The organism is Sphingomonas sp. SP5 (assembly GCF_058313455.1).
This window is the reverse complement of record NZ_JBZFLF010000007.1, coordinates 54,720-110,560: the sequence shown is the minus strand read 5'-3', so window position 1 is coordinate 110,560 and position 55,841 is coordinate 54,720. Positions and strand designations below refer to the sequence as shown.

Annotated in this window: 51 protein-coding genes, 1 tRNA gene and 1 other RNA gene (2 of these 53 cut by a window edge); 17 read left to right on the top strand and 36 right to left on the bottom strand. The window is 68.8% G+C overall.

The window, feature by feature from the left end:
- On the bottom strand, nucleotides 1-209 hold the beginning of the coding sequence (locus AC4GY7_RS16105; protein ID WP_491115939.1) for a histidine phosphatase family protein. The gene continues 556 nt to the left of window position 1, outside the view; the window shows 209 of its 765 coding nt (coding positions 1-209); it begins with the start codon at nucleotides 207-209; its stop codon lies off the left edge, out of view.
- A gap of 65 nt (nucleotides 210-274) precedes the next feature.
- Here AC4GY7_RS16105 and AC4GY7_RS16100 point away from each other — a divergent pair, with 65 nt between their 5' ends.
- The 4 genes from AC4GY7_RS16100 to AC4GY7_RS16085 all read left to right on the top strand — a co-directional run bounded on the left by AC4GY7_RS16100 (nucleotide 275) and on the right by AC4GY7_RS16085 (nucleotide 5,563).
- On the top strand, nucleotides 275-772 hold the full coding sequence (locus AC4GY7_RS16100; protein WP_491115937.1) for a methylated-DNA--[protein]-cysteine S-methyltransferase: 498 nt from the start codon (nucleotides 275-277) through the stop codon (nucleotides 770-772).
- 224 nt (nucleotides 773-996) lie between these two features.
- On the top strand, nucleotides 997-2,340 hold the full coding sequence (locus AC4GY7_RS16095) for a dicarboxylate/amino acid:cation symporter (protein WP_491115935.1): 1,344 nt from the start codon (nucleotides 997-999) through the stop codon (nucleotides 2,338-2,340).
- Nucleotides 2,341-2,460: 120 nt separating this feature from the next.
- Nucleotides 2,461-3,954, top strand: coding sequence for an alginate export family protein (locus AC4GY7_RS16090; protein ID WP_491115933.1), 1,494 nt, complete (start codon nucleotides 2,461-2,463; stop codon nucleotides 3,952-3,954).
- 10 nt (nucleotides 3,955-3,964) lie between these two features.
- The gene (locus AC4GY7_RS16085) at nucleotides 3,965-5,563 is read left to right on the top strand and encodes an NAD-dependent malic enzyme (protein WP_491115931.1); all 1,599 of its coding nucleotides are present in this window, start codon (nucleotides 3,965-3,967) and stop codon (nucleotides 5,561-5,563) included.
- Between the two features lie 24 nt (nucleotides 5,564-5,587).
- Here the strand turns inward: AC4GY7_RS16085 and AC4GY7_RS16080 are convergent, their stop codons facing one another.
- Nucleotides 5,588-8,596 (bottom strand): PAS domain-containing protein, encoded by a 3,009-nt coding sequence (locus AC4GY7_RS16080; RefSeq protein ID WP_491115929.1) that lies wholly within the window; start codon nucleotides 8,594-8,596, stop codon nucleotides 5,588-5,590.
- Between the two features lie 93 nt (nucleotides 8,597-8,689).
- Between AC4GY7_RS16080 and AC4GY7_RS16075 the strand changes: the two genes are divergently transcribed.
- From AC4GY7_RS16075 to AC4GY7_RS16065, 3 genes are read left to right on the top strand one after another with little or no spacing between them, the layout of a single operon-like run.
- Nucleotides 8,690-9,733 carry an enoyl-CoA hydratase/isomerase family protein gene (locus tag AC4GY7_RS16075; RefSeq protein ID WP_491115927.1) on the top strand — a complete coding sequence of 348 codons (1,044 nt, stop codon included), beginning with the start codon at nucleotides 8,690-8,692 and terminating at the stop codon, nucleotides 9,731-9,733.
- Between the two features lie 18 nt (nucleotides 9,734-9,751).
- The gene (locus AC4GY7_RS16070; protein WP_491116048.1) at nucleotides 9,752-10,528 is read left to right on the top strand and encodes an enoyl-CoA hydratase; all 777 of its coding nucleotides are present in this window, start codon (nucleotides 9,752-9,754) and stop codon (nucleotides 10,526-10,528) included.
- A gap of 58 nt (nucleotides 10,529-10,586) precedes the next feature.
- The gene (locus AC4GY7_RS16065; protein WP_491115926.1) at nucleotides 10,587-10,715 is read left to right on the top strand and encodes a hypothetical protein; all 129 of its coding nucleotides are present in this window, start codon (nucleotides 10,587-10,589) and stop codon (nucleotides 10,713-10,715) included.
- On the opposite strand, the gene tmk is transcribed toward AC4GY7_RS16065, so the two are convergent.
- Genes tmk through AC4GY7_RS16050 form a run of 3 tightly spaced genes read right to left on the bottom strand, consistent with a single transcriptional unit; the run spans nucleotide 10,710 to nucleotide 12,051 of the window.
- Complete coding sequence (tmk, locus tag AC4GY7_RS16060; RefSeq protein ID WP_491115924.1) at nucleotides 10,710-11,354, bottom strand: dTMP kinase; 645 nt, start codon at nucleotides 11,352-11,354, stop codon at nucleotides 10,710-10,712. The two genes, AC4GY7_RS16065 and tmk, sit on opposite strands and share 6 nt — an antisense overlap.
- 4 nt (nucleotides 11,355-11,358) lie before the next feature.
- The gene (locus tag AC4GY7_RS16055) at nucleotides 11,359-11,748 is read right to left on the bottom strand and encodes a DUF2147 domain-containing protein (RefSeq protein WP_491115923.1); all 390 of its coding nucleotides are present in this window, start codon (nucleotides 11,746-11,748) and stop codon (nucleotides 11,359-11,361) included.
- Nucleotides 11,749-11,772: 24 nt separating this feature from the next.
- Nucleotides 11,773-12,051: a chorismate mutase gene (locus AC4GY7_RS16050; protein ID WP_491115921.1), complete on the bottom strand. Its 279-nt coding sequence runs from the start codon at nucleotides 12,049-12,051 to the stop codon at nucleotides 11,773-11,775.
- Between the two features lie 101 nt (nucleotides 12,052-12,152).
- Here AC4GY7_RS16050 and AC4GY7_RS16045 point away from each other — a divergent pair, with 101 nt between their 5' ends.
- Nucleotides 12,153-13,163 carry a polyprenyl synthetase family protein gene (locus tag AC4GY7_RS16045; protein WP_443584076.1) on the top strand — a complete coding sequence of 337 codons (1,011 nt, stop codon included), beginning with the start codon at nucleotides 12,153-12,155 and terminating at the stop codon, nucleotides 13,161-13,163.
- A 79-nt stretch (nucleotides 13,164-13,242) separates the two neighbouring features.
- On the opposite strand, the gene AC4GY7_RS16040 is transcribed toward AC4GY7_RS16045, so the two are convergent.
- Both AC4GY7_RS16040 and AC4GY7_RS16035 read right to left on the bottom strand, forming a co-directional pair.
- The gene (locus AC4GY7_RS16040; protein ID WP_491115919.1) at nucleotides 13,243-14,184 is read right to left on the bottom strand and encodes a cation diffusion facilitator family transporter; all 942 of its coding nucleotides are present in this window, start codon (nucleotides 14,182-14,184) and stop codon (nucleotides 13,243-13,245) included.
- Between the two features lie 93 nt (nucleotides 14,185-14,277).
- On the bottom strand, nucleotides 14,278-14,595 hold the full coding sequence (locus AC4GY7_RS16035; RefSeq protein WP_491115917.1) for a hypothetical protein: 318 nt from the start codon (nucleotides 14,593-14,595) through the stop codon (nucleotides 14,278-14,280).
- 88 nt (nucleotides 14,596-14,683) lie between these two features.
- Here AC4GY7_RS16035 and hrpB point away from each other — a divergent pair, with 88 nt between their 5' ends.
- Both hrpB and AC4GY7_RS16025 read left to right on the top strand, forming a co-directional pair.
- Entirely contained in the window at nucleotides 14,684-17,125 is a 2,442-nt protein-coding gene (hrpB, locus tag AC4GY7_RS16030; RefSeq protein ID WP_491115915.1) for an ATP-dependent helicase HrpB, read from the top strand.
- A gap of 10 nt (nucleotides 17,126-17,135) precedes the next feature.
- Nucleotides 17,136-17,417 carry an ETC complex I subunit gene (locus AC4GY7_RS16025; RefSeq protein ID WP_443584072.1) on the top strand — a complete coding sequence of 94 codons (282 nt, stop codon included), beginning with the start codon at nucleotides 17,136-17,138 and terminating at the stop codon, nucleotides 17,415-17,417.
- Nucleotides 17,418-17,471: 54 nt separating this feature from the next.
- Here AC4GY7_RS16025 and AC4GY7_RS16020 read toward each other — a convergent pair whose 3' ends face one another.
- From AC4GY7_RS16020 to AC4GY7_RS16005, 4 genes are read right to left on the bottom strand one after another with little or no spacing between them, the layout of a single operon-like run.
- The gene (locus tag AC4GY7_RS16020) at nucleotides 17,472-18,008 is read right to left on the bottom strand and encodes an NUDIX hydrolase (protein WP_491115913.1); all 537 of its coding nucleotides are present in this window, start codon (nucleotides 18,006-18,008) and stop codon (nucleotides 17,472-17,474) included.
- A complete protein-coding gene (locus AC4GY7_RS16015) occupies nucleotides 18,005-18,676 on the bottom strand; it encodes a TPM domain-containing protein (RefSeq protein ID WP_491115911.1) in 672 nt (223 codons plus the stop codon). The genes AC4GY7_RS16020 and AC4GY7_RS16015 overlap by 4 nt, the downstream gene beginning before the upstream one ends.
- A 1-nt stretch (nucleotide 18,677) precedes the next feature.
- Nucleotides 18,678-19,595 (bottom strand): TPM domain-containing protein, encoded by a 918-nt coding sequence (locus AC4GY7_RS16010; protein WP_491115909.1) that lies wholly within the window; start codon nucleotides 19,593-19,595, stop codon nucleotides 18,678-18,680.
- Between the two features lie 5 nt (nucleotides 19,596-19,600).
- Nucleotides 19,601-20,206 (bottom strand): LemA family protein, encoded by a 606-nt coding sequence (locus tag AC4GY7_RS16005; protein ID WP_491115907.1) that lies wholly within the window; start codon nucleotides 20,204-20,206, stop codon nucleotides 19,601-19,603.
- Between the two features lie 110 nt (nucleotides 20,207-20,316).
- Between AC4GY7_RS16005 and mscL the strand changes: the two genes are divergently transcribed.
- On the top strand, nucleotides 20,317-20,751 hold the full coding sequence (gene mscL / locus AC4GY7_RS16000; RefSeq protein WP_443584067.1) for a large conductance mechanosensitive channel protein MscL: 435 nt from the start codon (nucleotides 20,317-20,319) through the stop codon (nucleotides 20,749-20,751).
- Nucleotides 20,752-20,903: 152 nt separating this feature from the next.
- Here the strand turns inward: mscL and AC4GY7_RS15995 are convergent, their stop codons facing one another.
- A complete protein-coding gene (locus AC4GY7_RS15995; protein WP_443584066.1) occupies nucleotides 20,904-21,335 on the bottom strand; it encodes an RrF2 family transcriptional regulator in 432 nt (143 codons plus the stop codon).
- A 42-nt stretch (nucleotides 21,336-21,377) separates the two neighbouring features.
- Here AC4GY7_RS15995 and ssrA point away from each other — a divergent pair.
- Nucleotides 21,378-21,755: a transfer-messenger RNA gene (gene ssrA, locus AC4GY7_RS15990) on the top strand.
- A gap of 318 nt (nucleotides 21,756-22,073) precedes the next feature.
- Here the strand turns inward: ssrA and AC4GY7_RS15985 are convergent.
- From AC4GY7_RS15985 to AC4GY7_RS15950, 8 genes are all read right to left on the bottom strand, one after another.
- Nucleotides 22,074-23,612, bottom strand: a complete 1,539-nt coding sequence (locus tag AC4GY7_RS15985; RefSeq protein WP_491115905.1) for an MFS transporter — start codon at nucleotides 23,610-23,612, stop codon at nucleotides 22,074-22,076.
- Nucleotides 23,613-23,738: 126 nt separating this feature from the next.
- A complete protein-coding gene (gene bglB, locus AC4GY7_RS15980) occupies nucleotides 23,739-24,854 on the bottom strand; it encodes a beta-galactosidase BglB (RefSeq protein WP_491115903.1) in 1,116 nt (371 codons plus the stop codon).
- Nucleotide 24,855: 1 nt separating this feature from the next.
- Nucleotides 24,856-27,816 (bottom strand): beta-galactosidase, encoded by a 2,961-nt coding sequence (locus AC4GY7_RS15975; RefSeq protein ID WP_491115901.1) that lies wholly within the window; start codon nucleotides 27,814-27,816, stop codon nucleotides 24,856-24,858.
- Nucleotides 27,817-27,973: 157 nt separating this feature from the next.
- The gene (gene rhaM, locus AC4GY7_RS15970) at nucleotides 27,974-28,288 is read right to left on the bottom strand and encodes an L-rhamnose mutarotase (protein WP_443584062.1); all 315 of its coding nucleotides are present in this window, start codon (nucleotides 28,286-28,288) and stop codon (nucleotides 27,974-27,976) included.
- Nucleotides 28,289-28,362: 74 nt separating this feature from the next.
- Nucleotides 28,363-29,868, bottom strand: a complete 1,506-nt coding sequence (locus tag AC4GY7_RS15965; RefSeq protein ID WP_491115899.1) for a rhamnogalacturonidase — start codon at nucleotides 29,866-29,868, stop codon at nucleotides 28,363-28,365.
- 13 nt (nucleotides 29,869-29,881) lie between these two features.
- A complete protein-coding gene (lra1, locus tag AC4GY7_RS15960) occupies nucleotides 29,882-30,643 on the bottom strand; it encodes an L-rhamnose 1-dehydrogenase Lra1 (RefSeq protein ID WP_491115897.1) in 762 nt (253 codons plus the stop codon).
- Nucleotides 30,644-30,662: 19 nt separating this feature from the next.
- Nucleotides 30,663-31,463: an IclR family transcriptional regulator gene (locus tag AC4GY7_RS15955; RefSeq protein WP_491115895.1), complete on the bottom strand. Its 801-nt coding sequence runs from the start codon at nucleotides 31,461-31,463 to the stop codon at nucleotides 30,663-30,665.
- Nucleotides 31,464-31,553: 90 nt separating this feature from the next.
- Entirely contained in the window at nucleotides 31,554-34,796 is a 3,243-nt protein-coding gene (locus AC4GY7_RS15950) for a TonB-dependent receptor (RefSeq protein WP_491115893.1), read from the bottom strand.
- A 350-nt stretch (nucleotides 34,797-35,146) separates the two neighbouring features.
- Here AC4GY7_RS15950 and AC4GY7_RS15945 point away from each other — a divergent pair, with 350 nt between their 5' ends.
- Nucleotides 35,147-37,072: a rhamnogalacturonan lyase gene (locus tag AC4GY7_RS15945; RefSeq protein WP_491115891.1), complete on the top strand. Its 1,926-nt coding sequence runs from the start codon at nucleotides 35,147-35,149 to the stop codon at nucleotides 37,070-37,072.
- On the opposite strand, the gene AC4GY7_RS15940 is transcribed toward AC4GY7_RS15945, so the two are convergent.
- Nucleotides 37,073-38,401, bottom strand: a complete 1,329-nt coding sequence (locus AC4GY7_RS15940; RefSeq protein ID WP_491115889.1) for a DUF418 domain-containing protein — start codon at nucleotides 38,399-38,401, stop codon at nucleotides 37,073-37,075. It abuts the gene before it with no gap.
- 199 nt (nucleotides 38,402-38,600) lie between these two features.
- On the opposite strand from AC4GY7_RS15940, the gene AC4GY7_RS15935 reads away from it, so the two are divergent.
- Nucleotides 38,601-40,451: a YhjD/YihY/BrkB family envelope integrity protein gene (locus tag AC4GY7_RS15935; protein ID WP_491115887.1), complete on the top strand. Its 1,851-nt coding sequence runs from the start codon at nucleotides 38,601-38,603 to the stop codon at nucleotides 40,449-40,451.
- Between the two features lie 14 nt (nucleotides 40,452-40,465).
- Here AC4GY7_RS15935 and AC4GY7_RS15930 read toward each other — a convergent pair.
- The 9 genes from AC4GY7_RS15930 to nusB all read right to left on the bottom strand — a co-directional run bounded on the left by AC4GY7_RS15930 (nucleotide 40,466) and on the right by nusB (nucleotide 48,368).
- A tRNA-Phe gene (locus AC4GY7_RS15930) sits at nucleotides 40,466-40,541 on the bottom strand.
- Between the two features lie 41 nt (nucleotides 40,542-40,582).
- Nucleotides 40,583-40,756 (bottom strand): DNA gyrase inhibitor YacG, encoded by a 174-nt coding sequence (gene yacG, locus AC4GY7_RS15925; RefSeq protein ID WP_491115885.1) that lies wholly within the window; start codon nucleotides 40,754-40,756, stop codon nucleotides 40,583-40,585.
- On the bottom strand, nucleotides 40,753-41,694 hold the full coding sequence (locus AC4GY7_RS15920) for a ribonuclease (RefSeq protein WP_491115883.1): 942 nt from the start codon (nucleotides 41,692-41,694) through the stop codon (nucleotides 40,753-40,755). The genes yacG and AC4GY7_RS15920 overlap by 4 nt, the downstream gene beginning before the upstream one ends.
- Nucleotides 41,687-42,256, bottom strand: coding sequence for a Maf family protein (locus AC4GY7_RS15915; protein ID WP_491115881.1), 570 nt, complete (start codon nucleotides 42,254-42,256; stop codon nucleotides 41,687-41,689). The genes AC4GY7_RS15920 and AC4GY7_RS15915 overlap by 8 nt, the downstream gene beginning before the upstream one ends.
- Before the next feature lie 58 nt (nucleotides 42,257-42,314).
- A complete protein-coding gene (gene infA, locus AC4GY7_RS15910; RefSeq protein WP_017977808.1) occupies nucleotides 42,315-42,560 on the bottom strand; it encodes a translation initiation factor IF-1 in 246 nt (81 codons plus the stop codon).
- Between the two features lie 298 nt (nucleotides 42,561-42,858).
- Nucleotides 42,859-44,307: a DNA methyltransferase gene (locus tag AC4GY7_RS15905; protein WP_491115878.1), complete on the bottom strand. Its 1,449-nt coding sequence runs from the start codon at nucleotides 44,305-44,307 to the stop codon at nucleotides 42,859-42,861.
- Between the two features lie 392 nt (nucleotides 44,308-44,699).
- Nucleotides 44,700-46,868 carry a sodium-translocating pyrophosphatase gene (locus AC4GY7_RS15900; protein ID WP_491115877.1) on the bottom strand — a complete coding sequence of 723 codons (2,169 nt, stop codon included), beginning with the start codon at nucleotides 46,866-46,868 and terminating at the stop codon, nucleotides 44,700-44,702.
- A gap of 108 nt (nucleotides 46,869-46,976) precedes the next feature.
- Entirely contained in the window at nucleotides 46,977-47,876 is a 900-nt protein-coding gene (thiL, locus tag AC4GY7_RS15895) for a thiamine-phosphate kinase (RefSeq protein ID WP_491115875.1), read from the bottom strand.
- A 39-nt stretch (nucleotides 47,877-47,915) separates the two neighbouring features.
- Nucleotides 47,916-48,368, bottom strand: coding sequence for a transcription antitermination factor NusB (nusB, locus tag AC4GY7_RS15890; protein WP_443584048.1), 453 nt, complete (start codon nucleotides 48,366-48,368; stop codon nucleotides 47,916-47,918).
- A 322-nt stretch (nucleotides 48,369-48,690) separates the two neighbouring features.
- On the opposite strand from nusB, the gene AC4GY7_RS15885 reads away from it, so the two are divergent.
- Nucleotides 48,691-49,278, top strand: coding sequence for an outer membrane protein (locus tag AC4GY7_RS15885; protein ID WP_491115872.1), 588 nt, complete (start codon nucleotides 48,691-48,693; stop codon nucleotides 49,276-49,278).
- A gap of 61 nt (nucleotides 49,279-49,339) precedes the next feature.
- On the opposite strand, the gene hisD is transcribed toward AC4GY7_RS15885, so the two are convergent.
- Together hisD and hisG are read right to left on the bottom strand one after the other, a co-directional pair.
- Nucleotides 49,340-50,635, bottom strand: coding sequence for a histidinol dehydrogenase (hisD, locus tag AC4GY7_RS15880; protein WP_491115870.1), 1,296 nt, complete (start codon nucleotides 50,633-50,635; stop codon nucleotides 49,340-49,342).
- Nucleotides 50,632-51,366: an ATP phosphoribosyltransferase gene (hisG, locus tag AC4GY7_RS15875; protein WP_491116046.1), complete on the bottom strand. Its 735-nt coding sequence runs from the start codon at nucleotides 51,364-51,366 to the stop codon at nucleotides 50,632-50,634. Before hisG ends, hisD begins: the two co-directional genes overlap by 4 nt.
- 91 nt (nucleotides 51,367-51,457) lie before the next feature.
- Between hisG and AC4GY7_RS15870 the strand changes: the two genes are divergently transcribed.
- On the top strand, nucleotides 51,458-52,558 hold the full coding sequence (locus AC4GY7_RS15870) for a DUF2332 domain-containing protein (protein WP_491115868.1): 1,101 nt from the start codon (nucleotides 51,458-51,460) through the stop codon (nucleotides 52,556-52,558).
- Between the two features lie 209 nt (nucleotides 52,559-52,767).
- On the opposite strand, the gene AC4GY7_RS15865 is transcribed toward AC4GY7_RS15870, so the two are convergent.
- From AC4GY7_RS15865 to AC4GY7_RS15850, 4 genes are all read right to left on the bottom strand, one after another.
- Nucleotides 52,768-53,250, bottom strand: a complete 483-nt coding sequence (locus tag AC4GY7_RS15865; RefSeq protein WP_491115866.1) for an RcnB family protein — start codon at nucleotides 53,248-53,250, stop codon at nucleotides 52,768-52,770.
- Between the two features lie 142 nt (nucleotides 53,251-53,392).
- Complete coding sequence (locus AC4GY7_RS15860; protein WP_491115864.1) at nucleotides 53,393-54,277, bottom strand: alpha/beta fold hydrolase; 885 nt, start codon at nucleotides 54,275-54,277, stop codon at nucleotides 53,393-53,395.
- A 34-nt stretch (nucleotides 54,278-54,311) separates the two neighbouring features.
- Nucleotides 54,312-55,211 carry a pirin family protein gene (locus AC4GY7_RS15855; RefSeq protein ID WP_491115862.1) on the bottom strand — a complete coding sequence of 300 codons (900 nt, stop codon included), beginning with the start codon at nucleotides 55,209-55,211 and terminating at the stop codon, nucleotides 54,312-54,314.
- Nucleotides 55,212-55,213: 2 nt separating this feature from the next.
- Nucleotides 55,214-55,504 carry a BolA family protein gene (locus AC4GY7_RS15850; protein WP_443584040.1) on the bottom strand — a complete coding sequence of 97 codons (291 nt, stop codon included), beginning with the start codon at nucleotides 55,502-55,504 and terminating at the stop codon, nucleotides 55,214-55,216.
- 95 nt (nucleotides 55,505-55,599) lie between these two features.
- Here AC4GY7_RS15850 and AC4GY7_RS15845 point away from each other — a divergent pair, with 95 nt between their 5' ends.
- On the top strand, nucleotides 55,600-55,841 hold the 5' portion of the coding sequence (locus tag AC4GY7_RS15845; RefSeq protein ID WP_491116044.1) for a J domain-containing protein. Its footprint extends 313 nt past the window's final position; only the first 242 of its 555 coding nucleotides appear in the window; the start codon lies at nucleotides 55,600-55,602; its stop codon lies beyond the right edge, outside the window.

The window sequence follows — 55,841 nt, the reverse complement described above, 5'->3', positions numbered from 1 at the left end:
TCGGGCCGGCCGTGCGCGGCGCCGCGCGCGAACCAGCGGCCGAGCGCACGTGCCTGATCTTCGCCGAGCGGCGACAGCGGGATGTCGACGTCGCGTGCGGTCAGCTCGATCCGTTCCGCTCCCTGCGCCATCGCCGCGGCGCGGGCGACGTTGCCGGCGCTCTCTCCATGTCGGACGATCCAGAGCGTGTCGGGCCAGCGTTGCGTCATGCGGCGGTGAACGGCGCGGGGCAGGGGGCGTTCCCGCGCGCGCGGATCGGGCCTATCGTCCTGGCATGACCTTCGTCGCCAGCACGCTCGATTCGCCGGTCGGTACGCTGACGCTGGTGGCGAGTGATGCCGGGCTCGTCGCCGTGCTGTGGCCGGATGACGACCCGCTGCGGGTGCGGCTCGGCCCGTTGGACGACGGCGCCGGTGCTCCGATCCTGCAAGCGGCGGCGCATCAGCTTGGCGGCTATTTCGCCGGCGAGCGACGCAGTTTCGACCTGCCGCTCGACTGGCGGGGCACCGACTTCCAGAAGCGCGTCTGGGCGGAACTGCTGACCATCCCCTATGGCGAGACGCGGAGCTATGGCGCCATCGCGCGTGCGATCGGCAGGCCGAGCGCCAGCCGGGCGGTGGGGGCGGCGAACGGTCGCAACCCGCTGTCGATCGTCGCGCCATGCCACCGGGTGGTCGGGACGAGCGGGCATCTCACCGGCTTTGCCGGCGGGTTGGAGGCGAAGGCGCTGCTGCTTGCGCTCGAACGTCGCGCGGGCGAATTGCCGCTGTAGCGATCGTCGCGCGTTGGTGTGCAATTTTCGGCACACTTTCGCGTGACGCGGAGCAGCCATATGCGGCCGGTTGATCCGGCATTTTACATAAGCCGTTGTTTAACAACGATAATATATGGAAGAAGGCGGCATTGTCCGTCCCCGACCGATCGCGGCATGATCGGGCGACGCGCACGACCATCAAGAGTCGGACCCGCGTCGCCACAGAGGATGAAAGGCCGCCCATGACGATCAGTGCCATCGCACCCGGTGCCCCCCCGACGCCACCCGCCGCCAAGCCCTGGTATGCGCAACTCTACCTGCAGGTACTGGTCGCGATCCTGGCGGGCGTGCTGCTCGGCCATTTCGCGCCGGCGACGGGCGAATGGATGAAACCAATCGGCGATGCCTTCATCAAGCTGGTCAAGATGGTGATCGCGCCGGTGATCTTCCTGACCATCGTCACCGGCATCGCCGGCATGCGCGATCTCGGCGCGGTCGGACGCGTCGCGGGCAAGGCGTTCCTCTATTTCCTCTTCTTCTCCACGCTGGCGCTGATCGTCGGCCTGATCGTCGCCAACGTGGTGCGGCCGGGCGCGGGGCTCAACATTAACCCGGCCAGCCTCGATACCAGCAAGGTCGCCGAATACGCCGAGAAGGCGCATGATTCGAGCATCACGGGGTTCCTGACCGGGATCATCCCCGACACGTTCCTGTCCTCGCTGACCGAAGGCAACATCCTGCAGGTGCTGTTCGTGTCGATCCTGTTCGGCATCGCGCTGGCGCTAGTCGGCGACCGCGGCACGCGCGTGCTGTCGGTGCTGGAGGACGTGTCGCTCGCCTTCTTCAAGGTGGTCAGCATCGTGATGAAGGCCGCGCCGATCGGTGCGTTCGGCGCGATGGCCTTCACCATCGGCAAATATGGCGTCGGCACGCTGGCCAATCTCGCGATGCTGGTCGGCACCTTCTATCTCACCTCGCTATTGTTCGTGCTGGTGGTGCTCGGCACCGTGGCCTGGGCGTGCGGTTTCTCGATCCTGCGGCTGATCGCCTACCTCAAGGCGGAGCTGCTGCTGGTGCTCGGCACCTCGTCGTCGGAAAGCGCGCTGCCCGCGCTGATCGAGAAGATGGAACGCGCCGGCTGCCCCAAGTCCATCGTCGGACTGGTCGTGCCGACCGGCTATTCGTTCAATCTCGACGGCACCAATATCTACATGACGCTGGCGGCGCTGTTCATCGCGCAGGCGTGCAACGTCGACCTGACGCTGTGGCAGCAATTGCTGCTGCTCGGAGTCGCGATGCTGTCGTCGAAAGGCGCGGCGGGGGTAACCGGCGCGGGGTTCATCACGCTGGCCGCGACGCTGTCGATCGTGCCGAGCGTGCCGGTGGCGGGCATGGCGCTGATCCTGGGTGTCGACCGCTTCATGAGCGAATGCCGCAGCCTCACCAACTTCATCGGCAATGCGGTGGCGACGGTGGTGGTGTCGCGCTGGGAAGGCGCCCTTGATACCGCGCAACTGGATGCGGCGCTGCGCGGACAAGCGCTGCGTGTCGATCAGCTGCCTGCCGACGCCGTTCCCGCGGAATAACGCGCGTCACCCTCACCCTTCCGGCGCTTCGCGCCTCCCTCCTCCCATCGGGAGAGGGAGAAGACGCCGAAGGCGGCGAGAGGGTGAGGGTGAGCGCGACGCCCTCGAAGGATCATCCCCATGCCCCATCGCTCCAGCGCCGTGCTCGGCGCCACCGCCCTGCTCACCCTCACGACCGGCGCTGCCGCGCAGACCAGCGTCGCGCCGACCGAGGCGGACCAGACCCGCAACCGTGCCACGCCGACCGTCACCTCCTACCCCGCCGCGGCGGCGGGTGACGGCGCCACCACCAACGGCTTCAACCTCTCGCGCTGGGCGGAGGATTGGCGGGGAATGCGCGATCCCGCCAGGCGCGACGATCCGCTCGATCGCCTCAAGTTCCTGCCGATCGACGGCGATGGCGACGTCTATCTCACGCTGTCCGGCGAGTTTCGGCTGCGCGTCAACCACACCACCAACCCGGGCCTGCGGGATGCGCGGGCGCAGCGGCAGGACATCAACCGCATCGTCGCCGGTGCCGACCTGCACGTCGGGCCGCATTTCCGCGCCTTTGCCGAAGTCGCGCACGGCGGCATCTCCGGCGTCGAGCTGGGCGCGCCGGCGGCGACGCTACGCAACGACCTCGTCCTCCAGCAGGCCTTTGTCGAGGGCAATGCGGAGGTGTCCGGCGTCGCGATCGGTGCCCGCTACGGCCGGCAGGAGTTCACCGACGGCCCCAACCTGCTCGTCTCGCAGCGCGACAACAACACGATCCGCTACACACTCAACGGCTGGCGGGCGTGGGCGCGCGGCGCACGGGTGCGCGCCGACCTGTTCGACCTCAAGCCGACGCAATATGGCGACCTCGGCACCGACGACGACGTGGTCGATCCGGCGCGCCGCTTCTCCGGCGTGACCCTCGGCTTCGCCGCGCCGACGACGTGGTTCGGCGGGTCGAAGCTCTACGTCGATCCCTTCCTCTGGCGGCGGCGCAACCAGGTGGGCGCGTGGGGCGGGCGGATCGGGCCGGCGACGCGCTACTACGTCGGCACGCACGTCTGGGGCGATGCCGGGCGGGTGACGATCGACTGGACGGTCAATCACCAGTTCGGTCACTATATCAACCAGGATATCGACGCCTGGCAGGTGTTCCTCGCCCAGACCTATCGCCTCGGCGCGAGCAGGACGGCGCCGCGGGTCGGTGTGCATTTCGACTATGCGAGCGGCGGCGGGGGCTATGGCGACGGCAAGCTGCGCGATGCCTATGCGCCGTTCGGCAACAACATCTATTATAGCTACGGCCTGTTCCTGACGCCGTCGAACCTCATCGCGGTGGCACCCAACGTCACCGTTTCGCCGACCAAGCGGCTGCGCGTCACCGCCGAATACCAGCTCGCCTGGCGCGACAGCGTCACCGATGCGGTCTACCGCGCCAATGGTCAGCCGTTCGCCGGTACGCAGCGGATCGGCGATGCCAAGATCGGCGACGTCGCGCGGCTCCAGGCGGTGTGGGCGATCAGCCCGCGGCTGTCGGTGACCGGCCGCTACGAACATCTCGCCGCCGGCCCTTCGCTCAGCAAGGCGGGCTTCGAAAGCTCCGACTTCCTCGCCGGCTGGACCAGCTTCCGTTTCTGAAGGACCCCGCATGTCTCCCGCCCATCACGCCGCCGCCCGCGCGCTGCTCGCCGATCCGCTGACCAACAAGGGCACCGCCTTCACCGAGGCGGAGCGCGATGCGTTCGGGCTCCACGGTCTGCTGCCGCCGCACGTCGGCACGCTGGAAAGCCAGATCGCGCGGCGACGGCGCGTGCTCGACGGGATGGCGGACGATTTCCACCGCTATGCGTTTCTGCGCGAATTGCAGGATTCGAACGAGGTGCTGTTCCATGCGCTGGTGCAGGCCGACCTGCCGCGCCTGCTGCCCCTGGTCTACACGCCTACCGTCGGTGCCGGGTGCGAGCGGTTCAGCGAAATCTGGCGCAAGCCGCGTGGCCTGTTCCTCAGCTACCCCAATCGCGACCGCATCGCCGATATCCTCGCCGACCCGGCGCTCGACCGGATCAAGGTGATCGTGGTCAGCGACGGCGAGCGGATCCTGGGCCTCGGCGATCAGGGCGCGGGAGGGATGGGCATCCCGATCGGCAAGCTGGCGCTCTACACCGCCTGCGCCGGCATCCACCCGGCCGAGGTGCTGCCGATCCTGCTCGACGTCGGCACCGACAATGCGGCTCTGCGCGACGATCCGCTCTATGTCGGCTGGCGCAACCCGCGGGTGCGGGGCGAGGATTATGCCGCCTTCGTCGACAGCTTCGTCGAGGCTGTGGCGGCGCGCTGGCCGGACGTGCTGCTGCAATGGGAGGATTTCGCCGGGCACAATGCGCACGACCTGCTCGGCCGCTATCGCGACCGGCTGCCGAGCTTCAACGACGATATCCAGGGGACCGCCGCGACCGCGGTCGGCACCCTGCTGTCGGCGATCCGGCGGACCGGCGCACGGCTGGCCGACCAGCGGATCGTATTGTTCGGTGCGGGCGCGGCGGGCAGCGGCGTCGCCGAACTGCTGGTGCAGGCGTTGCAGGCGGAGGGGCTGGACGAGGCGGCGGCGCGGGCGAGGATCTGGGCAGTGGATCGCGACGGACTGATCGTGTCCGACATGGCGATGCTCACCCCGCCGCAGGTACGGCTCGCACGCGATGCGGCGGAGGTCGTGGACTGGCCGGCGCAGGACCTGCTCGGCACCGTGCAGGCGGTGCGACCGACCGTGCTGATCGGCGCATCGGGGCAGGCCGGCAGCTTCACCGAAGCGGTGGTGCGCGCGATGGCGGCGGGATGCGCCCGGCCGGTGATCTTCCCGCTCTCCAACCCTATATCGCGGGCGGAGGCGCATCCCGCCGACCTCCTCGCCTGGACCGAGGGGCGGGCGCTGGTCGGCACCGGCAGCCCGTTCGGCGTCGCCGGGGTGACGCAGGTCAACAACGTCTACATTTTTCCCGGCGTCGGCCTGGGTGCGATCGCGGCGGGTGCGCATCGCGTCACCGATGGCATGTTCATGGCCGCCGCACGGGCGCTGGGTGCGATGGGGGGCGAGGGCGACACGTTGCTGCCGCCGATCGCGGCGTTGCGCGAGGTGGCGCTGGGGATCGCGGTGGCGGTGGCGCGGGCGGCCGTCGCGGACGGCGTGGCGGCGGAGGAGCTGACGGAAGAGCGGATCGCCGCGCTGATGTGGCAGGCGGTGTACGATTGAATCCTCCCCGTGCCGGGGAGGACTTCAGGCGTCCTGCTTGCGTCCGGCCGTCTGCACCGCGCCGCGCGGAAGCGCCGCGGCGATCGCCGCTTGCAGTGCCTCCGTGCCATAGGGTTTGGCCAGCAGCACCGCGCCCGTGCCCGTCGGCACCGCCGCGGTGTCACCGGTGGCGAAGACGATGCCCACGCCGGGCCGCAGTTCGCGCGCCTTCACCGCAAAATCCGGTCCCGATGCGCCGGGCAGGTTCACGTCGGTCACCAGCGCATCGATCGGCACCGTCTGCAGCGCGGTCATCGCATCTTCCGCGCTGGCGGCATCGACCACGACATAGCCGCTGGCCTGGAGCAGTTCGGCGGTGGTCGCGCGGATCACCTCGTCGTCCTCGACCAGCAGCACGGTGACCTGCCCCGCGGCGCCCGGCGTCGCGCGCAACGGCGCGGGCGCGCTCGTCATCCGCCGGGCGGCGAGGCCGGCGTTGCGCTGGCGCTGATTGGCCAGCACGTGGCGGAACTTCCGCGCCAGCGCCTCGCGCGTATAGGGTTTGGACAGCAACTCGACGCCGGCATCCAGCCGCCCGCCGTGGACGATCGAATTCTCGGTATAGCCGCTGGTGAACAGCACCGCGAGGTCGGGCAGCCGCTCCTTCGCCTTGCGCGCGAGTTCGGGGCTCTTGAGCGTGCCGGGCATCACCACGTCGGTGAACAGCATGTCGATCGGGATGCCGCTCTCGATGACGTTCAGGGCGCTTTGCGCGTCCACCGCCTTCAGCACGCGATAGCCGAGGTCGCCGAGCATCTCGACCACCGTCGCGCGGACCTCCTCGTCGTCCTCGACGACCAGTACCGTTTCCGTGCCGCCCTGCACCGGCCCGGTGTCCACCGTCACCTCGACATCCTCCGCCTCGCGGCTGCGCGGCAGGTAGAGCTTGATGGTGGTGCCCTCGCCGACCTCGGAATAGATCTTCACATGGCCGCCGGATTGCTTGACGAAGCCATAGACCATCGACAGCCCGAGGCCCGATCCCTTCCCCTCCGATTTGGTCGAGAAGAACGGTTCGAACACCTTGGCGACGATGTCGGGCGCCATGCCGCTGCCGGTATCGCTGACCGCCAGCATGACATATTGTCCTGGCTCCACCTCGTCATGGGTACGGGCGTAATCGTCGTCGAGGTGCGCGTTGGCAAGCTCGATGGTCAGCCGGCCCGTGCCGTTCATCGCGTCGCGCGCGTTGATGGCAAGGTTCAGCAGGGCATTCTCGATCTGGGCGGGATCGATGAAGCAGTTCCACAGACCGCCGCCGAACACCGTCTCCACCTCGATACCCTCGCCGATCGCACGGCGCAGCATGTCGTCCATGCCCTGGACGAAGCGGGTGACGTTGACGACCTTGGGCTCCAGCGCCTGCCGCCGGCCGAAGGCTAGCAGCTGCGCGGCGAGCTTCGACCCGCGCGAGACGCCGGCCATGGCATTGGCGACGCGGCGCTCGGCGCGGTCGTTGCCGGCGATATCCTTGGCGAGCAGCTGGAGGTTGCCGGAGACGACCTGGAGCAGGTTGTTGAAATCGTGCGCGACGCCGCCGGTCAGCTTGCCGATCGTCTCCATCTTCTGCGCCTGGGCGAGGGCGGCCTCGGCCTGGCGGCGCTCGCCGATCTCGGCGATGACGCGCGCCTCGAGATTCTCGTTCAGCTGGCGCAGCTGTTCCTCGGCGCGCTCGCGGTGGCGGACCTGGCGCTGGAGGTGCTCGGCCTGATCGCGCAGCGTCTGTTCGGCGGCGCGTTGTTCGGTGATGTCGGTGTGGACGCCGACCCATTCGATGATGGCGCCCGCCGCGTCGGTGATCGGCAGCGCGCGGATCAGGCAGTTGCGCCACGCGCCGTCGTAGCGGCGCACGCGATGTTCGAAGATGAAGACCGATTTGGCCGCCACCGCCGCATGCCAGGCGGCGAGCGTCGGCGCGGTATCGTCGGGATGCACCGCGGCGGTCCAGCCATAGCCTTCATAGGCTTCGATCGTCTGGCCGGTCAGTGCGGTCCATCCCGGTTGCTCGCCGGTCATCCGCCCGTCGGCGGTGTTGGTCCACAAGACGCCGTGCACCGCCTCCATCGCGGCGCGGAATCGGCCGTTGCTTGCCTGTACCGCCGCCTCGCGCTGTGCGCGTTCCTCGATATCGGTGACGAGGACGTGGAAGCCCTCTACCTCTCCGGCGGCGTCGCGGCGCGGGAGGTAGCGGATGTCGCACTGGCGAAAGCCGCCGTCGCGATGCGCCATGCGCCCCTCGGTCGCGATCCGCTCCCCGGCGAGCGCGCGTTCGACCAGCGGCAGGCGCTCGGTATAGACGGTTTCGCCGACCACATCGCGCAGGTGGCGCCCGGTCACCGCATCGGGCGCGATGTCGAACCAGTCCTGATAATAGCTGTTGGCGAAGCGATAGATATGGTCGCGATCGACATAGGAGATCAGCACCGGCAGCGCATCGGTGATCGACCGCAGTTCGGCGGCGCTGGCCGTCACCGCCAGCTCCGCGCCGATCCGCGCGGTATTGTCGATCACAGTACACATCACCCCGCCGACGCGGCCGTCACCGCCATGGACGGGCGTGTAGAACAGGTCGAAGAAGAACTGGCGCGGTCTGCCGTCATGCTGCAGCACCATCGGCTGATCGCGATAGGCGACGACCTCTCCGGTGAAGCCGCGTTCCAGGATCGCCTTGTTCCAGTCCCAGATCTCGGGCCAGATGCCCTCGACGGTGCCGCCGAGCGCCTGCGGGTGTTTGCTGCCCGCAATGGCGGCATAGCCGTCGTTGTAGAGCATGACATGGTCGTCGCCCCACATCAGCACCTTGGGTACCGGCGAATTGACGATGTTGCTGACGGTGGTGCGGAGTGTCGCCGACCAGGTGTCGATCGGGCCGAGCGAGGTGGCGGTCCAGTCGAAGGCGCGGATCAGCGCGCCGCAGTCACCGCCGCCGACGGGCCAGGCGAACTTAGAATCGGGCTGCGGGCCGGGATGCAGGGGAGGCATGATCCCGGGCATGCGCCTGCGATTGCACGCGTGTCAAACATCCAGATCAGCATTTCGGCGGTTCGGTATGGACGCGCGATCGATCGGGGGCCAAAGGCTGGGGCCATGAGCCAGGACCTGCTGATCGACAAACAGGGCGCCGTCGGACGCCTGCGCCTCAACCGGCCCAAGGCGCTCCACGCGCTCAACCTGGCGATGTGCGAAGGCATGCTGGCGGCGCTCGACGACTGGCGTACCGATGCGGGCGTCGCGGCGGTGCTGATCGACCATGCCGAGGGCCGCGGTTTCTGCGCCGGCGGCGACATCCGGTTGCTGAGCGAGAGCGGGGCGGGCGACGGCGTCGCGGCGCGCGCCTTCTTCCACACCGAATATCGCCTGAACCATCGCCTGTTCACCTATGCCAAGCCGACCGTCGCGTTCATGGATGGGGTGACGATGGGCGGCGGCGTCGGCATCGCGCTGCCCTGCCGCTGGCGTGTCGCGACCGAAAACACCCGCTTCGCGATGCCGGAGACGGGGATCGGCCTGTTCCCCGACGTGGGCGGCGGCTGGTACCTCTCGCGCCTGCCCGGGCGGATCGGGCAGTTCCTGGCGCTGACCGGTCATCGGCTCGACGGGGCGGAGGCGCATGCGCTGGGTCTTGCCACCCATTACCTGCCCGCCGCGGCGCTGGAGGAGGCGAAGGCCGCGATCGTCTTCGATCCGCAGGGGATCGAGGCGGCGCTCGATCGGCTCGCGGTCGCGCCCCCGCCGGCGCGGCTGCTCGACCAGCGCGCCGCGATCGATCGCCTGTTCGCGTCGGACACGCTGGAGGACGTCTTCGCCGCATTGGCGGCCGATGGCAGCGCCTTCGCTGCCGAACAGCTTGCCGTGTTGCGCAGCAAGTCGCCGCAGACGATGAAGGTGTCGCTGCGCCTGCTCTACGACGGCGGCCTGATGCAGAGCTTCGCCGACGAGATGGTGCAGGAATATGCCGTCGCCAGCCGCGTCGTGCAGCGCCACGATTTCCTGGAGGGCGTCCGCGCCGTGCTGGTCGACAAGGATCATGCCCCGCGCTGGCAGCCTGCCACCCCGGAGGGGGTGACGGATCACCTGATCGACCAGATCTTCGCGCCGCTGCCGCCTGCGGAAGCGTGGACGCCGGCATAACGACATAAGGAGAGCATGATGTCGGACTATCAGACCATTCTCGTCGAACGGCGCGAGCGCGTCACGCTCATCACGCTCAACCGGCCCGAGGCGCTCAACGCCTTGAACGCGCAGGTGCTCGCCGATCTGCTGGCGGCGCTCGCCGCGTTCGATGCCGACGAGGGGCAGGGCTGCGCGGTGCTCACCGGCAGCGCCAAGGCTTTTGCCGCGGGCGCCGATATCAAGGAAATGGCGGCGATGGACTTCGCCGCCATGTACGGCACCAACCATTTCACCGGCTACGAACGGCTGACGCAGACGAGGAAGCCGATCATCGCGGCGGTCGCCGGCTATGCGCTGGGCGGCGGCTGCGAACTCGCCATGATGTGCGACTTCATCCTCGCCGCGGACACGGCCAGATTCGGCCAGCCTGAGGTGAAGCTGGCGGTCAGCCCCGGCATGGGCGGCTCGCAGCGCCTCGCCCGCGCGGTCGGCAAGGCCAAGGCGATGGAGATGTGCCTCACCGGACGGATGATGGACGCCGCCGAGGCCGAGCGCGCCGGCCTCGTCAGCCGCGTCATCCCCGCCGCCGACCTGATCGACGAAGCGATGAAGACCGCCGCCACGATCGCCGCCATGGCGCCGCTGGCCGTGCTGGCGAACAAGGAGATGGTCAACGCCGCGTTCGAGACGAGCCTGGCGCAGGGCGTGCAGTTCGAACGCCGCCTGTTCCACGGCCTGTTCGGCACCGCCGACCAGAAGGAAGGCATGGCAGCCTTTGTTGAGAAGCGGCCGGGGAACTGGACGGGTCGGTGAGGGAGCGCTCGGGCCGCCGACGTTTGCAGACGCGCTCGGTCGGTGGAACGCGGCATTGTTGACGAGCTTCGCCGAAGCTGTGGTGGAGTGGGTCGACGATCGTTTCGGGCGAGCGGCTTCCTGGATCGCGAGCGGCGTTGCCGTGTTGCTCCTGACGGTAGGGGTAATCGTCGTCGCGCTGTTATAACGCTCGCGGCAGGAACCTCTCCACCGCCGCCAGCGCCGCCGCCTGCACCGCCTCCGGCGTGCCACTCGCGTCCACCACGACGTGACGTTCAGGCGCTGCTGCTGCCTGCGCGAGGAAGGCGCCACGGATGCGCTGGTGGAAGGGGAGGGCGAGGCTTTCGAAGCGGCCTTCGTCGATGGCATCGTCGCTGAGCCGCTTGCGGCTGCGGGCGAGGCCGATCGCGGGATCAAGGTCGAGCACCAGGGTGAGGTCGGGCCACAGGTCGTCGACTACCGCGGCGTGCAGGTCGCGGATCAGGCGTTCGTCCATGCAGCGGCCGGCGCCCTGATAGGCGAGGGTGGAGCCGGCATAGCGATCCGACACGACGATCCGCCCGGCGGCGACCGCGGGGCGGATGACGCGGGCGACGTGCTGGACGCGCGCGGCGGTCATCAGCAGCAGCTCCGCGCGCGGTTCCCACGCATCGTCGCTGCCGGCGAGCAGCAGGCCGCGCAGGCTTTCGCCCTGCGGCGTGCCTCCCGGCTCGCGCGTGCCGAGCACGTCGTGGCCGCGCGCCGCGAGCTCCGCGACCAGCGCGCGGACGACGCCGCTCTTGCCCGATCCGTCGACGCCCTCGACCGCGATGAACGCACCCGCCATCCGCTCAGTCCCGCCGCCAAATCTGCGATTTGCAGATGAACCCGCCGATCAGGCAACCGCGCACGTTCAGCGTATCGGCATCGACCATGGTGACCGTCGATCCAAAGGCACGGCCCATGTCGGGAACATAGATCTGGCCGGACCAGCGCCCCTTGCCGCTGGTGCGATAACCACGCAGCAGGGCGGTGCCGATCAGCGGCGGATAGCCCTTGCTGGTGACGTCGCTCTTCGCCTTGTCGGTGGCACGGACCACCCAGCCGCACAGCCGCTCGCCGCAATGGCCGGTCTTTACCGCGACGCTGTTCCGGGGATTGTGCCATACGCCGAGGATCGCCGCCTGGTGGTCCAGGGCAGGCGTCGCGGCGGCGGAGGCGAGGATCAGGGCGGCGATCACGGCAGCGGAGATGGTCGGCCGCGCTCAGCCGCGCAACTGCTCGTGATGGCGGATCACCTCGTCGATGATGAAGCGCAGGAACTTCTCGCTGAATTCGGGGTCGAGCTCGGCTTCTTCGGCGAGCTGGCGCAGGCGGGCGATCTGCCGCTCTTCGCGGCCCGGATCGGCGGCGGGCAGGCCGGAGGTCGCCTTGTGCCGGCCGACCGCCTGCGTCACCTTGAAGCGCTCGGCGAGCAGATGGACCAGCGCCGCATCGATGTTGTCGATGCTCTTGCGGTATCCTTGCAGCACGTCGTCGCTCATCCGTTGCCCCCTACCGCCCATTCCAGCATCCCCATGGGGCGTGTTGAGGCTGCGAGCAAGGCTTGCCTTCGCGCGCGCCACCCGTCACAGCGCGAGGCGAGATGACCGCTACCATCCATCGCCTCGATCGTCCCGAGCCTTCGCTTGAGCCGCTGCTCCAGCTCGTCGCGGGCGACATGAACGCCGTCAACACGGTGATCCTCGATCGCATGCAGTCGCAGATCCCGCTGATCCCGGAGCTGGCCGGGCATCTGATCGCGGGCGGCGGCAAGCGGATGCGCCCGATGCTGACGCTCGCGAGCGCGCGGCTGATCGGCTATACCGGCACACGGCACCACCGCCTCGCCGCCGCGGTCGAGTTCATCCACACCGCGACGCTGCTGCACGACGACGTCGTCGACGGATCCGACCTGCGGCGCGGCAAGCGCACCGCCAACATCATCTGGGGCAATCCGGCGAGCGTCCTCGTCGGCGATTTCCTGTTCAGCCGCAGTTTCGAGCTGATGGTGGAAGACGGCAGTCTCAAGGTGCTGAAGATCCTGTCCAACGCTTCTGCGGTGATCGCGGAGGGCGAGGTGAACCAGCTTACCGCGGCGCGGCGCATCGATCTGGGCGAGGACCGCTACCTCGACATCATCAACGCCAAGACGGCGGCGCTGTTCGCCGCCGCCTGCCGGATCAGCGCGGTGGTGGCGGAACGGAGCGAGGGCGAAGAGGCGGCGCTCGATGCCTATGGCCGCAATCTCGGCATCGCCTTCCAGCTGGTCGACGATGCGATCGACTATGTGTCGGACGCGGGCACGATGGGCAAGGATGCGGGCGACGACTTCCGCGAAGGCAAGATGACGCTGCCCGTCATCCTCGCCTACGCCCGCGGCGATGCGGACGATCGCAAGTTCTGGAAGGACGCGATCGAGGGCCGGCGCGCCTCCGACGCGGATTTCGCGCATGCCATCGATCTGGTCCGCAAGACCCGCTCGGTCGACGATACGCTCGCCCGCGCCCGCCATTATGGCCAGCGCGCGATCGACGCGATCGGCGGCTTCGCCGGCGGCAAGGCCAAAGATGCGATGATCGAGGCGGTCGAATTCGCGGTCGCCAGAGCCTATTAGGCTTTGGTGACCCGGCCGGCGGGTCGGCGCAGCCGAACCCGTCCGACGTCACGCCGGCGGCCCTGCAAGCGGTCCGCGTTCAACAGCTCTCGCAATCGTTCCCCGTCTCGACCTGCAACGTCGCATGGCCGATGTGGAACCGGTCGTGCAGCATCGCCCGTGCCGCGGCGAGGAAGGCATCGCCCGGATAGCCGCCGGGGATCACCAGATGCGCGGTCAGCACCGGTTCGGTGGTGGACATCGGCCAGATATGTAGGTCGTGGACCTTGGCGACGCCGGGCAGCGCGGCGAGGGCGTCGGTGACCGCGTCGTAATCGATCGCGCGCGGCACCGCGGCAAGGCTCATCTCGACGGTTTCATGGAGCAGGCCCCAGGTCTGCCAGAAGATGATCGCGGCGATCACCAGGCTGACCAGCGGGTCGATCCAGCCGAGTCCCGTCGCCCAGATGGCGATGCCCGCCAGCACCACGCCCGCCGACACCGCGGCATCGCTCAGCATGTGAAGGTAGGCGCCGCGGATGTTGATGTCGCCCTTGCGACCGCGCGCGAACAGCCAGGCGGTGAAGGCGTTGACCGCGATCCCTGCGCCGGCGACGACCGACACGGTCAGGCCGGCGACGACGGGCGGGTCGCCGAAGCGCTGTACCGCCTCCAGCACGATCGCGCCGAGCGCGACCAGCAGGAACACGGCGTTCGCCAGTGCGGCGAGGATGGTCGAGCCCTTCAGGCCATAGGTGAAGCGCTTGGTCGGCGCGCTGCGGGCGAGCGCGGCGCCGCCCCAGGCGACGGCGAGGCCGAGCACGTCCGACAGATTGTGGCCGGCATCGGCGAGCAGCGCGACCGAGCCGGTCCACAGCCCCGTCGCGGCCTCCGCCACCACATAGGCGATGTTGAGCCCGATCCCGATCGCGAAGGCGCGGTCAAACGAGGCGGGGCCATGGGCATGGCCATGAGCGTGGCCATGCCCATGCCCATGGCCGTGGTCATGCCCGTGCCCGTGGTGATGATGATGTCCGCCCACTCGTCCCGCCCGGTTCTGCCGTCGTGCCGTGTCTACCACCCGATCGGCGGGAGATACTAGGACGCGGCGGATGACCTTTTTGTCATCACAGCATCACGACTTGCCGAACAGTCCGCCGAGATTGCCGAGCAGCCCGCTCAGGCCACCCTCGCCCGTCTGCCCCAGCAGTGCGCCGAGGTTGCCGAGGGCGCCCTCGCCGCCGAGGTGGCCGAGGATCTGCTGCAACACGTCGGGCGACAGTCCGGTGGAATCGGCGGCGCCTGCCACCGTGTCGCCGGGCTGGACGTGCGCTGCGCCCAGCGCCGCGATCGCTGCGCTTACCTGTTCGGGCGACAGGCCGATCTTTTCCGCGAGATTGGCGATCGCCGGATTGCCGGCCGCCTGGCCGAGGATAGTGTCGAACAGACCCATCGTGCGTCTCCCGTGTCGTGTCGCCGTGCGGCATAGCAGCCCCAGGCCATCGCGTCGCCCGCCGATCCGCGATAAGGGCGCAGGCGCCGTGACCGACCTGCCGATCTTCGCCGTCCTGCCCAACCTGCTTGCCGCCCTGCGGGCCAGCAGCAATGCGGTGCTCGTCGCTCCACCGGGAGCGGGCAAGACGACCGCCGTCGCCCCGGCCTTGCTGGAGGAGCCGTGGTGCACCGGCGAGGTGCTGCTGCTGTCGCCGCGCCGGCTGGCGGCACGTGCGGCGGCGGAGCGGATGGCTGCGCTGGCAGGCGAGGGCGTCGGCGGCACCTATGGCTATGCCACGCGGATGGACAGCCGGCGTTCGGCGGCGACGCGGGTGACGGTGGTGACCGAGGGCATCTTCGTCGCGCGTATGCAGGCCGATCCCGAACTGGCCGGCATCTCGGCGGTGCTGTTCGACGAGGTGCACGAACGCAGTCTCGATGGCGATTTCGGGCTGGCACTGGCGCTGGATGCGCAGGCCGCGCTCAGGCCGGACCTGCGGCTGGTGGCGATGTCCGCGACGCTCGACGGCTCCCGATTCGCGGCGCTGATGGGGCAGGCACCGGTGATCGAGAGCGAGGGACGGAGCCATCTGCTCGACCTGCGCTACCTCGGCCGCGCCGGCGATGCGCGGATCGAGGATGCGATGGCGCGTGCGATCCGCCGTGCGCTGGCGGAGGAAGAGGGTGGCGTGCTCGCCTTCCTGCCCGGCGTCGGCGAGATCGAGCGGACGGCGGAGCGATTGGCCGACCTGCCCGCGTCCATCGCGATCCATCATCTTCACGGCAGCCTCGAACCTCCCGCCCAGCGTGCCGCGATTCGCCCCGAACCCGACGGCCGGCGCAAGCTGGTGCTGGCGACCGGCATCGCCGAAACCAGCCTGACCCTCGACGGCATCCGCATCGTCGTCGATTCGGGGCTGGCGCGACGGGCGCGATACGACCGGGCGGCGGGGATGACGCGGCTGGTGACGGAGCGCGCCAGCCAGGCGGCGGTGATCCAGCGCGCCGGGCGTGCGGCGCGGCTGGGGCCGGGCGTCGCCTATCGCCTGTGGGAAGAGGCGGCGACCGGGGGGCTGCCGCGCTTCGATCCGCCGGAGATCCTGGAGGCGGACCTGTCGGGCCTCGTCCTGGCGGCGGCGCTATGGGGTGTCGGCGACCCGCGCGATCTCGCCTGGCTCGACCCGCCGCCCGCCGCGGCAGTGGCGGAGGCGCGCGAGCGGCTGGCGCTGGTGGAGGCGATCGACGACGATGGCCGCCCGACGGCGCACGGCCGCCGGATCGCGACGATGCCGATGCCGCCGCGGCTTGCCCACATGCTGCTGCGCGCCGGCGACATGGGGCAGGGGCGGATCGCCGCCGAAGTCGCGGTGCTGCTGTCGGAGCGCGGCCTCGGCGGCACCGATCCCGATCTCGACACGCGCTTGCGCCGCTGGCGCAGCGAGCGCGGGACGAAGGCGGTGGCGGCGCGGCGGCTGGTCGAGCGCTGGGCGACGCTTGCGGGAGGTGGAACGGGCGAAGGGGATGAGGGCGTCGAGGTGCCGATCGCGCTCGCCTTTCCGGACCGCATCGCCCGCGCGCGCGACGTCAGCGGCGAATTCTGGGCCTCGACCGGCGGCCGCGGCTTTCGCCTCGATCCGGGCAGCGCGCTTGCCCGCAACGGCTGGCTGGCGGTGGCGGAAACGCAGGGCGCGGCGTCGGGGGCGCGCATCCTCGCCGCGGCCCCGATCGCGCTCGCGACGATCGAGCGGCTGTTCGCCGACCGGATCGAAACGCGCCGGACGGTGGAGTTCGATGCCGCGACCGGTGGCGTGACGGCATTGCGGGAACGGCGGCTCGGTGCGTTGCGGCTGTCCTCCGGGCCGGATGCGCAGGCCGATCCTGCCGCGGTTGCCGCGGCGCTGCTGGAGGGCGTGCGCACGCAGGGGCGGCACCTGCTGCCGTGGAGTGCGGGCGCGGCGGCGCTGCGCGCGCGGGCGACCTATGCGGGCGTGCCGATCGAGGCGCTGATGCGCGACCGGCTGGACGAATGGCTGCCGCCGCTGCTGGACGGGCGCCGCCGGCTCGATGCCATTCCGGCGGGCGCACTGACGGAGGCGCTGCGCTCCCTCGTCGGCTGGGAGGGTATGCGCCAGGTCGATCGCTTGGCGCCGGCCGATTTTACCAGCCCCGCCGGCAGCACCCACGCCATCGACTATGCCGCTGAAGGGGGCCCGCGCGTCGAATTGCGCGTACAGGCGCTGTTCGGCCTTGCCGACCATCCGGTGGTCGGCAGCGCGCGGGTGCCGCTGGTGCTCAGCCTGACCTCGCCTGCCGGCCGACCGATCCAGACGACCCGCGATCTGCCTGGCTTCTGGGCGGGCAGCTGGCATGCCGTGGCGAAGGAGATGCGCGGCCGCTATCCCCGGCACCCGTGGCCCGACAACCCCGCCGCGGCATCGGCGACATTGCGCACCAAAAAGGCGGATGCGCGTTCTGCCGGCACACGCTAAGGAAACGTCCATGCCTACCGTCCGTATCTTCCAGCGCCCCAAGAATGCGATGCAGTCCGGCAAAGCCCGGACGCAGGTGTGGCGCCTCGAATTCGAACCCGCCGAGCCCAAGCATGCCGATCCGCTCACCGGCTGGGCGGGCAGCGGCGATACCCGCGAACAGGTCCGCCTGAGCTTCCCGACGCAGGAGGCCGCGGTCGCCTATTGCGAGGCGCAGGGCTTCGACTACGAGCTGGTGCCGGCGCCCAAGCCAAAGCTCAAGTTGCAGGCCTACGCCGACAATTTTCGTTGAGGCAGTGACAAGCCGCTGACGGTGCTCCTGCGGAAGCGGGAGCCCCGATGCGCTTCAGGCGACCGGCTCGCCCGTCACCTCGGCGATCAGGCCGCTGCCGAGCAGCAGCAGCATCTTGGCATCGATCGCCACGCCCTCGCGGCGCTTGGCGGCGACGAAGCCCTGCACCGCTTCCGGTGCGACGCGGTGGACGGTGATGTTCTCCTGTTCGTCGCCGCCGCCTTCGCCGGTGCGGGTCAGACCGGTCGCCAGCACCAGCGTGAAGCTTTCGGAGGTCATGCCGGGGGAGGAGAAGAACTCGCCGTGCTCCTCGACCATGGCGGCGTGATAGCCCGTTTCTTCCTCCAGCTCGCGGCGCGCGGCTTCCGCGACGCTCTCACCCGCACTGTCGTCGCCGACGAGGCCGGCGGGCAGTTCCAGGCAGGTCCGCCCGAGTGGCACGCGATGTTGCTCGACGAGCAGCAACTGCCCCTGCGCGTCGATCGCGACGATCACCGCGGCGGTGATGCGCCCCTTGCGCTCGGCATATTCCCAGGTGCCCGCTTTGCGGACGGAGAGGTACTTGCCCTCCCAGACGGTGTCGGTGGTCATAGCTCGATCAAACGGTCCGGCAGTTCGTTGGTGTCGTCGGCACGCGGCGGAAAATGCTCGGCGAGGACGAGGCCGATCTGGCGCACCGCCTCGGCCATGCCGTCGCCGGGACGGCCGTCGCGCGTCGCGGCGATCAGCGCCGCCATCGCCGCGCCCCACACATCGGGGGTGACGCGCGAATGGATCGCGGCATCGGCGATGATCTCCGCCCGGTGCTCGTCGAGCGACAGGTAGAGGAGGACGCCGGTGGCATCGCGCGTGCGCGCCTCGGCACTGGCGCGGAACAGCGTCAGCGCGCGGGCATGGACGCGGCGTCCGGCGGTGCTGCCCGGCGTCAACGCCATGCGCAGCGGTCGATAGGCTAGGATGACGCGCACGATCAGGAAGGTCGCGGCGAGCAGCAGCAGGGCCACGGTGAACAGCCCGCCCGGTGCCGGCGCGCCGTCCCATGGATCGGCGACGAGGCCGTGCAGCCATACCGCCACGCCCGGCATCAGCGCCAGCAAGGCCAACACCAGCAGCATCGCCAGCACCGCCCAATGCAGCGCGACGTCGTGATAGGCGTCGGAGCGGCGCGCGACGACGGTGACGATTTCGCCGGCCGTCTCGCGCTCCGCCTCGGCCACTGCTGTGGCGACGCGTGTACGGTCGGCGTCAGTCAGCCGCATCTCACCAACTCCCCGAGGCGCCACCGCCTCCGAAGTCACCGCCGCCGCCACCGGTGAAGCCGCCGCCGCCCCAGCTGCCGTCGCTGCCTCCGGAATCGCCGCCACCACTCCAGCCGCCGCCACCGCTGCCCCAGCCGCCGCCGCCATGCGAGGATCGACCGATCTCGTTGGCGATGCCCCACAAGACGATCGGCAGCGCGCTGCCGCCGCCATCGTCGTAGCGTCGGCCCCATGGCCCTGCACGCCGCCGCCCGCGGATCAGCGGGACCAGCACGAACAAAAGGATGATCGCCCAGACGATCAACCCGAACGGCACGCCGCCGCCGTTGCGATTTGCCGAGGTGCGGCGATGGGCCTGATCGAACTGCTTGGTGGCGGCATCCAGCCGGGCTTGAGCTTCCTCTGGGGAGGCGCGCAGCTGCTGGGCTATCGCGTCGACACCGGCGGTCATCGCGCCGGGAATGTCGCCTGCCTTCAGCCGCGGCATCATGTCCTGGTTGATGATGACGCTGGACAACGCGTCCGTCAGGATCGGTTCGAGGCCGCGGCCGACTTCGATACGCGGACCACGATGGCCGGCGGGCTCGTTAGGCGCGATGAACAGGATTGCGCCGTTGTTGACGTCCTTGAGGCCGACGCCCCAAGCCCGGCCCAGCTTGTAGCCATATTCTTCGATTGGGTAGCCTTGCAGGTTCGGGATTGTCGCAACGACCAGCTGCCGCTTGGTATCCTTCTGCAGTGCCTCCAACTTCGCCGTCAGCGCTGCCCTCGTTTCTGCTGGCAGCACGTTGGCATCATCGACGACGAGGCCGGTAAATTTAGGGAAGGTCTGCGCCGATGCTGGCGAGACGATCAGTCCTGCCAGCATCAGCAGCATCGCCGCCCGCCAGACGGCGAGCGCCCGGACGAGGGCGGTCATCGCCGTCAGCTCGCATTCCCGAAATTGACGCTCGGTGCCACCTCTGCGTTCGGCGAAGTTGCGGCGAACGGGGTGAGGGGCTTGGCACCGTAGAAGATCTTCGCGCCGACGGCGTCGGGGAAGGTGCGGATGCGGGTGTTATACGCCTGCACGGCCGTGTTGTAATCGGTGCGGGCGATGGTGATCCGGTTCTCGGTGCCTTCCAGCTGGCTCATCAGCGTGGTGTAATTGCCCTGGCTCTTGAGCTCCGGATAGGCCTCCTGCAACCGCTGCAGCGACAGGGTGACGGCACCCTGCGCGCGTTCGAAGGCCTGGACCTTGGCGGGATCGCTCAGCTGGTCGCCCGACAGCTTGACCTGGTTGGCGCTGGCGCGGGCCTGCGTCACCTGGGTGAGGATATCCTTCTCCTGCGCGCCGGCGGCCCTCACCGTGGCGACAAGGTTGGGGATCAGGTCGGCACGGCGCTGATACTGATTCTCGACATCGGCCCAGCGCGCCTTGGCGTTCTCTTCCGCAGTCGGCACCGAGTTGATGCCGCAGCCGGCCAGCGAGCCGCTGGCGACGGCGGCAAGGGCGAAGGCGGCAACGGGGCGAAGCGACGGCATGAACATCCTCCTGGGTGTATCTGTGCTATCCATATAGGACAGCAGGCGGGCTTGGCGAAGGGGAAAACGCCCCCTAACCTCGGGCAACCTCATCGGATAACGAGGAAAGGGCGGTCATGTTCAAGGAATTCAAGACGTTCATCGCGCGCGGCAACGTGCTCGACCTGGCCGTCGCGGTCATCATCGGCGCGGCGTTCAGCAAGATCGTCACCTCGCTGACCGAGGACGTCATCATGCCGGTGATCGGCAAGATCTTCGGCGGCCTCGATTTTTCCGGCTATTTCCTACGCATGGGGCCGGTGCCGGCGAACTACACCGGCTCGCTGACCGACTATGCCGCGCTCAAGAAGGCGGGCGTGCCGCTGCTCGGCTATGGCGAGTTCATCACTCAGGCGGCGAATTTCCTGATCGTCGCCTTCATCATCTTCCTGCTGGTGCGCGCGGTGAACAAGCTGATGCCGAAGCCGGAAGCGCCCAAGGCCGCCGAGCCGGCGGACATCACGCTGCTGCGCGAAATCCGCGATGAACTGAAGGCGCGGCCGCGGGTATAACCTCATTCCTCCCTCGTTTTAGCGGGGGGGGGGGGGGCGCGCCCGTAGGGCGTGGTGGAGGGGGCGTCTCCGCAAGCACGACGTGCGTCGCTTACCCTCCCCTCCGTCAGCTTCGCTGCTACCTCCCCCTGGCGGGGGAGGACGTGAACGATCTACGCCGCGACCAGCTGCTCCGCCGTCGCATCGGCGAGGCTGGTGCCGTCGAGGATGCGCGCGGTCTCGTCGCGCACGCGCATCATCGCGTGGCGGATGGCGCAGTCCGCCTCGCTCTTGCAGTCGTTGCAGGGGCGGTAGGCGGTGCGGCTGACGCAGGGGACGAGCGCCAGTGGTCCTTCGATCACGCGGATCACCTCGCCCAGCGAAATGAGATGCGCGGGGCGGGCGAGGACGTACCCGCCCATCTTGCCGCGCGTGCTGCTGAGCAGGCCGGCGTCGCGCAGGTCGGCGAGGATCAGCTCGAGGAACTTGCGCGGCACGTTCGCGGCGGTCGCGATCCGGCCCATGGGGATCGGCGGCGTGGCGGCGGGTGCTTCGGCAAGGAACAGCATCGCGCGCAGCGCGTAGCGGGAACGCTGGGTCAACATGATGGGTCGCCTATGGCCCTATAATGTGGCGAGCGAAAGGCGTGGATTGCAGCGGCGCGGCATCGCGCCTATATCGGTCGGGCCGGCTTCCAGCCGGCTATGGCGATAAACGGTGGCGTTAAATAGGCGCAGCGGACCCGGGGGCAGTACCCGGCGGCTCCACCACCGCAGCTGAGGCGCGCGGCGCCACGCTTCATGCGTGGGGCCGTTGCCACAGCTTCGATGATGGGGCCGAACTAGGATCGACGTGTGTTGAAAAGCGCTGTCTTTCGCTCGGAATGGGACCACCGCAACGGCCCATTACACAAGTGCCAACGATAACGAAGCACTCGCGATTGCGGCGTAACTGAGGGCCTCACGGCCTAAGGTTACACCAAGATAGCGCGGTCGGACCCCACCGGGCAACAGAAGGGGATTCCAGCGGTACGGGGAGCACCGGGCAACAGAAGCTCCCCACCTTTCCCATCTCACCTTTCCGTCATCCCAGCGAATGCCGGGATCCATGGCGGGTATGCCGCCGGTGGTGCGCGCCGAAGCTGTTGGCGCGCTGTCCATGGATCCCGGCGTTCGCCGGGATGACGGAGGGGGCTAGGTCGTGCCGGATGAGCCGCCTGTACGATCGAGCGCACGGGCCGGAACGCAAGAGTGTGCCGAGACGGACGGGCCGCCGGATGACGAACCGGACGCGCCGCCGGATGACGAACCGGACGCGCCGCCGGATGACGAACCGGACGCGCGTTACCGCTTGGCCGCCACCGGGTTGTTGCCCCACAGCCGGTCGTAGGACCAGCCCGACAGATCCTCCACCACCCGCGCATGCTCCGCCTCCGCCGGACGCCGTTCGCCGGCGCGGAAGCGTTCGATCTCGTCGAGCAGGATCGCATGGGTCCGCGGCGTCAGGCGGAAACGGGTCGAGACGAGCACGCCGAACACCAGCATCGCCAGCGTTCCCGCGCCGAGCACGCCGACGATCGCGGCGATCGCGGTCGGGCTCTGCACGGTCGCCTTGGAGACGAAGCCCGAGGCCTGCATCACCTGCCCGACGAGGATGACGGCGAGCGCCTGGCTCATCTTGCGCACGAAGGTCATGACCCCGGCGAACGCGCCCTCCCGCCGGCGGCCGGTGACGATCTCGTCGACGTCGGCCATGTAATTGTACGTCGCCCAGGGGATGTAGTTGAGCGCGCCGCGACCCAGGCCGGCGAACACCACCGGCAGCCAGAACAGGGCGGAGGTCGCGCCATAGCCGGCGGCATACATGGCAAGGAAGATGACGACGCCGATGGCAAAGCTCAACGCCGCGAAGCGGTAGGCGGCAGCGGGCGACAGGCGCAGCGCGAAGTTGATCGCGAGCACCACGGCGACCAGCTGCACGATGTACGTCACGCCGACGAGGTTGGCGACGATGCCCGTCGTGCCGGCGAGCGCGAAGATCACGAAATAGGTGAAGGCGGCGTTGTAGATATCCTGGCTGATATAGCCGCCGAGATACATGCCGAGGTGCAGCCGGAACGCGCGGATGCGCAGCGTCGAGAACAGGTTGCGATACAGCGCGGCGAAGGCCGCGCCCAGCGTCGGCCGGTCCTTCGCCTCCGCCTCGTCTAGGCCGGGCGGGCGCTGCCGCTCCCAGCTGAAGGTGTAGAGCAGGGCCGCCGCGCCCATGAACAGCACGGAGAAGATGATGCCCATGTAGAGGTAGGTGTCGGGGGAGTCCGGCCCCAGATAGGCGATCAGCCAGCCGGGCAGGAAGGCGGCGCCGATCGCCGACACCTGCCCGCACAGGATGCGCGCGCCGGCGAACTTCGCCTTGGTCTTGTAGTCGGTCGCCATTTCGGCGGCGAGCGTCTCATAGGGAATGATCTCCAGCGCGTAGACCATCTCGAACAGGACGTAGGTGACGAGATAGTACCAGAAGCTCTGACCCGACACCCACATGATCGCGAACGAGGGGAGAAGCGGAATCGCGGCGAGGATGAAGAACCGCCGGCGCCCAAACCGGCGGGCAAGCGCGGTCCGGCCGATATTGTCGGAGAGGTGACCGATCAGCGGGCTGGTGAACGCGTCGAGCACGCGCGCCACGCCGAAGATGATCGTCGCCTGCGCCGCGGAGAGGCCGCAGAAGCTGGTGTAGAAGATCAGGATCCAGGTCGAGATGACCGCCATCGACCCTGCGCCCAGCACGTCGTTCGAGCCGTAGGCGAGGAGGTTGTACCAGCGGACCGGGCGGGAGGGCGCGGTGGGCATGATGGGTCGGGCGGCGATGGGGTCGGTGGCCATGACTGGATCCTCTCAGCCCCTCCCCTTCAGGGGAGGGGTAAGGGGTGGGGGAGCCTCGCAGAGACTGTCGCTTGTGACTCCCCCACCCCCATCCCCTCCCCTGAAGGGGAGGGGCTTATGCTTGAATCAGATGTACGTGCGCAGGAATTCGGCCAGCGCGATCATCGCGAGGCTCTGGCCGTAGGGCATAGAGGTCAAGGCGATGTCCTTGTAGAATTGCTGGGTGTCGCCCATCGCGGTGCCGAAGCTCACCTGTTTCAGTTCGCCGTCCGCGTCGATGTTGGCGAGCACGCCCTGCACCGCCTTGATCCCGACGGCTTCGTAGTGGCGGGGCAGATAGCCCTTCCGGACGCCCTTCAGGATGCCATAGGCGAAGCCTGCGGTCGCCGAGGCTTCGAGATAGCTGGTCGGGTCCATCACCAGCGTATGCCACAGACCGGTTTCCGCATCCTGCGTCTCGGCCAGCGTCTTCACCTGCGCGGCCAGCGTGTCGATCAGGAAGGTGCGGAACGCATCGCCCTCGGCCAAGTCGAGGATCTCGATGATCTCCGGAATCGCGATCGTCACCCAGCAATTGCCGCGCGCCCATAGCGCCTCGGCGAAATTGTGCCGGCCGTTGAAGTCCCAGCCGTGGAACCACAGGCCGGTCTTCTTGTCGAACAGGTATTTGATGTGGACGAGGAACTGGCGCTTCGCCTCCTCGGCATAGTGCGGCCGGTTCAGCAGCAGGCCGATCTTGGCGAGCGGCAGCACGCTCATCATCAGCGTGTCGTCCCACATCTCACCGGGATTTTCGTCGTTATAGACGATGTGCTGAAAGCCGCCCTCCTCGGTCTTGGGCAGGCCGTCGGGCGCCATCAGCCATTCGGCCCAGGTGTCGAGATAGGGGATGTAGCGCGGATCGGGTTCGTGCTCGTAGAGGTAGGCGAGCGTGATGAACGGCGCCATCGTGTTGATGTTCTTGGTCGGCGTGCCCTCGGCGAAGCGATCCTCGAACCATTGCTTGATGATGCCGAGCGCGGCCTGGTCGCCGGTCTGCTCGTAATAGCGCCACATGCCGAACAGGCCGACGCCGTGGGTCCATTCCCAGCCGGCCCAGCCCTTGGTGTCGATGATCCGCCCGTCGTCCAGATGGAGCAGGAACTCGCCCGTCTCGTCCTTGATGTTGACGAGATTGTCCATCAGCTTGTGGATGGCGGCGGTGACGTTCTGGCGGGGAACGTCGTGGGTGAGGGCGGCCAAGTTACTTCTCCTGTGGGATCGACGGGCGGACGGGGATGCCGCCGCGCACGTTGCGTAGGGTGACGAGTTTCACCGGCTCCAGCACGTCGCCGGGTGCGCCGTCGGAGGTGACGGCGAGCGCGATCGTGTTGCGGCCATGATGGTTCAGCACGCCTTCGGGGATGGGGAAGACGCGCTGCGGGCCGACATGGGCGATGAACTGGCCCATGTTCCAGCCGTTGACGAACAGCAGGGCACGGTATCTGGCGACCGAGCGCGGTACGGTCGTGTCGCTGAACGCGACCGCGATCGTCGCATCCTGCTCCTTGGGCACGGCAAGGGTGAAGCGGCTGCGGTACCAGGTGGTGCCGGGCCGGACGCTGGTCGGCGCGGCTTGCCAGCCGGCATCGTCGAAACCGGGAAGGTGCCAGCCTTCGCGCTCGCCGTACTGGCCGCCGTTGTTGGCGGGGCCGCGGGCGGGATCGGGCAGGTCTTCGCCGCCCGCCTTGCCCTGGATCCGCCACGCGATCGGCACGGCGAAGCTGCGCCTGCCCGGTGCCTCCAGCGATGCGGAGATCAGGCCGCGCGCCTCCTTGTGCGTATCGTCACTGTCGAGATCCCAGTTATGGCCGTTGTTGCGGACCATGATGCTGAGCACGTGCTCCTGCGGGGTCTGCGCGGAGTCCGGCAGGTCGAACCGGGCGGTGCCGGTGGTGATCGGACGCGGCAGGCCGCCGGGCAGCTCGTTCTGGCCGACGAACCGGCCGTCGAGCCACACCTGCACCATCCCCGATCCGCCGGCGCCATAGAACAGCGCGATCTGTTTTGCATCGGGCGTGCCGGTGAAGCGGCCACGGTACCAGACGTCGCCGTCGTGGAAGCCATAGGCATCCATCGACAGATTGGGCTGGCCATCGGGCCGCGCGGTGATGCTGGCGTAGGGCTTGCCCTCGGTCGCCTGCCAGCGGCTGTCGTCGAAGCCGGGTTGCGCCTCGGGCGAACCGTAGGCGGTGCGCCATTCGAGGGCAGGAAGGGTGAATGCTGCGGGGCCGGCGAGCGGCTGCGTGGTGATGCGGCTGCCGATCGCGGTGGTGCGGGTCGCGATCCGCCGGCCGTTCCAGCGGATCTGCCTGGCGCCCGACCAGACCTCGAGCGGCGTCGCCTCGCGCGTGTCGCCGGCAAGTGCGAGCGTGCTGCCATCGATAGGTGCGCTGCGCAGCAGGGCGGGGCCGCGGACCAGCGCGGCACCCTGCCGCCAGTAGCGTGCGCCCTCCGCCTCGTCGGCGAGGATCAAAGTCAGCGGCGGGCGGCCGCCGCCGGTGATCGTCACGACGCTGCGGCCCCGATGCGGATAATCGAGGCGCAGGTCGCCCTTGGCCGCGTCGAACCGGCTGGTGACCGTGCCTTCGAGCACCCGCACCTGCGGCGCCGAGGCATAGCGCAGCACCGTCTCGCCACTCTCGCCGGCGCGGCCGTAGAGCAGCAGCAGGTCGGCGCCGCTCATGGTGAGCGCGGCCTGCAATTCGGATGTCGAATAGACCAGCCGCTGCCCGCCGAGCGTCACGCCGGCGACCAGCCATTTGGCATCGAAGCCGTTCAGCCGCATCGGCTCGGCGGCGGGAAAGGTGTAGCGGCCGTCGGGCAGGTCGGCGGTGATGGTGAAGCGGTCGTCCCCCGTGCCGTTCGACGGGTTGTGCGTCACCATCAGGAAGCGGGCGTCGCTCTCCGGGCTGCGATCGTGGTAGACCTGCACGGCGGGTGAGGAGGCGGTAGCGGGACTGGCCGGCACCATGCCGGCAAGGTCCGGCACGCTGGCGATCAGGCCGCCCAGCTGCTTCATCTCCTCCGCCTTGGGCCGCAGCTCGCGATCCTCGGAGATGGCCGAGCCATAATCGTAGCTGGTGAACACCACCGGCGCGGGCAGCCAGCCCCAACTGGTGCCGCCATAGCCCATGTAGACGCTCTGGATGTCGATGCCGTTGGCGAGATTGGTGCCGTAGAAGACGCGCTGGAACCGCTTGCCGCGCTGGATCGCGTTGCATTCGTAGCCGCCGTTCGACCCCCAATAGTCAAACCAGCCGCCGCCGAACTCCGCGAGGAAGGCAGGCGTGTCGGGCGAGGCGGAGGCACCGCCCTTGGCCCCGCCGGGACCGTAATAGCCCCAGTCGGGCGCGGGGGAGCCGCGCGTCGGTTTGCCGCCCACGGTGCAGGTGCCGCCGGGATAGCCGTCGAAGGCGTAGAGGTCGTTGGGGCCGTGGACGACGTTCTCGACCTTGGACGATTCCGGCACCCAATAGCCGTTGCGACCCTGGTCGTTGTGGAACAGCGGCACGGTGATGCCGTCGGCACGCGCCTTGGCGTACAGGTGGTCCATGTAGCGGCGCTGGGCCGGGGTGGTCAGCGCCAGCTCGTTCTCGATCTGGTGGAGGATCACCGATCCGCCGTTATTGATCTGGTGGCGGGCGATGATCGCGTCGATGTGGCCGAGCCATTCGTCGACCGCAGCGAGATAGGCGGGATCGTCGGTCCGCGCACGGCCGCGCTGGTTGACCAGCCAGCCCGGAAAGCCGCCGCGCGACAGCTCCGCGTTTACGTACGGCCCGGCGCGGGTGATGACGTAGAGCCCTTCCTCCTGCGCCATCGTCAGCACCCGGTCCATGTCGCGGATGCCGGTGAAATCGTACACGCCCTGCTTGGGGCTATGGTATCCCCAGTCGAAATAGAGCGCGACGGTGTTGAAGCCGCTCGCCTTCAGCTTTTGCAGGATGTCGCGCCACAGGTCGGGGCTGGGCAGGCGGAAGGGATGGAATTCCGCCGACCAGATCACCTGCCGCTTGCCGTCGATCATCAGCGAACGCGCGTCGTAGCTGACCCGGCCAAAGGTCTTGACCGGGGCGGCGAGGTTTTCGGTCGGACGTGCGGTCTGCGCGTGCGCGGTCGTGGCGAGGAGGGCCGCGGAGATCAGGGCCAGGCGCCTTCCCAAGGCACCGAACGTCGGAACCGATCCGTTCGCCCTGAGCCTGTCGAAGGGCGCCGTGCCGCGAGCGGACCACGTGTGGCAGCCCCGCCCTTCGACAGGCTCAGGGCGAACGGATACCGCGCGAGCGGGTCGGATCACTCGATGCTGCGGGCCAGAGCCTTCAATCATGGTGAAAGATCAGCGGCAGCGCGGTCTCCACCGGGCGGTTGTCCGCCTCCACTTCCATCAGCGGCGCCATGTAATCCCACCAGCGCTTCATCACGGGATGATCGGGCAGTTCCGCCTGCCGGTTGTCGTCGGCGAGCTTGAGCACCGCGAACAGCGACAGCGTCACTTCGTCGAGGAAGATCGAATAATCGTGGATGCCGCTGTCGGTGAGCAGCGCGGACAGTTCGGGCCAGATTGCATCGTGGCGGCGGCGATATTCGTCGACCACGCCGGGCTTCAGCTGCATCTTGAATGCGTGGATCGCCATGCTCACCCCTCCAGCCCATTATGTGGTATTGGTCTGTAGGATTTGGTAATGACTTATTGGCCTGAGGTCAAATGCTAACCGCGCCAGAGCGGCGTGCCGGTGACATGCAGGTCGACGACATCCTCGGTTGCGAAGGGCGGGCGCGCATCGGGGGTCACGGTGGCGAGCGACAGGCCGCGGATGGTGAGGCCACGCGCATGGCGCACCCACAGGCCCCAGGCGGGCGTGACGCCGAACATGCTCGGTTCGGGATAGGCGGAGGCGAGGTCGTCCGGCCGCCGCGCCGCATCCGCGGCGGTGCCGCCACCGGCATAGCTCAGGTGGATGTCGCGAAGCGTCACGTCCTCGATCCTGTGGCCGGGCAGGCCGGCGATCGTCGCGGCGAAGCGATGATCGATGCCGGTCGCGCTGATCTCGCTCAGCGTCACGCCGCGGATCGCGCCGACGCCGGTGCCGGCCGGCCCGCGGCGGCGGTCGCCGATGCGCAGAAAGAGGGGCGCGGTGGTGACGTCGTGCATCGTCAGCCGGCGCGCGATCACATTCTCCATCACGCCGCCGTCGACCGTCTCCAGCGCGAGGCCACGGCAATGGTGGAAGCTGCAATCCTCGATGCGGATGTTGCGATAGCCGCCGTTGCTTTCGGTGCCGAGCTTGATCCGCCCGGTCGGCCGATCACGGTCGGGCGCCATCGCTTGCGTGGTGCGGCGGTTGCCGTCGAGCATCGTGCCGAGATCGTAGCCGCTGACTGCACAATGGCGGATGGTGACGTTCTCTGCCGCTGCCGCGCGGCCGAGCGCATAGCTGCTCTTGACGACGATGGCGTCGTCGTTGGGCGTGTTGACGCGGCAGCGCTCGACCAGCACGTCGCGCACGCTGTCCAGATCGATGCCGTCGCGGTCGGTATCGATGCCGAGGTCTTGGATCGTCAGCCGCTGCGTGCCGGTGGCGAGGATGGCGAAATGGCCGCACTTCGCCATGGTGAAGCCGGCGAGGCGGATGTCGCGGCCGTTCTTGAAGGCTATGGCCTTGTTGCCGAGGCCGTTCATCCGCGCCGCGTCGGGTTCCAGCCTGGCGATCTCGGCCGCAGTCATCTGGCGCATCGACAGCGGACGTTCGCCGGTCTGCGCCTTCCAGCGGGCACCGGGACCGTCGCGGGTGAGGCCGCGGCCATCGATCACGCCGGGGCCGAGGATCGCGACCCGCTCGACATCCTCGCCCCAGATCAGGCTGTTGCGCCAGTGGCTGTGGCCGAAGTCCTGGTAGAGTTGCTCGCCATTGTCTTCGGGCAGGTCGTAGCCGGTGCCGGCTGCGGCCTCGATCACCGCACCCTCGGCGAGCATCAGGGTGACGTGGCTGCGCAGGCGGATCGAATAGCAACGGTAGCGCCCGGCAGGCACGACGACGGTGCCGCCATGCGGGCGCGCGGCGGCGGCGGCGATGGCGGCGTTGAAGGCAGGGCTGTCGATCGCGCGCCCGTCGCCGCGCGCGCCATGGTCGCGCACGTCGATCGTCGCGGCGGCATGCGCGGGGAAGGGGAGGAAGGCGGCCATGCCGAGGATCGCGTCGCGACGGGTCGGCATGGCAGCCCGATCCTTACTGCAGGTTCACGTACGCGCCGCCGTCGACCAGCAGCGAGGCGCCGGTGACGTAGTTCGACAGGTCCGATGCGAGGAACACGGTGGGGCCGACGAGGTCGTCGGGTTGGCCGAGGCGGCCGAGCGGAATACGCCCTTCCATGTACGCGCGCTTGCCCTGGTCGGCGAGGTCTTCCTTGTTGATGTCGGTGAGGATCGTGCCGGGAAACAGCGAGTTGCAGCGGATGCCGTGCTTGCCGAGTGCGATCGCGACCGATTGCATCAGCGAATGCAGGCCCGCCTTCGTCGGCGTGTAATGCGTCTGGTATTCGCCGCCGACCAGCGCCGAGATCGACGACATGGCGATGATCGACCCGCCATCGCCCTGTTTCACCATCTGGTTCGCCGCCGCCTGCACCATGAAATAGGCGCCGTGCAGGTTGACGCGCATCGTCCGCTCGAACGTCTCGACCGGCATGTCGAGGAAGGCGTGGAAGGGGCAGATGCCGGCGTTGTTGACGAACACGTCGACGCGGCCGAGCGCCTCTACTGCCTGCGCGACGAACGCGGTGGCGGTGGCAGGGTCGGAGACGTCGCCCTGGATCGCGATGCCCTTGCGACCCAGCGCCTCGATCTCGGCAACGGCAGCATTGGCGCCGTCGACGTCGCGGCTGAAGTTCAGTGCCACGTCGGCGCCGTGGGCTGCGCAGCCGATCGCCACGGCGCGGCCGATCCCGGCCGACGCGCCGGTGACCAGCACCGTCTTGCCTTCGAGCAACATTGCATTCTCCTTGAGAGGATTAGTCCGTCTGCGGCTCGAAGCCGAGTTCGTGGCTGATCGCGTCCGCCGTGCCGCGCACCTCGTCGGTCAGCGTCGTCATGCGATCATCGCTCATATATTGCGCGGCGCTCGACACGCTGATCGCGGCGACGATCTTGCCGGCGGCATCGCGGATCGGCGCGGCGACGCAGCGGATCTGGTCCTCGTTTTCCTCGAGGTCGAAGGCGCGGCCGGCCTTGGCATAGCCCTCCATCCGCTGCGTCCAGACCATGGCATCGGCCTTCATCGCGCCCGCCGCCTGGTCGGCCGCGAACCGCTCCTGCCAATAGGTCGGGGAGGAATCGATCATCAGCGCCTTGCCGAGCCCGGTGGAGCTCAACGGCTGGCGGTCGCCGACGCGGCTCGAGATGGTGATGCGGCGGCGGCCGGGCACCTTGTCGAGGTAGAGCGCGAAGTCGCCGTCGAAGACGCCCAGATGCACCGTATCCTCGGTCGCGGCGGCGAGTTCCTCGAGATAGGGCCTGGCGACCTGGACGAGGTCCGCCTGCGCCTGCGCCAGCGTGCCGAGCAGCAGCAGCTTCGGCCCCAGCCGATAGCCCGAGCGCGGGGTGAAAGCGAGATAGCCGCGGTCGACCAGCGCGGAGAGCAGGCGGTGCGTGGTGCTCTTGGTGAGGTCGAGCTTGGCGGCGAGTTCGCTCAAGGACAGTACCTCGTGGCTCACCGCCTCGATTAGGTCGAGCCCGCGCATCAGCGTCTGGCTGCCCGCGCCGACCGATCCGGCGGCGTCGGGTTTTTCGATGGTTGCCACGGAAGCTTTCATGCCCACTCCTTAGGACGCCTTCTTACATCCTGGCAATCGACGAAGCGACCGGCCGTTTGCAGAAACGACCGGTCGTGGGGAGGAACGGTTCTAGAACTTGAGCTGGAAGCCGGCAAAGAAGCGCTGGCCGGGATAATAGACCTCCAGCGTGCCGATGTTCTTGATATAGCTCTTGGAATATTCCTTGTTGATGTTCTGCATTTCCATAAACAGGCTGTAATGCCATTCCGGGAAGCGGAAGGTGATCTTGCCGTCGAGATACCCTTCGCCCTTGCGGTAGACCGGATTGTTGCCGTTGGTCGAATCGGCGACCGTCACCAGCCAGTCGGAACGATAGTTGTAGCTCAACCGGGCGTTCAGCCAGTCCTTGTCGTAGAAAATGCTGGCATTGTAGGTCCAGTCCGACAGGCCGGGATATTCATCCAGCGGCTGCCCCGTGGCGGAATTGGTGAGGTTGGTCCGGATCGCGCGGGCATAGGTGGCGTTGCCCGAAATGCCGAGGCCGTCGAACGGCTTGGGCAGGAAGGTGAGCGCGGTCTGCGCGTTGACCTCGATGCCGTCGAGCAGCGCGCCGAAGCCGTTGATCGGCTGACGCACCGTGTAGAGCGTGCCGTCCTGGAACAGGTCGACATCGTTGCGCGTCACGTTGGGGACGACGAAGCTCTTCTCGTACTTCTTGTAGTAACCGACGCTGATGAGCGTGTCGCGGTTGGGATACCAGGCGAGGTTCGCTTCCCACTGGTCGGCGCGATAGGGAACGAGCGCCGGATTGCCCGCGGTGCAGACGTCGTTCGCCGCACCGATCGTCGCGTCGTCGAGGCAGTTGATGTTGGGGACGAGGTCGAGCGGCTTGGGCCGGGCGAGGTTCTTGGCCCAGTTCGCGCGCAGCACGAGGTTGGGCGTGATCTCCAGGGCCGCGTTGAAGGCGGGCAGGATGTCGTGATAGTCGTTGGTCAGCGCCAGCCGCTGCGCGGTGAGGATCACCGTTTCGGTGCCCCCCGTCGCCGTGAAGCGCGTGACGCGGCTGATGTTGGTGCCGACACCCGTATCGCGCGTGTAGGTGTAGCGGACGCCGGCGTTGCCGGTAAGGTGCATGCCGAACACGGTGGTGTCGATATTACCCATCAGATAGCCCGAGGCGATCTTTTCCGAGATCTTGGCCTGCGGGATCTGGGGAAGGCCGTTCGCCTCGAACAGCAGGTCGTGGTCGAAGCCCGACAGGTCGTAGAATTGACCGATGATGTTGGGATCGAAATTGGCATAGGCGATGCGATTGGGGATCGTCGACGGCGCGCCCTTCAGGCCGGAGAACAGCGGCGCGCCATTGTTGGTCGTGCCGAGCGAGGTCAGCAGCGAGGCATATTCGGCCGCCGTTAGCTGGTTGGTGTAGCCGCCGTTGCCGATCGTGCCGCTGGGTGTGGATCGGGCGGTGACGACCGGCACGATGTTGGTCGTGTACGAGACGTTGGCGCTGGTCTGATATACCAGCGGGGTCGCGCCGGGCGCGCTGAGCAGCTGCGATCCGCCGCCGTTGTAGAGCAGGTAATCCTGGCTGCGGTACTGACCGCCATATTCGATGCTCTTGAGCGGGCCGGCCTCGACTTCCCAATCGACGTCGAGCTTGATCTGGTCCTCGGTGTTGCTGAGGTAGGTTGGGCGATATTGCACGGTCGGGCCGGCGATTCCCAGCGTGTTCCCCGGCCGGGTGAAGTTGGAATAGATGCTGGGATCGGCAGGATTGATCGTGCTGGGATAGGTGAAAACGGGGATGCCGAGATCGTTGCGCGTGTCGACGTTGACGCCGGCGATGCCCGTCGACAGCGAGATCAGGTTGGTCTCACCCTCCGTCTTGGCGCTGCCATGCGAGACGAGGCCCTTCACCTGGATGCGGTCGAAGTCCCAGTCGAAGCCGCCGATGAGGTAGCGCGACTGCTGGTTGTATTGGAAGTCGCGGCGCTGCACGCCGAGGATGTTGGCCGCGCCGCTATAGTTAGGGGCCGCCGCCGTGCCGATGTTCACCGCGTTGAGGGCGGTGGTGTAGCTGGTGACGACATGGTTGGCATCGACGGTGGCGCTGCTCTGCAGCACCTGCGGGCGCGAGGTGCCGCCGTTGAGCCCCGCAGGTAGCGTCGGGTCGAGCTGGAAGCGCTGGAAGCGATCGAGGTTGATCGCATAGTTGATGTCGTACAGGCGCTGATTGCGGTTGTTGATCGTCGCTTCGCCGAACACGCGGAAGTTCGGCGCGACCTCATACTGGACCGTCAGATCGCCCGAGATACGCTGGTCGCGGCGAACCTGGTTGCGATAGCGCGGACCGTTCGGTGCCCAGTCGAAGAACTGCGTTTCGCAGGCCAGGCGGCGCGCGGTGGCGTTGGCCGTGTTCTGGCCGCCGACGCCGGCGCAGCTCGCATAGGTGTTGAAGTTCGAATAGAGCGGATCGGCGACCGTCTTCTGATCCGAATGATCGAAATCGGCGAGGCGGGTCCAGCCGGTGTTGCTGGCGTAATCCTGGCGCGTGGACTTGTCGTCATAGGTGACGTTGAGCAGCACGCCCAACCCTTCGGTCAGGAACTTGGGCGTGCCGAGGATCACGGTGCCACGCGGGCGCCAGTCCTGCGTCAGGTCGAGATGCTGTTCGGAAAAGACGACGCTGCCCAGCGCTTTCTTGAGTTCCAGCGGCTTGCGCGTCTCGATCGACACGGTGCCGCCCAGGCCGCCCTCGGTCAGGTTGACGGCATAACCTTTGTAGACGTCGATCGACTTGACGAGTTCGGTGGCGAGTTCGCGGAAATCGCCCGAACGTTCGCCGGTCGCGGAGGTCTGACTGACGCCGTTGATCTCGACGCGGTTGAGATCCGGCTCGACGCCGCGGATCGACACCTTCGTACCCTCGCCGAAGTCGCGGCTGAGCTGCACGCCGGTGATGCGGGCGAGGGAATCGCCGACGTTCTTGTCCGGGAAGCTGGCGATATCGTCGGCGACGATCGAGTCGACGACCGTGTTGGCCGCGCGCTTGCGCGCGATCGCCGATTGCAGCGAGGCGCGGGTGCCGACGACCAGGATGTCGTCCGGCGCGGCTTCGGGATTGTTGCCGTCCTGCTGCGTCAGGTCCTGGTTGGTGACGACGGGAGCGTTCGTTTGGCCGCCGGGGTTCCCGGCGGGGGTTTCGGCGGGCGTCTTGGGTTCGACCGCCGCCGACGAAGGCGCGACGTTGCGGTCGCCGGGGACCGGATTGGTCTGCGCGGCGGCGGGCGCGATCGCCCAGCCGAGAGCAAGGGCGAGTGCGGAGGTCGTCGCAAGCGTGCGGCGAGCAGCCAGGCGGCTGGCGGTCATGGATCTGTCTCCCTGTTGGGGGCCGCGGCGGGCGGCCGATGGGCGCTGCACCTGGCAGCCGCCCGAGCTAGATGGCGAAGGTCAGCGTCAGCCCGTCGTGACGGCCGCGTACGTGCGCACGGCGGGATCGGACGCGGTGGTCGTCCCGGAGGCGGCGGCTGTCGTGCATGTCAGGCTGTTCATCGCGTAACCCCTCCAGATATCGACGCGGATTTTACCGTCGCCGCGGCGTGTCGCCGGCTCCCTAGTCCACATACTGGACTGGCGTTCCGATCCTATGTTGCCAAAATTTGAAATGCAATCATGATTATTGAGACAAGCTGATTCGCCAGCGCTGGAGAGGACCGAAGATGACGAGACGCTGCAACAGGATAGCCGCGGCATTGCTGATGGGATCGATGCTGGCGGGCGGTACCCTCGCGCAGCCGCCGCGGATCGCCGAGCGGCTCGATCGTGGGCTGGTGGCGTCGCCGGCGAAGGACGGAGGCTGGCTGATCAGCTGGCGGCTGCTCGCCGACGATCCGCGGGGCATAGCGTTCGACGTCTATCGCGACGGGCGCAAGGTGAATGCGCAGCCGGTTGCCGCCGCCACCGCCTTCGTCGATGCGAACGGCAGCGCAACGGCGCGCTATACCGTCCGGCCGGTGGTCGGCGGCAAGAGTGGTACGGCGAGCCGCCCGGCCCTGATGCTGCCGCGCGGATACCTGTCGATCCCGCTGACCCCGCCGCCGGGCGGCACCACGCCCGACGGGCAGAGCTACACCTACACCGCCAATGACGCCTCGGTCGGCGATCTCGATGGCGACGGTCGGTACGAGGTGGTGTTGAAATGGGACCCGACGAACAGCCACGACAACAGCCAGGCGGGCTATACCGGCAGCGTCTTCCTCGATGCCTATACGCTGGAGGGCAAGCGGCTGTGGCGGATCGACCTCGGCCGCAACATCCGCGCCGGCGCGCATTACACGCAATTCCAGGTGTTCGACTTCGACGGCGACGGCCGGGCCGAAGTCGCGATGAAGACCGCCGACGGTACGGTCGACGGCGCCAGTACGGTGATCGGCGATGCCAGGGCGGACTGGCGCGGCCATGACGGCGAGGTGCCGCAGCCCGATCGTACCGGGGCCAAGGTGCTGGCCGACGGCACCAGGGTCGCGCCGCTGCAAGGCCGCATCCTGAGGGGGCCGGAGTATCTGACGGTATTCGATGGGCGCAGTGGCCGTGCGCTGGCGACCGCCCCCTACGACCCGCCGCGCTTTCCCGGCGGCAACCCGAGCTTCGAACAGCTGCGCGATACCTGGGGGGATGGCTATGGCAACCGGTCGGACCGGTTCCTGGCCGGCGTCGCCTATCTCGACGGCAAGCGCCCGAGCATGATCTTCGGACGCGGCTATTACGCGCGCACCGCGGTGGCCGCCTGGGATTACCGCGGCGGCAAGCTGACGCGGCGCTGGCTGTTCGACAGCGCGGCGCCGGGAAATGCCGATTATGCGGGGCGCGGCAATCACGAACTCAGCATCGCCGATGTCGACGGCGATGGCCGTGATGAGGTGATCTATGGATCGATGGCGATCGACGACACGGGCAAGGGCCTGTGGACGCAGCCGCTGTACCATGGCGACGCGATGCACGTCAGCGATCTCGACCCGTCGCGCCCGGGCCTGGAGAAATGGGGCGTGCATGAGGATGTGAAGCGCAACGGCGGCATCGGATCGGCGCTGCTCGACGCGCGTACCGGCGCGGTGTTGTGGACCAAGCCGTCCGATCGCGACACGGGTCGGGGCCTCGCCGCCGATATCGATCCGCGGCACGTCGGCGCCGAACTGTGGGGATCGAACAGCCGCGACCTGTTCGACGTGAAGGGGCAGCCGATCGGCCCGGCGCCGCGGCAGACCAACTTCGCGCTGTATTGGGACGGCGACCTGCTGCGCGAGCTGCTCGACGGCACGACGATCAGCAAATGGGACTGGCGCAGCGGCAGCGCCATCCCGCTGCTCCATCCTGGCGACGTCGCGTCGAACAACGGAACCAAGGCGAATCCGGCGTTGCAGGCGGATATTCTGGGCGACTGGCGCGAGGAAGTGGCGTGGCGGTCGGCGGACAATCGCGAACTGCGGATCTACGTCACGCCCTATCCGACGACACACCGGCTGGTGACGCTGATGCAGGATCCCGTCTACCGGCTGGGCGTGGCGTGGCAGAATACGGCGTACAACCAGCCGCCGCACCTGTCCTATTTTCCCGGACCGCTCACCCCGAGCGACACGGCGGAATGATCAGAGCGGGGCAGGGTGCGGCCGCGCCCCGGCCCCGCCATAGGCGATCAGGCGGAGCAGGGTCTCCGCCGGTCCCATCGCATGGCGCGCCAGCCACCAGCGACATAGCAGGGCGGAAACGATCCAGATGCCGCATCCGATCAGCCACAGCTGCGGCAGCGTGAAGACGCCGAGATAGCCCGCCGCATAGAAGATCAGCGCGCCGAGCAACGACTGCAAAGCATAGACGCTGAGCGTCATCCGTCCGAGCGCGCTCAGGGTGACCGCTTGTCCCAACACGCCGGAGCGCAGCAGGGTGACGATCAGCCCGACATGGCCCAGCGTCACCAGCAGGCGCGCCGGCTCGGCCATCGCCTCCGCGGCGATCCATGCCCAGCCGGGCACGAGCGGCGATCCCATGTCGAGCCCGGTGCGCGCCAGTAAGGCCACATGCAGCCCGCGCAGCAGCAGCCCACCGCCATAGCCGCCGATCAGCATCAGGCGGTAGGTCGCGGCCGGTGCGGCGCCGGTAAGGATGCCGCGCCGGAACAGCGCCATGCCGATCAGCATGAAGCTGACGCTTTCGGCGACATCGACCCAGCCGGTGATCGTCAGGTTCTCCCGCATCCAATAGCCGGCGCTCCAGTGCAGCAGGCCGGTCAGCTGGGTGCGCTGTGCGATGCGATGCGCCCGCTCCTCCGGCGACGGGTGGAGGGCGGCGCGATGCTCGCGCTCGGCGGCGACGGCGCCCTGTGCCGCCGCATCGTAGGGCGGGCGGGCAAGCGCGCCGCGCTCCAGCTCGGCGACCTGCTGGTGCGTCCAGAAGGCGCCGTTCGCGCCCAGTCCGGCGATCAGGACTGCGGCGGCGAGCAGCAGCACGCGCGGCCGGGCCGAGCGGAAGGCGAGCAGGAACAGCCCGCTGACCCCGTAATTCCACAGGATCTCACCCGGCCACAGCAGCACCAGCCACTGCACGATGCCAAAGCCCATCAGCGCGACGCAGCGCCGCGCCCAGATGTCGAGCGGGCGCGTCGAGGCGCCGGCCCCCTCCGCCCGCCGCAGCATGATGACCATGCCGGCGCCGAACAGCAGGGTGAAGAGGCCGCGCATCGCCCCTTCGACGAACAGCATCTGGATGCCCCAGCTGATCCACTGCGCATTCCATGCCGCGGGAAAGCGCGTCAGCGGATATTCCGACACATCGCCCATCGCGTGGATGTTCATCAGCAGGATGCCGCAGATCGCGACGCCGCGCAGCACGTCGAGTGTGTGGATCCGCTCCGCCGATGGTCCGATTGCCTGCGGCGGTGCTGCGGGAGTGTCGGCCATAGTCAAGGTGTCGCGCGTCATGGCTTTCAAGCCGCTGCCCTGGTTCGAAAAATCCTGCCCCCCGGCGCTGACCGCATGCGCGCATCGGACGTAACGGACCAGCGGTTAACGCCGCTCGGCGCCGTATCGAAACGGGAACGCAGCCGGACCGGCCGCGCCAGGGAACCCCGCCCGCGCCCACCGGTTCGCCTAGGTTCCTATAGGCGCGCAGGGGAACGACGTGAACAATCGCGGGGACGATCAAGGCCATCAGGCGACGAGCCCATGGCAGATGCCGCGTGGCGGCTGGATGGCGGTGCTGCGCCGGACCTGGGCGGAAACCAGCAACGACAATGTCGGCCTGATCGCGGCGGGTGTCGCCTTTTACGGCTTTCTGGCGCTGGTGCCGCTGCTCGGTGCGATGGTGCTGAGCTATGGCCTGATCGCCGATCCGCAGACCGTCATCGCCGACATGCAGCGGCTGACGTCCGTGATGCCGGCCGATGCGGCGCGGCTGGTCGGCGAGCAGCTGATGGCGGTGGTGCAGTCGTCGGACGGCAAGAAGGGGTTCGGCCTCCTGATCGCCATCGGACTGGCGCTGTTCGGTGCGCGCAATGGCGCCGGTGCGGTCATCACCTCGCTCAACATCGCCTATGAGGAAGAGGAGCGGCGCGGCTTCATCAAGGTCAACCTGCTGGCACTGGGCATCACCGCGGCGGCGGTGGTGGTGGCGCTGGTCGCGGCGGTGGCGATCGCCGCGCTCGGCAAGCTGGAGGCGCTGCTCCCCGGCGCGCCGGAAGCGGTGCTGGTGATCGGCAAGGTCGCCTCGTACCTGTTGCTGCTGGGTGCGGGCGCAGGCGTTGCGGCGACGCTGTACCGGTTCGGCCCGTCGCGGGCGCAGGCGCGCTGGGCGTGGCTGACGCCGGGATCGCTGTTTGCCGCGATCGGCTGGCTGCTGCTCAGCGTCGGCTTCGGCCTGTATGTCGCGAGCTTCGGCAATTACAACGCCACCTATGGCTCGCTGAGCGCGGTCGTCGTGATGCTGACCTGGCTGTACCTGTCGAGCTACATCCTCGTGTTCGGCGCCGAACTGAACGCCGAGCTGGAGCACCAGACGCGTATCGACACCACGACGGGCAGCGCGCAGCCGCTCGGCAGCCGCGGGTCCTGGGTTGCCGACCATGTCGCCGGCGACGGGGCGGAGCGTGGTGCGCCCGCCGAGGGTCGGCAGCGTCACGCCGGGCCGGCCGCCGATTTCGCGGCGAGTCGGGCTGGTGCCTATGCCGGCGCCGCGGTGGGTATCGGCAAGGCGGGCCTTGTTACCAGTGCCGCGGCGACGCTGGGCCTGCGGCTGCTGCGCCGGCGCGGTTCGGCACGGACGGGGGCGGCGCTGCTCGGCGCGAGTGCGCTGGCCGCCTGGCTGACGCGGGAGCGGCCGGCGGTGCGCACCGTCCTGTTCGACCTCGACGGGACGTTGGTCGACAGCAACGACTATCATGTCGCGGCATGGGAGCAGGTGTTCCGCGAGGCGGACCATCCGATCGACGCCGACACGATCCGCGGCCAGATCGGCAAGGGCGGCGACCTGCTGGTGCCCGCGCTATGGCCGGAGGCCGACGACGCGGCGGTGGAGCGGCTGGCTGAGCGCCACGGCGCGATCTTCAAGCGCCGCTATCTCGCGCAAGTGCAGCCGTTCCCCGGTGCCGCCGACCTGCTGCGCCGGGTGGCGGCGAGCGGGCGCCAGGTGGTGCTCGCCTCCTCGGCCAACGGCGAGGAGCTGGACCATTACGTCCGGCTGCTCGACGTCGCCGACGTGGTCGATGCGACCACATCGAAGGACGACGTGTCCACCACCAAGCCGGCCGGCGACATCTTCGCCGCCGCGCTGAAGAAGGCGCGGACGCTGCCGGCGCATGCGATGGTGGTGGGCGACACCCCGTATGACATCGAAGCAGCGGCGAAATGCGGCGTGGCATCGGTCGCGGTGCGATCGGGCGGGTTCGACGAAGCGGCGCTGGCCGATGCGGTCAGCCGCTACGACGACGTTGCGACCCTGCTCGACCGGTTCGAGGAGACGCCGCTGGCGCGCTGAGGAGGAGGAAGGAATGGTGCCCGGGGACGGATTCGAACCGCCGACACTGCGATTTTCAGTCGCATGCTCTACCAACTGAGCTACCCGGGCAGGGTGCAGCGCGGCGGATCGCCGCGTTGGGAAGGGCGCCTTTAGTCAGCGGAATCGCTGCTGTCCAGCCCGTCTTGCGCAGGATCGTTCGCCGGGAGGCGATATCCTTCGCCTAGCCATTGCAGGAGGTCGCGATTGGCACAGCCGCGCGAGCAGAATGGCGTGTATTCGGGGTCGGCGGGCGTGTCGCAGATCGGGCAGGTGGCGGTGTTCATGCAGGGTCCAGTCGGTGGATGACGCCGGTGCGGCGGGCGAGTTCGGCGAGCCAGTCCGGCTGGGCGGCGAATCGCGCGTGGACGGCGGCGGGAACGCGGTGGTGGATGGGGCTGCCCGGCGGTTCGCGCTCCAGCCGGCGCAGCCACGCGCGGGCCGCGGCGCCGACCGGATCGGCGCGCAGCAGCTCGGGTAGCGAGGCGCGCGGGCGGGGGCGGACGATCTGGAGGAAGCCGAAGCCGTTCACCGCCGTGCGCTCGAACGGTTGCGGCAGGGCGGCATCGATCGCCTCGGCCACCGCCTGCCGCGCCGCCTTGCCGGGCAGGGTCGGAAAATCGATGCCGATCGACCCGCCGATGCCGTGGCGACGGATCGCGCGGGCCACGGCCTCCGCCGCCGCGCGGGCGAGCGGTTCGAGCGGCGACGGACCGTCGACGTCGAACAGCGTCATCGCCGGCGTCGGCGACAGCCGCAGCGCGCCGAGCGGGAAGGGAATGGCACCGCCGCTCGCCTCTTCGAGCAGTTCGGACCAGCCCGCCGCCTCCAGCGCATCGGGTTCGTGGGCGCGAAGCTGGCGGACGGGATGGCCGGTGGCGCACAGGCGGTCGGGCAGGTCGGGGCCGGGCCGTTCGGGCGCATCGCTGGCTTGCGCGCGTGCCGGCTTGGGGCGGCCGGGTTCGGGAATCGCCTCTCGCGTGATCTCGACGGTGAGATGCGCGCCCTTGGTGACGCCGGGCGGGATGCGGGCGATCACCGCCTCGTCGCCCGCCACGTCGAGCCGGCCCATGCCGCCGGCGGTCAGCTCGACCAGTCGCGCGCGTATGACGGTGCCGAGGCGCAACGCGGCCGGCAGGTCGATGACGGCTTCGACGATCGTGTCGCCTTCGACCAGAGCGGCGCGGGATTCGCCGATCCCCGCCTCCCAAATCCACTCAGGCAAGCGGCAGTCCGGCAGCGCGCAGCAGCGCGCGGGTTTCGGTGAGCGGCAGGCCGACGACGCCGGAATGGCTGCCGTGGAGGAAGCGTACGAACGCCTCGGCGCGGCCCTGGATGGCGTAGCCCCCCGCCTTGCCCTCGCCCTCGCCGCTGGCGACATAGGCGGCGATCTCGCGCGCATCGAGCGGGCGGAAGGCGACCAGCGTGTCCGACAGGCGGTGGCGCAGCGTGCCGGCGGCGTCGATCACCGCGACCGCGGACAGGCAATGGTGGCGCCGGCCGGAGAGCAGCGCGAGCATGCGGGCGAGGTCGGCGTCGTCGGCGGGCTTGCCGAGGATGCGGCGGCCGACGGCGATGGTGGTGTCGCCGGCCAGCACCACCTCATCGGCGGCACGCTCTACCGCGCGCGCCTTGGCACAGGCGATGCGCAGCACGTAATCGCGCGGAGGTTCCGCAGGACGCGGCGCCTCATCGATATCGGGCGCGGCGATGCGATCGGCCACGATGCCGAGGCGGCCGAGCAGTTCGCGGCGGCGCGGCGAAGACGAGGCGAGGACGAGCGGCAAGGGACGCGCTGTGACGGACGGGCAACAGCCGGGGGCGGCACGCGGCCGCCGCACGCGCTTATTGCGGGCCGGGGCCGCCGCGGCCGGGCATGAAGCGGTAAGTGATCCGCCCCTTGGTGAGATCGTACGGGGTCAGTTCGACGAGCACCTCGTCGCCGACCAGCACGCGGATGCGGTTCTTGCGCATCTTGCCGGCGGTATGCCCCAGGATCTCGTGATCGTTTTCGAGCTGCACCCGGAACATCGCGTTGGGGAGCAATTCCACCACGCGGCCGCGCATCTCGAGCAATTCTTCCTTGGCCAAAAATCAACCTCTGTTCGTGCAAGTTCGGGCGCGCCCATAGCGCAACACACCGAAAAAGGGAAGCAAGGCAGGCGGCCCCGGCATCCGTTGCGGATGGGGGCGATCTGCCGAACCGCAAGATGGGGATGCGGGGGCGATTCGGCAACGCCGTCGCGCGGCGGAAGTTTGCGAAGTTTACGGCACGTCCCGTTCGAAATCACCCTTCCCGGACGATCGCGCGAGGGGGCAGCATCGACGGTGTCAAAGAGCGGTGCGGATACGGATTGGCACGAAAGGGGCGTGTAGGACAGGGGCTTCGTCAGAGCAGCCGATCCTGCCGCGCAATATCTTCCCGCGCCGCGCGGCGGAAGGCGGCGGTGGGATCGGGATAGGGCAGTTCGGGACGCTTGCCGGCGAAGAGATCGGCGATCGTCACGATCTGCAACCGGGGATAGGTGCGGCCGAAGCCATCCTCGAAACGCCCGGCGGCGGCCGCTTCCTTCAACATCGGTCCCGTCGGTGCGGTGAGGGTGACGAACACGCCGATCGGCGCGCCTTCGCGGGTCATGGTGGAATGCAGGTCGCGGATCATGGTCACGCCTACGTTGTCGCCGCCCTTGACCGACACGATCGCCCGTTCGGTGCGCTTGCCGTCGGGCTTGAAGTAGATGAGGCCGTCGATGCCGCCGTCGGCGCCTTTCCTGCGGCCGCCATAGGGTTGCGCGTCGACCATCGACACCGCCCACCATTGGAACTGGTATTTGTCGCGGCGGGCGAGATCGCGGGCGGAATCGAGGTCCTTGGGCGTGCCCTCCACGGTAAAGGCGGCGTCGGGAAACGCCGCCTGCATCCGCTTTTCGATCAGCGAGATGGCGAGATGCGTCACGTCGATGCCGATCCAGTGCCGGCCGAGCTTCTGCGCGGCATGCACCGCGGTCCCGCAACCGCAGAAGGGATCGAGCACCACGTCGCCCTCGTTCGAGGAGGCGGCGACGATGCGTTCGAGAAGCTTGATCGGCTTCTGGGTCGGATAGCCGAGATATTCCTTGCCACGCGGTGCGATGGCAAAATTCCAGTGATCCTCCGGAACCTTGCCCTTGTCGTGGATCAGGTGATCGGCGCCGACGAAGCCGGACCCGACCAGACCCGGCTTGTAATTCTCGCGGGTCTTGGCGCTATGCTCGACGCGCACGGCATCGGCGTTGAAGGTCCATTGCTCGCCCTTGTTGAACCAGAAGATGACATCGTGCTTGCGCATGAATTGTCGCATCCCGGGCGAACCCGGACCCGTGTAGCACCAGACGATCTCGTTTCGGTAACGCTGCGCGCCGAATACGGCATCCAGCAGCAGTTTCAGATAATGGCTGGCGGTCGGATCGCAGTGCAGGAACAGGCTGCCGGTCGGCTTGAGCTTGCGATGCAGTTCGACAAGCCGGATCGCCATCATGGCCAGATAGGCCATCATGTCGTTTTCACCGAGGAAGGATCGCATCGCGCGCAGCAGTTCGAAGGCGCGGATGTTGCCGCTCTTCAGAACCTGATCGAAAGCATCCTCGGCCGTGTCGTTCCAGTGCCACGTATCCTCGAATGCCTCGATCTGGGCGTCCGATCCCGTTTCTGCGGGTGATTTGAACAGGATGTTGTAGTTGGCGTTCGAATTGTACGGCGGGTCAAGATAGACGAGGTCGATGCTGGCGTCGGCAATATGGTTGCGCAGAACGGTGAGATTGTCGCCATAGTAGAGGTGATTGTCTGGTCGATTTCGCATCCGTTCATTGTGTCGGCGATCCCCAGGGATGCGCGGCGGATCTGAGCCATTCCGGTGGCATCGGAGCGCAATCTGCCCGATTTCGGACGTTTGCAGGTTGCGGGAAGCGGATCGCGACCGGGCGGGACGAAGGGCTATCGCATATGGCGATGATGGCTGCCAGCTGCGGATGAAGGGGCATGTCATCCCAGTATCCTTCGTCACCCCGGACTTGTTCCGGGGTCCACCGTGCCGCGCAATCGATAGCGTATGGGTGTGCGGCACGGTGGATGCCGGACCAAGTCCGGCATGACGGAAGGTTGGAGGCTATCACCGCGGATCAGACGGCCCATATGCGATAGCCCTCGGGCGGGACGGGGGATGGTGCAGCCACCCGCCCCGCCGCATGGGCCTCAGCCGTGCCCGCCCGCCAGCGCCGCGAGCAGCAGCAGCGCGACGATGTTGGTGATCTTGATCATCGGATTCACCGCCGGGCCGGCAGTATCCTTGTAGGGATCGCCGACCGTGTCGCCGGTGACGGCGGCCTTGTGGGCTTCCGAGCCCTTGCCGCCGTAATTGCCGTCCTCGATATATTTCTTGGCATTGTCCCACGCGCCGCCGCCGCTGGTCATCGACAGCGCGACGAACAGGCCGGAGACGATGACGCCGAGCAGCATCGCGCCCAGCGCCGCAAAGCCCTGAGCCTGCCCGGCCACCCAGCGGATGACGAAATAGAGCGCGATCGGCGAGAGGACGGGGAGCAGCGAGGGGACGATCATCTCCTTGATCGCGGCGCGGGTGACGAGGTCGACGGTGCGGCCGTAATTGGGGCGGCTCGTCCCCGCCATGATCCCCGGATTGTCGCGGAACTGGCCGCGCACCTCCTCGACGACGCTGCCCGCCGCGCGGCCGACCGCGGTCATGCCGAACGCGCCGAACAGATAGGGGAGCAATGCGCCGAGCAGCAGCCCGACGATGACATAGGGGTTGGACAGGCTGAAATCGACGGTGATGTCGGGGAAGTAGGTCTGGAGATCGGTGGTGTACGCGCCGAACAACACCAGCGCGGCGAGGCCGGCCGAACCGATCGCATAGCCCTTGGTCACCGCCTTGGTGGTGTTGCCGACCGCGTCCAATGCATCGGTGCGGGTGCGGACGTCGTCGGGCAGATGCGCCATCTCTGCGATGCCGCCGGCATTGTCGGTGACCGGGCCATAGGCGTCCAGCGCCACCACCATGCCGGCGAGCGCCAGCATGCTGGTCGCGGCGAAGGCGATGCCGATGATGCCGGCGAGCTGATAGGTGGCGATCACGGCGATGACGATCACCAGCGTGGGCAGCGCCGTCGCCTCCAGGCTGATGGCGAGGCCCTGGATGACGTTGGTGCCGTGGCCGGTCTGGCTGGCGGCGGCGATCGACTTCACCGGGCGATAGTTGGTGCCGGTGTAATATTCGGTGATCCAGACGATGAGCCCGGTGACGGCGAGGCCGATCACCATGCACCAGAACAGGTCCATCCCCGTGAAGCTGGCGACCGCGCCGGCCGCGGCGCGGGGCGTGTCGAAGCCGGTGGTGAGATCGTCGGACACCGCATCGAGGAAGCCGGCGCTGCCGATGGTGCGGGACAGGTCGCCGAGCACGTAGCGCATCGCGAGGTAGATCGCCGGGATCGACAGCAGCGCCGAGGTCCAGAACCCCTTGTAGAGCGCGCCCATGATCGTGCCCTTGCCCAAGCGGACCATGTAGGTGCCGATGATCGAGGTGACGATGCACACGCCGCCGACCAGCAAGGGCAGGCTCATCAGCCGCATCAGCTCGGCGGCGTCGGCGCGGATGAGCAGGGCGATGGAGATCATCGTCACGCCGAGAGTGACGACATAGGTTTCGAACAGGTCGGCGGCCATGCCGGCACAGTCGCCGACATTGTCGCCGACGTTGTCGGCGATCACCGCGGGATTGCGGGGATCGTCCTCCGGAATGCCGGCCTCGACCTTGCCGACGAGGTCGGCGCCGACGTCGGCGGCCTTGGTGAAGATGCCGCCGCCCAACCGCGCGAAGATCGAGATGAGGCTGGCGCCGAAGGCGAGGGCGGTCAGCGCCTCGACGATGATCCGGTCGTTCGGCGCATGGCCGGCGGGGCCGGTGAGGTACCAGAAGAAGGTGCTGATCGCGAGCAGGCCGAGCCCCGCCACCAGCATGCCGGTGACCGCGCCGGAGCGGAACGCCATGGTGAGCCCGCCCTGGAGCGAGGTGCGCGCGGCCTCCGCGGTGCGGACGTTGGCGCGGACGGAGATGTTCATGCCGACGTAGCCGGCAACGCCCGACAGCACCGCGCCGACGACGAAGCCGATCGTAGAGACGGCGTTGAGCGTGAGGAACAGGACGATCGCGACGATCACCCCGACGATGGCGATGGTGGTATATTGCCGGCCGAGATAGGCCTTGGCCCCTTCCTGGATGGCGGCGGCGATATCCTGCATCCGGGCATCGCCGGGCGAGGCCTTCAGCACCTGTTGGCTGGTGACGAAGCCATAGACCACGGCGATGATGCCGCAGAGGATGGCGATGGTGACCGTGGTCATTCGCGCATGTCCTTCTCCTGTTGGCCACGGACCGATGTGTTCCCGGTTCCGCTCGGCTGGGGGGAGGCTATGGCGAGTGCGCGGGGAGCGCAAGCGTTTGGGGGCGCTTCAGTGCTGGAAGCCGAGATGCTCCGGTGGGTCGATCGGCTCGCCGCCGTCGTGCAGGCGCAGGCCGGCGCCGCGGGCGAAGCGGCCGAGGTGCGTCGCGGGGACGGGCGGCACCAGGTTGGCGGGCATCGCGAACAGCAGCTCGTAATCGTCGCCCGCGGTGGCGGCGGCGAGGCGCGCGGCGCGGGTTTCGCCGACGTGCGCGCGATAGGCGGGGGACAGGGGGACGGCGGCGAGATCGAGGACGACGGCGAGGCCGCTGGCCGCCGCCATCCGGTGGGCGTCGATCAGCAGGCCGTCGCTGACGTCCATCATCCCATGCGCGATCCGGCTGAGCACGCGGCCCTCGGCGAGGCGCGGCGCCGGGCGGCGATAGCGCGCGAGGAGTTCGGGCGGCCCGTCGCCCCCGCGGGCGATGGCGAGGCCGGCGCCGGCATCGCCGATCGTGCCGGTCACCCACAGCGCGTCATTCTCGCCGGCCCCGCCGCGGGGCGGGGCGGGCGTGTCGCAGCCGAAGGCGGTGACGGTGAGGATGCGCGGCGCGCCGGCGGGCAGCCGCACGGTGTCGCCGCCGAGCAGCGCGGTGCCGCAGGCGGCGAGCACCTCGGCCAGCCCGTGCAGGAAGGCGCGATCCCAGCCGTCGTCGGACAGGGGATAGTTGAGCAGGATGCCGTCGGGCTTCGCACCCTTGCCGGCGATGTCGGAGAGGTTGGTGGCGACCAGCTTCCACGCGACGTCCTGGGGTGGATCGCCGGCGAGAAAGTGGACGCCTTCGACCAGCGTGTCGGTGGTGACGACGAGCGGCGCATGGACCAGCCGGGCGGTGTCGTCGCGCAGGCCCCGTGCCGCCGGGTGCAGCGGCAGGGTGCGCAGGGCGGCGAGGAAGTCGGCTTCGGTCATGCTGTGCTCCCTCTCCCCGGAAGGGAGAGGGCTCATCGATTACCGCACGTCCTTGGCGATGGCGTCGAGCAGGCCGTTGACGAAGCCCGCCTCGCGCCGTTCGTAGAAGGCGTGGGCGACATCGACATATTCGCTGATCGTCGCCGGCACCGGCACGTCCTTGCGCGCCATCAGTTCGTAGGTGCCGGCGCGCAGGATCGCCTTCATCGGCTTGTCGAGCCGTGCCAGCGTCCAGCCGCTCGCCAGCTTCTTTTCGATGGCGAGGTCGATCTCGCCGGCGCGGGCGGTGGCGCCGCTGACGAGGTCGTCGAAGAAATCCTGATCCGCTTCGGCGTAATCGGCATCCTCGATCGTCGCGCCGAGCCGGTGGTTGTGGAATTCGTGGAGCAGCGCGGGCACGGCGGTGCCCTCCATCTCATGCTGGTAGAGCGCCTGGACGGCGGCGAGGCGGGCGGCGGCGCGCGCCTGGGTGCGGGTGGGAGTACGGGACATCGCGCGGGCATGTAGTCGCGCAAGGGCGCGGCGTCACCCCTTGGCTGCGGAGGCGGCATCCTTCCCTTGAGACGGCAGGGGTGGGGGGTGACTCAGCGGATGCCATGTGTTCGCCGGGTTGGAGGCAGGTTAGCCGCAAAAGAGATCCACACAACAGCAGTAATCATGACGTACTTGCATCTGATTGTGCAGATCTGGTTCGGTTTCCAATGATGACGCGAGGATCAGGATGAGTACCGATTGTTGTGTCATCGCGCCGCTTGTAAGTGGGCGTCGTGCAGCCCGTAGTTTACGGGTACACGTCGAGTAGATGGGGGGCAAGATGTTGAAATATGTAGTTATCGCCAGTGTGGCGATGCTGGGGTCGAGTGCAGCGTCGGCGCAGGATGCGGCGGATTCGTTCACCGGCGTCCATGCCGGGGCGGGAGCGGGCCTGGTGACGCACGCGTTCGAGGCAGAGGAAACGATCAACGGCGTCGACCGGACGCGCGATCTGTCGCGCAGCGGCGTCGGCGGCGAGGTGTTCGCCGGCTATGACGGGAAGATCGCGCGGCGGCTGGTGCTGGGCGTGCAGGCTGCCCTGGATTTCGGCGGGCGATCGGTAGTCGAGCGCAACAGCTTCTACAGCTACTCGATCGACCCCAGGATCGGCTTCGGCGTGACGGCGCGGCTCGGTTACGCGGCATCGTCGCGCCTGTTGCTCTACGCCGGTGCGGGCGTCGGCGGGCACGATTACGACCAGCGCACCACCGGCTATGCAGACGTAAACCCCGATCTCGACCGTATCCGCGGCGTCCTCGTCCGCGGCGGCGTCGAATATGCGCTGTCCCGCCGGATCTCCGCGCGGCTCGAAGCGCAGGCGATGAATTCGCGCGGTCAGGTGATGCTGGCGGTGCCGATCCGCTTCTGATCCGGGCAGGTGGTGCTGGAGCAGGGCGCCCGGGGCGGTCGGCCCGGATGTCCCTTCCGGTCTAGCGATTCAGCCTGAGCCGCAGCGCCACCGAACGGGCGTGCGCCGGCAGGCCTTCGGCCTCCGCCAGCGCGACCGTCGCCGGGCCGAGTTCGGCGAGCGCGGTTTCGTCAAGCCCGAGGAAGCTCGTGCGCTTCATGAAATCGAGCACCGACAGGCCGCTGGCGAAGCGGGCACGGCGGCCGGTCGGCAGCACGTGGTTGGGGCCGGCGACGTAATCGCCGATCGCCTCTGGCGTGTGGCGGCCGAGGAAGACGCTGCCGGCGTGGCGCACGCGGTCGAACAGCGCCTGTGGATCGTCGACGGCGAGTTGCAGATGTTCGGGGGCGAGGCGGTCGACCAGCGGGCAGGCGTCCTCCAGCCGCTCGACGACGACGATCGCGCCATTGGCGTCCCAGGCGGCGCGCGCGACCGCCGCGGTCGGCAGGATCGCGAGTTCGGCGTCCACCGCCGCGGCGACGCGGTCCGCATAAGCGGCATCGTCGGTGAACAGGATCGATTGCGTCGTGGTGTCGTGCTCGGCCTGGCTCAGGAGGTCGGCGGCGGTCCATTGCGGGTCGTTCTGCGCATCCGCGACGACGACGATCTCGCTCGGGCCGGCGACCATGTCGATGCCGACCAGCCCATAGACCTGGCGCTTGGCCTCGGCGACCCAGGCGTTGCCGGGGCCGGTGACGACATCGACGGGGGCGATGCGGCCGGCGCCATAGGCGAGCGCGGCGATAGCCTGCGCGCCGCCGATCCGCCACACCTCGTCGACGCCGGCGAGGTGCGCGGCGGCGAGGACGAGGGGGTTGATCTGCCCGTCCGGCGTCGGCGTCACCATCACCAGCCGCTCGACGCCAGCGACCTTGGCGGGGATGGCGTTCATCAGCAGCGACGAGGGATAGGCCGCGCGGCCGCCGGGGACGTAGAGGCCGGCGGCATCCACCGGCCGCCACCGTGCGCCGAGCCGGACGCCTGCGGCGTCGGTATAGTCGCTGTCGGTCGGCCGCTGGCGCTCGTGATAGGCGCGGATGCGGGTGGCGGCGAGGTCGAGCGCGTTGCCCAGGCCGGGCTCCAGCGCCTCATAGGCGGCGGCGCAGGCGGCGGGTTCGATGCGCCAGCCGGTTTCGGCGAGGTCGTGGCGGTCGAGCTTGCGGGTAAAGGCGGCGACCGCGGCCTCGCCGTCGTCGCGGACGGCGCGGATGATCGTCGCCACGTCGCGGGTCACGTCGCTCGACGCCTCGCGGCGGGCGTCGACCAGGGCGGCAAAGGCGTCGGCGAAGCCGGCGTCGCGGGTATCGAGGCGGATCATGCGAAGCCCCTCCCGCCTGCGGGAGGGGCTGGGGGAGGGCTTGGGACGTTCGATAGTGGCGATAGCACAGGCCCTCCCCCGACCCCTCCCGCAAGCGGGAGGGGAGAAGAGGCCACCGCCGCCCGAAATGCCTCGACCAGGGGCACCACCTCGGCGCGCGTCTTCATCGCGGCGCGGTTGACGATCAGGCGGCTGGTCACTTCGGCGATCACCTCCACCTCGACAAGGCCGTTTTCCTTCAGCGTCTTGCCCGAGGAAACGAGGTCGACGATGCGCGGCGCGAGGCCCAGGGTCGGTGCGAGTTCCATCGCGCCGTTGAGCTTCACGCATTCCGCCTGCACGCCCCGCGCAGCGAAATGCGCGGCGGTGGTGTGGGGGTATTTGGTCGCGACGCGGACGTGGCTCCAGCCGCGCGGGTCGTCACCCGCCGCCATCGCCGCAGGCTCGGCGACCGAGATGCGGCAATGGCCGATCCCTAGATCGACGGGGGCGTAGAGTTCCGAATAGTCGAACTCCGCCAGCACGTCGGACCCGACGATGCCGAGCTGCGCCGCACCGTGCGCGACGAAGGTCGCGACGTCGAAGGCGCGCACGCGGATCAGCTCGATGTGCGGCACATCGGTGGCGAAGCGCAGCGCGCGGCTGTCCGGGTCGCCGAAGGCGGGCTCCGGGCGGATGCCGGCGCGGGCGAGCAGCGGCAAGGCTTCCGACAGGATGCGCCCCTTGGGCACGGCGATGACGAGGGGGGGCGGGGTCGACACGGCCCGGGCTTTACTGACGGGGCGGGGGAGGCGCAACACGGGCGGGAGGAGGCGTGAGTCGATGACCAACGAGGCGGCCGTGCGGGGGGCGTTCCACATCCAGGAGCATTATTGCCGCAGCAATGCGGCGCCGGTCTATGCGAACCTGTGCGCGGCGCTGGCCGGGGGGCTGACGCGCGACACGCGCACCGGCGCGCGGGTGCTCGACTGGACGGGCGAGCCGACGCGCGATGCGGTGCCGCTGCGGCTGATCGGGGGCTTGCACGCGCTGGTGCTGGCGGGTGCGGACGCGGATCTGGCGGCGGTGTTCGCGGGCGCGGTCACCGATCCGGCGCGGGTGGCGGCGGTGGTCGCCGAAGCGCTGCGGCTGCACGACGATTCGCTGTATCCCTGGCTGGACGGGCCGCCGCAGACCAACGAGCCGGGGCGGTCGGCGGCGCTGATGACCGGGCTGCTGGCGGTGGCGGCGCGGTTCGGGCCGCGGCTGGAGGTGCTGGAGATCGGGTCGAGCGCGGGGCTGAACCTGCTGATCGACCGCTATCGCATCGCGCTGGGCGGAACGGCGGTCGGCCCGGCGGATGCGCCGGTGCGGATCGTGCCCGACTGGCGCGGACCGCCGCCGCCGGCGGTGCCGATCGCGATCGACTCGGTACGCGGCTGCGACGTGGCGCCGATGGATGCGACCGATCCGGCGGTGGAGCGGCGGCTGGCGGCCTATATCTGGGCGGAGGCGCCAGAGCGGCTGGCGCGGGTGCAGGGTGCGATCGCGATGATCCGCGAACGCGGCGTCGACCTGGTGCAGGCCGACGCCGCCGACTGGGTGGAGGCGCGGCTGGCCGAGCCGCAGGCGGCGGGGACGGTGCGCGTGCTGATGCATTCGGTGGTGTGGCAATATCTGCCGGAGGCGACCGCCGGGCGGATCAGGGCGGCGATGCATGCGGCGGGCGATCGCGCGACGGCGGAGCGGCCGCTCGCCTGGGTGGCGATGGAGCCCGACCGGGCGCTCGGCCACCAGGTGGTGCGGATGCGCGGCTGGCCGGGAGCGGAGGGCTGGCAGGTGCTGGCCACCGCGCATGCGCATGCGGCGTGGATCGATGCGGGTGCGGCGGGCGCGGCGGGTGAGGGCATCGTGCTGCCGGAGGGCGCGCAGGTGCGGGTTTAGGGAGCGGGCGTTTCGATCCTCCCCGGCACGGGGAGGTGGCACCGCGCAGCGGTGACGGAGGGGGCTCTCCACGCATGACATCGCTCGCGGCGATCCCCCTTCACCACGCCGCTGCGCGCCGCGGTCCCCCTCCCCGTGCCGGGGAGGATTTCGCGGGGAGCGGCGCCTTCGTGGAGTGGGGAGGGGCCGAAGCCCTCCCCACTCACGCCTCAGTAGAAGAAGCGGTTGTAGACCTGCACGACGCGGCCCGAGCGGGTGTCGACCAGCACCACGTCGTTGCCGTAGCGCACCCAGCGCTGGTAGCCGTAGCCCGGACGCGGCAGGCGATAGGTGTAGGGGTCGTTGATCCAGTAGCGGCGGCCGTAATAATCCGGCGTGAAGCGATAGCCGACGCTCACCGGGCGATAGCGATAGCCGCGCGGCCCCTCGTAGCCGCCGCGGCGGTAGACGTCGCCGTGCGCGCGGCGATAGTCGCGCCAGTCCTCGCGCAGTTCGCGGCGGTCTTCGCGGACCTCGCGGCGCGCTTCGCGGATATCGCGGCGGTCGCCGTAGCGGCGTGCCTCGGCGAGTTCGCGCTGCGACTGGCGCACCTCGCGCTGGCTCTGCCGCACCTCGCGCGCGCTCTGCGCGCTGGCGACGCCGGCGGGCAGGATGGTGGCGGCGGCGAGTGCGGCGATCATGATCTTACGCATCGATATCACTCCTTCGTTACGTGCGCTGCGCTTGGGGAAGCGTAACGCATGACCGGCTTTTGGGTCCAAGCGCCTGAACGGACGAGGAATGTGTCGGTCAGCGTAACGAAAGGTGAGACGCAGCGCGTTTCCGAACGGCGCCTCAGATGCCCCAGCGGCGCATCGCGGCGACCACCGCATCCGGCTTTTCCCAGGGCACGAAATGGCCGGCGTCGATCTTCTCCACGGTCAGCTGCGGCACATAGGGCGGCAGGCCGTCGACCAGCACCGGCAGCAGCGCCTTGTCGCGCGTGCCCCAGATCACCAGCGTCTCCTGCGTCACCGGCGGGAAGGGCCTGTCGAGGAAGGCGGGGCGGGGCGGCTCCTCGTCCATGGCGGGGACGACGACGCCGGAGGCGCGGTACCAGTTGAGCATCGCGGTCATCGCGCCCGGCTGCGACCATTCGTCGAGATAGGCGGCCTTGTCCGCCCCGGCGATGGCGCCGGTGATATGCTGGGCGAAGGTGGAGCCGAGGAATTTTTCGAGGCCGGCGCCGGTCAGCCCCTGATCGATGCGCGTGTCGCGGAAGCGCGTGATATACTGGCTGGCGCGGCGCTGTTCGGGCTCGTCGAACAGGGCGCGCTGGAAGAGCAGCGGGTGCGGCGCGTTGACGATCACCAGCCGCGCGATGCGATCGGGCCGGCCGAGCGCCGCCATCCACGCGACGGCGCCGCCCCAGTCGTGGCCGACCAGGGTGAAGCGGTCGATGCCGAGATGGTCGGCGAGCGCGATCAGGTCGGCAAGGATCCTGTCCGCGGCATAGGCCTCGACCCCGTCGGGCTTGGACGAGCGGGCATAGCCGCGCTGGTCGGGGGCGATCACATAATGGTCGCGGGCAAGGTCGGGGACGATGCCGCGCCACGTGCGGTGCGATTCGGGGAAGCCGTGGAGCAGGATCACCGGCGGGCTGGCGGGATCGCCGGCGATCTGCACGTCGAGCGCGACGCCGGTGGCGAGCGCGATGCGCTGGAGTGCGGGGTGGGTCATCGGCCTCTCCTTGTGTCGTGTCGGTGCCGGCGCCTTACGGGTAGCTTACCGTGTTGGGCACTTCCGGGATGGGAATCCATTCCTTGTCGTCGCCCGGCACCGCCGGGAACTCGCCCGCCTTCCATGCGCGCTTCGCCTCGTCGATGCGGTCGCGGCGCGAGCTGACGAAATTCCACCAGACGTGGCGCGGGGTGCGGAAGGCGTCGCCGCCCGCCAGCATCACCCGTCCGCCGCTGCCCGAGCGCAGCGTCGCCGCGATGCCGGGGCGCAGGACGTAGAGCTTCATCGGTTCCAGGGGCACGCCCTCCAGCGTCGCCTCGCCCATCGCGAGATAGACGCAGCGTTCCTCGGCGGCGACGTCGATCGGCACACTGGCGCCCGCCTCCAGCACCACGTCGGCGTAGATCGTGCCGGCATAGGTGGTGGTGGGCGCAGCGAGGCCCCACAGCTCGCCCATGATGATCCGCGCGCGGGCGCCGTGCGCGTCGAGCACCGGCATCGCGGCCTTGGCGACGTGTTCGAACGCGGGGTCCATCTCCTCGCGCTCCTCGGGCAGGGCGAGCCAGGTCTGGATGCCCGACAGCGCCGGCCCGGCCTGGCGCTCGTCGCCCGGCGAGCGTTCCGAATGGACGATGCCGTGGCCGGCGGTCATCAGGTTGACCGCGCCCGGCTCGATCCGCTTGGCGGTGCCGAGCGAATCGCGATGGTCGATCGCGCCGTCGAACAGATAGGTGACGGTGGCGAGATTGATGTGCGGGTGCGGCCGCACGTCGATGCCGCCGCCGACGTCGAGGTGCGCCGGCCCCATCTGGTCGAAGAACAGGAACGGGCCGACCATCGTCCGCTCCTTGTTGGGCAGGGTGCGGTGGACCTTGAAGCCGCCCAGATCGTGGGTGACGGGGGTGATCGTCTGCAGGACGAAATCGTCGAACATGGTCATTCTCCCGGTGCCCGCGCCTTGATCGCGAGGGCGTGGATGCGGGTGGCGATGAGGTCGGCGAGCGCGGTGTTGACCGCTCGCTGGCGGGCGACGCGGCTCTGCCCGGCAAAGGCGGGGCTCTCGACGATCACGGTGAAATGCGATTCGCCGGTGCCGTCGTCGCCCATGTGGCCGGCGTGATGATGGCTGTCGTTGACCACCTGAAGATGGGTCGGCGCGAGTGCGGCGGTGAGGCGGTCGGCGATGATGTCGGCGAGCGGGATGGCGGCGGTGGCGGTGTCGGTCATTGCGCCTATATACCGGCATTGCGTGAGTTTAGGGAGCGTTCGTGACACGCGCGAGTGACAGGAAGGACCGGCCGCACACGCGGTTCCATGGCCGGATGGAAGCGCAGGGCCGATTGTGTGCCGAGCCCGGTTGCGAGGAACCTGGGGAGTTTCGCGCGCCGCCGCTGGAGGGGGCCGCCGACGGTAACGGGCCGGGCGCGTTCCGCTGGCTGTGCCTCGACCATGTCCGCGCCTTCAACAGCCGCTACAATTACTTCGACGGCATGACCGCGGACGAGATCCATCACGCCCAGCGCCCGCTGGCGGGCTGGGAGCGGGAAACGCGCGCCTTCGCGCG

Bases quoted from the DNA above. Each gene is read 5' to 3' on its own strand.
- AC4GY7_RS15940 (WP_491115889.1), bottom strand. From the start codon at position 38,401: ATGACGCGCGACACCTTGACTATGGCCGACACTCCCGCAGCACCGCCG.
- AC4GY7_RS15950 (WP_491115893.1), bottom strand. From the start codon at position 34,796: ATGACCGCCAGCCGCCTGGCTGCTCGCCGCACGCTTGCGACGACCTCC.
- AC4GY7_RS16075 (WP_491115927.1), top strand. From the start codon at position 8,690: ATGAGCCAGGACCTGCTGATCGACAAACAGGGCGCCGTCGGACGCCTG.
- AC4GY7_RS15900 (WP_491115877.1), bottom strand. From the start codon at position 46,868: ATGACCACGGTCACCATCGCCATCCTCTGCGGCATCATCGCCGTGGTC.
- AC4GY7_RS15870 (WP_491115868.1), top strand. From the start codon at position 51,458: ATGACCAACGAGGCGGCCGTGCGGGGGGCGTTCCACATCCAGGAGCAT.
- AC4GY7_RS16020 (WP_491115913.1), bottom strand. From the start codon at position 18,008: ATGACCACCGACACCGTCTGGGAGGGCAAGTACCTCTCCGTCCGCAAA.
- AC4GY7_RS15955 (WP_491115895.1), bottom strand. From the start codon at position 31,463: ATGAAAGCTTCCGTGGCAACCATCGAAAAACCCGACGCCGCCGGATCG.
- AC4GY7_RS16010 (WP_491115909.1), bottom strand. From the start codon at position 19,595: ATGACCGCCCTCGTCCGGGCGCTCGCCGTCTGGCGGGCGGCGATGCTG.
- yacG (WP_491115885.1), bottom strand. From the start codon at position 40,756: ATGAACACCGCCACCTGCCCGATCTGCGACACGCCCGCCGACCCCGAA.
- lra1 (WP_491115897.1), bottom strand. From the start codon at position 30,643: ATGTTGCTCGAAGGCAAGACGGTGCTGGTCACCGGCGCGTCGGCCGGG.
- AC4GY7_RS16025 (WP_443584072.1), top strand. From the start codon at position 17,136: ATGCCTACCGTCCGTATCTTCCAGCGCCCCAAGAATGCGATGCAGTCC.
- AC4GY7_RS16070 (WP_491116048.1), top strand. From the start codon at position 9,752: ATGTCGGACTATCAGACCATTCTCGTCGAACGGCGCGAGCGCGTCACG.
- AC4GY7_RS15985 (WP_491115905.1), bottom strand. From the start codon at position 23,612: ATGGCCACCGACCCCATCGCCGCCCGACCCATCATGCCCACCGCGCCC.
- AC4GY7_RS16080 (WP_491115929.1), bottom strand. From the start codon at position 8,596: ATGCCCGGGATCATGCCTCCCCTGCATCCCGGCCCGCAGCCCGATTCT.
- tmk (WP_491115924.1), bottom strand. From the start codon at position 11,354: ATGGCGGGTGCGTTCATCGCGGTCGAGGGCGTCGACGGATCGGGCAAG.
- AC4GY7_RS15995 (WP_443584066.1), bottom strand. From the start codon at position 21,335: ATGTTGACCCAGCGTTCCCGCTACGCGCTGCGCGCGATGCTGTTCCTT.
- AC4GY7_RS16095 (WP_491115935.1), top strand. From the start codon at position 997: ATGACGATCAGTGCCATCGCACCCGGTGCCCCCCCGACGCCACCCGCC.
- AC4GY7_RS16015 (WP_491115911.1), bottom strand. From the start codon at position 18,676: ATGCGGCTGACTGACGCCGACCGTACACGCGTCGCCACAGCAGTGGCC.
- AC4GY7_RS15945 (WP_491115891.1), top strand. From the start codon at position 35,147: ATGACGAGACGCTGCAACAGGATAGCCGCGGCATTGCTGATGGGATCG.
- rhaM (WP_443584062.1), bottom strand. From the start codon at position 28,288: ATGGCGATCCACGCATTCAAGATGCAGCTGAAGCCCGGCGTGGTCGAC.
- AC4GY7_RS15865 (WP_491115866.1), bottom strand. From the start codon at position 53,250: ATGCGTAAGATCATGATCGCCGCACTCGCCGCCGCCACCATCCTGCCC.
- AC4GY7_RS16085 (WP_491115931.1), top strand. From the start codon at position 3,965: ATGTCTCCCGCCCATCACGCCGCCGCCCGCGCGCTGCTCGCCGATCCG.
- AC4GY7_RS15855 (WP_491115862.1), bottom strand. From the start codon at position 55,211: ATGTTCGACGATTTCGTCCTGCAGACGATCACCCCCGTCACCCACGAT.
- AC4GY7_RS16035 (WP_491115917.1), bottom strand. From the start codon at position 14,595: ATGGGTCTGTTCGACACTATCCTCGGCCAGGCGGCCGGCAATCCGGCG.
- AC4GY7_RS15850 (WP_443584040.1), bottom strand. From the start codon at position 55,504: ATGACCGACACCGCCACCGCCGCCATCCCGCTCGCCGACATCATCGCC.
- AC4GY7_RS16045 (WP_443584076.1), top strand. From the start codon at position 12,153: ATGACCGCTACCATCCATCGCCTCGATCGTCCCGAGCCTTCGCTTGAG.
- AC4GY7_RS15965 (WP_491115899.1), bottom strand. From the start codon at position 29,868: ATGCCGACCCGTCGCGACGCGATCCTCGGCATGGCCGCCTTCCTCCCC.
- AC4GY7_RS15885 (WP_491115872.1), top strand. From the start codon at position 48,691: ATGTTGAAATATGTAGTTATCGCCAGTGTGGCGATGCTGGGGTCGAGT.
- AC4GY7_RS16050 (WP_491115921.1), bottom strand. From the start codon at position 12,051: ATGAGCGACGACGTGCTGCAAGGATACCGCAAGAGCATCGACAACATC.
- AC4GY7_RS15860 (WP_491115864.1), bottom strand. From the start codon at position 54,277: ATGACCCACCCCGCACTCCAGCGCATCGCGCTCGCCACCGGCGTCGCG.
- mscL (WP_443584067.1), top strand. From the start codon at position 20,317: ATGTTCAAGGAATTCAAGACGTTCATCGCGCGCGGCAACGTGCTCGAC.
- hisD (WP_491115870.1), bottom strand. From the start codon at position 50,635: ATGATCCGCCTCGATACCCGCGACGCCGGCTTCGCCGACGCCTTTGCC.
- AC4GY7_RS16005 (WP_491115907.1), bottom strand. From the start codon at position 20,206: ATGTTCATGCCGTCGCTTCGCCCCGTTGCCGCCTTCGCCCTTGCCGCC.
- nusB (WP_443584048.1), bottom strand. From the start codon at position 48,368: ATGTCCCGTACTCCCACCCGCACCCAGGCGCGCGCCGCCGCCCGCCTC.
- thiL (WP_491115875.1), bottom strand. From the start codon at position 47,876: ATGACCGAAGCCGACTTCCTCGCCGCCCTGCGCACCCTGCCGCTGCAC.
- AC4GY7_RS16090 (WP_491115933.1), top strand. From the start codon at position 2,461: ATGCCCCATCGCTCCAGCGCCGTGCTCGGCGCCACCGCCCTGCTCACC.
- AC4GY7_RS15905 (WP_491115878.1), bottom strand. From the start codon at position 44,307: ATGCGAAATCGACCAGACAATCACCTCTACTATGGCGACAATCTCACC.
- AC4GY7_RS16100 (WP_491115937.1), top strand. From the start codon at position 275: ATGACCTTCGTCGCCAGCACGCTCGATTCGCCGGTCGGTACGCTGACG.